Raw genomic sequence first — 55,187 nt, forward strand, 5'->3', positions numbered from 1 at the left:
GATCCGCCGCCCGCGCCCGCGGTGTGGACGTCGACCATCGGGATGTGGACCGGCATCTCCGCGACTTCGGGGTCGAGGTCGCGTTCGACCGTTCCGGCGCTGATCTGTCCGATGTCGATGCTCGTCCCACCCATATCGGTACTCAGGGCCGCGTCGAGGTCGTACAGGTCGCTGAACGCCTTCGTTCCGAGAACGCCGGCGACCGGCCCGGAGTTGTAGGTGTGGAGCGCGACGGTCTTCGAGACGCCCGCGACGCCGCCGGCTGACTGGCCAATGAGAAGCGGATTGCCGTACCCGCTGTCGCGGACGTCGTCCTCGGCTTTGTACAGTGATCGCGCCATCGGCCGGTGGATGTAAGCGTTGGTCAGGGCCGTGTACGAGCGGGCGAGATAGCCCGGACGGCTACTCACTTCGTTCGCTGTGAGGACCTGATTCGGCCCCAGGTAGTGCGGTGGATACTCGGACTCGATTATGTGGCGCGCCTGTTCCTCGTTGGCCGCGTTGTGAAAGGAGTTCGAGAGGCTGATGACGAGGAGTTTCGCACCGCGGTTCATCAGCGTCTTCGCCGCCTCGAGGACGTCTTCCCGCTCGACGGGGTCGACGACGTTCCCGTCGGCGTCGATCCGTTCGTCGATGCCGGCGACGAGACTCTCGTCAGTGAGCGCTGTGATGCCACTGTTACCGTCGACGGCCGTCTCGAAGAGGTCGTCTTTGCGGCCCGATGTCACGATCATCCCGATTTGTGGCCCAGATCGCTCGATGATGGTATTCGTGCCGATAGTTGTCGAAAAGCGAATGACGTCGGTGTCGACGAGGAACTCCTCGGTCGATTGATCGAGGCTATCGGCCGCCTTGTCGATGCAGTTCCTGAAACAGACGGTCAGGTCGTGGTCTGTCGTCGGTACCTTGACTGTCGTGGACCCGCCCGGATACGAGACGTATCCGTCGGTGAAGGTCCCGCCAGTGTCGATACTGACGTAGTAGTTGGTTTGGCTTGACATACCACGTGATCATCATCGTTAATGCTCACAATAAATGTTCTGTGCAGAAGCGTATTTGCCATTGTCAAAAATATCTCCCTGAAAAGGTGGAAATAAAATACGATCGCCGACGCCGAGGTACCAGAGGACAATTGGTGTGCATTAGAACGGTGTATGGGGGAGTAGGCATCGAAGGACCGCAGTTTGCGGCGTGTCGATATCGAACGCTCCAAAGCCGCGAATCGCGTCTGACCTTCTTTTTGATATCATCAAAACGAATAAAATCGTGGCTATCACTCACAGTCACTGCCTTGTCGGACCCGACTGGAGTGCAATTTCCGCGTTGTGGGCGGATCTCGTCACCAGTTCCGGAAGTTCGTCACGGAAGTACGACCCACGCCAATTACTCGCCGGTCCCGACACGCTCAGTGCGCCGATGAGTCCGTTCTTGCTGTCGACGACAGGCGCGCCGACAGCGCGGATTCCTCGCATCTGCTCTTGATCGTTCAGTGCGTAGCCCTGGTCACGCACCGTCTCTAGTTCGTCCAACAACTCGTCACGCTCGGAGATCGTCTGTTCTGTGATCGCTGGCAGCCCGTGTGCCTCGATTACTTCCTGGACTCGCTCGGGCGGTAGTCTCGCCAGCATAGCCTTCCCGCCCGCTGTACAGTGAATGTGCTCCTGTGGTTGGTCGCGTTTCGCCGCGTGGAAGTCCTTTCCGATGGCTTTCTCGCCGAACACCTCATAGAGGACTAGCAGTTGCCCTTCGTACTCGATGAGAAGATGTGCGACGCCATTGCTCGCGTGTGCGAGTCGGTCGACCTCGTCTCTTGCCACCTGATAGAGTGGATTCTGGCTCCGAACACGCTCACCCAGCGGGAGGAGTTCGAGGCTCAAACCGTACGCACCGTCCCGCTGTTCGACGAATCCGGCTTCCTGCAGCGTTGCCAGATAGGTGTGCACCGTCCCAGGAGAGAGACCCAACTCCGCGGCGAGTCCGGATACCGTGCTCGGCCCTTCTCTCCGGAGGTAGATCAACAGCCGACACGCTCGCTGTACCGACTTGATCCGCCGCGGCGCGGTATCTGTTCCCATACGAGAACGACACTCACGGTCTTACTTAATTTTTTGTGATTATCAAAATGCTTTGCAAGCGCCGTCAGTACGGATCCGCGATCGCCAGCCCACCCCCGCCCGCCACAGTACCTTTAATCAGGGCCATAGGTAAATAACAAATGTACCGGTGTTATCGGGTCACATACCTCGCCTGCAGGAGATGGGGTTGCTCGGGTTGAGATACGCCCTTCGGATAGTCGGCTTCAAGTATGTTAAAATAAGTACTTTCGAATAAGTGTAGTATACTTAATCTTCTAGAATTGGTTCTAAAACCAATTCTAGAAGTAACTCTGCTCTAAATCCAGACTAACTAACAGACATTTTTATATGAATATTATCTGTTAATTATGGCGCCGGATGAGAACGGAGAAACACAGAAAGACTCAAGGGATCAGTTATTGGTTATCAGAGGTGAGATAGATGACCTCGGAGCAGCTTACAGCGGGAGTCACACTCAACGAACAGGACGGGAAAGCGGAATTACAGCAGAAACTGGACTTCTGGCGGCAGATGTTCGATACCGTCGTCAACGCGTTTCCGGAACCGGTCGTTGTCGTCGATAATAATGGAGTTATCACTCACTGGAACGATCGGATGGAGTCGCTCATCGGTTACACGGCCGAGGAGGCGATCGGCCAACAGGCCTACGACGTGTTCCAGACCGAGGGCGAGAGCGAAATACTCGCAGAGAAGGTCGCCAGAACGGGGGAGACCATTCGCGAAGACGACATCCGGACCGGCACGAACGCCGATGGAGACACGTGGCACATCCGAGCAGCCGCCTTTCCACTGACAGATTCGGACGGGACCGTGATCGGCGCGTTCGAGGTCACGCCGCAGGTCACCGAACTCGTCGAGCAGCGACTGTTGCTCGAAGACCTCCAAGCGCAGATGTCCGACGAAGTCGGGGCCGCAGTTGCGGAGTTACAGGACTCCGCCGAAAATGTCGCTGCAAGTTCCGAGGAGATCAGCGAGTACACGCAGGCGCAGGTGGACGACCTCGAAGAGGTCTCAAGCGAGATTGCGACGTTCAGCGCGACCATCGAGGAGATCGCTTCGAGCGCCGAGGAGGTGAACACCCAGAGCGACGAAGCACGGAAACTGGCCGAGGAGTCTCAAGAGGCCGGACAGGCTGTGTTGGACGTCACACAGCAAGTCGCGGAGGCCGGCGAAAACGTCGGCAGGAGTACCCAAAGTCTCGTCGCAAAGCTCGACGAGATCGACCAGCTCGTCGAGGTCATCACCGACATCGCAAACCAGACCAATCTCCTCGCGCTCAACGCGAACATCGAGGCCGCGCGCGCCGACAAGGACGGTAACGGATTCGCCGTGGTCGCAAACGAGATCAAGGAACTCGCCGAACAGTCGAAGTCCGAGGTCGACGAAATCGAGCGAATCGTCTCGGAAATCCGCCAGTCGACAGACGAAGTGACGACGCACGTCGGGACGGCGAACACGCACGTTCAGGACGCCGTCGAGCACACCGAAGCCCTCGTCGAGAACCAGGTCGCGATCGTCGAGACGATCCAAGAGACGGCTTCGGGGATGGACGAGATCGCCGACGCAACCGACGAACAAGCGGCGAGTGCCGAGGAACTCGCCGCCACGGTCGACACGGCGGTCGGTCGTGCGGAGACGATTTCGACAGAGATCGAAGACGTCGCTGCGGCCAACGAAGAGCAGACGGCGATGGTACAGGAGATCCGCGAGAGCGTCGATCGGGTCGAACGCCAGCTCGATTCGAACTGATAGGGGTTATCGTAAGTCCCCATAGATTTCTCGCCGGACGGTACGGCGGGAATCTCCGAACAGTTACGATAACCCCTATGAGTCGCGAGTCCGTTCTTTTGCGGCGTCGCCGGACGCGCGGGTCATCGACGCTGGTCTGTATCCCGCTAATTATTTCCGCTATCTCTGACACGGTAGAGATACCTGTAAGCGATGTCGAACGAAGACTCCTCGAACACGGCGGCCGGACCGGACCCGCTCGATCTGGCGTTCGACCGGTGGACGGCACTGGATCGTGACTGGAAAGCAGTGGTCCTTGGAACTCTCGTGCTCTCGGCCGTCCTTATCTCGTAACCAGGAATATAACTGATCTGACTGTACACAACTAATCATCTCAATGATAGCTCGAAACACGGCGCGAGTGGTCCCCGGAGTGGCAGTTCTCGTTGCTGGGGCGGCCGTCGCACACGTTCTCTCGACGGTCGTCGGCGTCAACAGACTGATTTTGGCCGTCGGGCTGGGCGTCGTCGTCGCCAACTCTGTCGGGACCCCCGAGTGGGCCGAAGACGGCCTCGCGACGCACAAACTCTGGCTGGAGACCGGCATCGTGCTGATGGGTGCGCGGATCGCGGTCGACCAGTTGCTCTCGGTCGGTCTCTCCCTACTGGTGCTCGTCGTGGGCTTCCTCGGCTTCAGTCTCCTGTTCGTCGAACTGGTAGCGCGGAACGTCTTCGAGATCCCGGACCGGTTGGGGTCGCTGCTGGCCGCCGGATACTCCATCTGTGGCGTCTCTGCGATCGTCGCCGTCTCCAGCGGCGTCCGCGCGAAGAGCGAGCAGATCGCCTACGCGGTGGCGACGATTCTCCTGTTCGACGCGGTCACGCTGGCGGCGTATCCGGCGATCGGTCGCCTGCTGGATCTCCCGGACATCGTCTTCGGTATCTGGGCCGGGATCAGTATGGTGAGTACGGGGCCGGTCGTCGCTGCCGGATTCGCGTATTCGCCGACGGCCGGCCAGTGGGCGACGGTCACGAAACTCGGACGGAACGTCTTCATCGGCGTCGTCGCGATCCTCTATGCGGTCTACTACGCCCGGCAGAACGGCGGCGACGGCGAGACGTCAGTAGCGAGTTGGCGGTACTTCTGGGGCCAGTTCCCGAAGTTCGTCCTGGGATTCGTGCTCGTGGCCGGCGTCGCCAGCGCCGGTCTCCTCTCGGACGCGGAGGTTGCCCTGCTGGAACGCGGCTACCAACTGCTGTTCCTCGTCGCGTTCGTCGGTCTCGGAACGAGCATCGAAATTCAGGGGATGCGGCGAACCGGTATCAAACCGCTCTTGGTCGTTCTGAGCGCGCTCGTGACCGTCAGCGTGCTGTCGCTCGGCGCCGCAATGCTCGTCTTCGCCTGAGACGACTCGGTGCCACCTTACGCGCTCGTTGCGATCCGCCCCCTACGAGAGTTTCCAGATGAGCGAGCGGAGCTTGTAGCCCAGCGACCCCTTCTGATAGCCGTTCCACCCGCCCATCCCGCCGAGGAGCGTCATCGCGTCGTACCCCTCCTCACGGAGGATGCTCGTCGCCCGTTTCGCGACCATCCCCTGCTTGCACACGACGATAACGTCCTTGTCGGCGGGGATCTCGTCGAGTCGACCGCGTAGCGTGGAGTCGTCACCACTCCGCAGGTCCTCGTAGACCGGGACGTTCCGACTCCCGTCGATCGAACCTGCCCGATAGGCAGACGTCGGGCGGATGTCTACCACCAAAAGGTCCTCTGTCGACCCGGAGTCGAGTCGTTCGTCGAGTTCGGCCGGTCGGATCGTACTCATTGGATGTATATTGCGCTCAGAGTACAAAACTGATCTGCTTCGGTAGATCGACAGTCCGCGTCGGCGGCGAGTCGCCCGCTCGCGAGGATTAACAGTAAGCACGGGCTAACAAAACGACTTCCCCGCCTCTCGTCAGCCAGCGATGCGACCATCCCAGCCGACGAACCGACGGCAGCGCACAGCGCGTGGGCAGTCTTCCTAGCCCGTAATCACGCAGGTCCATCTATGTACGACGACATCCTCATCCCGACCGACGGAAGCACTGGCGCAGAAAACGCAATCGCCCGAGCTCTGGACTTGGCACGGACGAGCGAGGCCACAGTCCATATCTTGCACGCCGTCGACACCGGTGCGGAGCCGGCAGGGCTGGAAGCAGCCGCTCGCGAGAAACTCCGGGGACGGGTCGAGAAACGCGGGCGGGACGCGGCCGTTCGAATCCAGGAGCGAGCCGACGACCTCGGACTCGAAACGGTCCGGGTCGTCGAAACCGGGCGTCCGCACCGGGTAATCCGCCACTACGTCGACGAGAACGGGATCGACCTGGTCGTGATGGGAACGCACGGCCGCGCGGGTGCCGAACGGTCCCGGCTCGGGAGTACGACCGAGCGCGTGGTGACGGCCGCCAGCGTCCCGGTGATGGCCGTCCGGCTCTCTGGGGAACCGGCTCCGGAGTCGGGCTACACGATGTACGACCACGTCGTGATCCCCACCGACGGCAGCGACGCCGCCGAGCGGGCGGCGGAACACGGTCTCGGCATCGCCGAGCGGTACGGTGCCGACGTCCACGTCGTCTACGTCGTCGACACGACGACCTATGATTTCGACGACGTTCCGCAGAGCATCGTCGGGATGCTCAAGCAGGGTGGCGAGAACGCGGTCGAATCGATCGCCGCAGCGGCGCGTGATCGAAACCTGCCCGTGACGTCGAACGTGCTTCGCGGGGTCCCCCACGAAGAACTCCTCGACTACGCCGACGGGGTCGACGCCGACCTGGTCACGATGGGAACGCGCGGCCACGGGGAGGCCGACAGGTACCTCGGCAGTACGACCGCCCGCGTGCTCAGACGCTCGGAGATGCCGATCCTGACCAGCAATTGAACGATGAGCGTCGAAGGCCTCTGTCAGATCTGCGAGTCGGCTCCGGCCGAACACCAGTGTCGCCGGTGCGGCGCGCTCGTCTGTGATACGCATTACGACGCGGAGACAGGACTGTGCACGGACTGTGCGGCGGCAGTCGACGGTGGCGAGTCCGACTCGATCAGGTGATGTGGACGACACCGTCTCAGGCACTGGGACATTGATTAGCACGGCGCGCGTCTGTAACGGTATGGCGACTGTCTACTTCCGTGACGACGCCGAACCGGTCGAGAGCGAGCGCGTGTTCGTCGCCGAGAACGGTTGGGTCGCGGTGACCGACGAGGGTCGGGAGCCAGTGATGTATCCGGCGGACCGAGTCGCGCGGATCGAAGGAACCGACGACATCTACTACGACACAGCCGTCCTCACCGAGGAGGTCGGGTCCAGAACCGTCGACGACGAGGGACACGTGCTGCAGGAACCGACTGTCGTCCGGCGAATGGTGACCGAAATCGAGATTTACTGAGCCCAACCGGACACTCCTCGACGACGTCAGCGATCCGGCGGTTCGAGGTACGCCATCGCCTCCTCGTCCGACACCTGGCTGAAGTTCTCGTAGAAGCCGCCGACGCCGATGAACCGACTCGGCGTTTCGAGACAGACGACCTCGTCGGCCATCGACTCTAACTCTCGGACCGTTTCGGGCGGTCCGACTGGAACCGCCAGCACGATCCGCGCTGCGTCTCCGTCTCGGAGCATCTGGAGGCAGGCTTTGGCGGTCGAGCCGGTGGCGACGCCGTCGTCGACGACCGCGACGGTCTTCCCCGCGAGATCGGGTGCCGGCCGGTCGCCCCGGTAGCGCTCGGCCTTCTGCTCGGCTTCCTCGGCGATTCGCTCACGTTCGCGCTGGAAGTACTCTTCGTCGTACCGGTGGCGCGCGTCCTCGTTCCGCCAGACGGAGCCGTCGCTGGCGACGGCGCCGACCGCGAACTCCGGATTTCCCGGTGCTCCGATCTTCTTCGCGACGACGATGTCTAGGGGTGCACCGACCGCGTCGGCGACGGCCCGTCCGAGCGGGAGGCCACCGCGGGGGATGGCGAGCACGAGGTCGACGTCGATGTCGCGCTCTTCGAGCGCCTCACCGAGCAGTTCTCCGGCCTCGGTGCGGTCTGCGAATCGACGGGTGGATGTCATAGCTATGTTCGAACTACGAACTCCACCAACCTGTAATGTGTGGGTAAGTTCACAGGACCGGGGTCGGGGTCGGGATGGGGACTAGTGCCGGAAGCCCGGCTACCCGCCGTTACGACAGGCGGTTCTCGGCTTCGCTGACCTTCTGGATCGTTTCGAGCGCGACGTCGGGAGTGACGGAGATCGAATCGACGTCGGCTTCCAATAGGAGGTCGACGAAGCCGGGAACGGTCGAGGGAGCGTCGCCGCAGATACCGACGGGTCGGTCGTGCTCGTGCGCCTCCTTGACCAGCGACTCGATCGACCGCGCGACCGCCTCATCGCGCTCGTCGAACAGCGAGGCGAGTTTCTCGGAGTTGCGGTCGACGCCCAAGAGGAGTTGCGTGAGGTCGTTCGAGCCGATCGAGAAGCCGTCGAACAGCTCCGAAAAACGATCGGCGAGCACGACGTTCGACGGCACCTCGGCCATCACGAAGACGTCAAGGTCGGTCTGAGAGAGGCCGTGCCCGTCCATCATATCGAGGACGCGCTGTCCCTCCTCCGGCGTCCGGCAGAAGGGCACCATTACCGTCACGTTGTCGAGGCCGACTTCCTCGCGGACGCGTCGCAGCGCCTCGCATTCGAGGCGGAACGCCTTCCGGAAATCCTCGTCGTAGTACCGCGAGGCACCACGCCAACCCAGCATCGGGTTCGCCTCGTCGAACTCGTACTTCCAGCCGCCTTCGAGCCGCTGATACTCGTCCGTCTTGAAGTCACTCAGTCGGACGACGACCCGATCGGGGTAGAATGCCGCCGCGATCTTCGCGATCCCGGTCTGGAGCGCGGTGATGTACTGCTCGCCCTCGCCGCGTTCGAGCATCGCGAGCGGGTGCGTGCCGACGTGCGAGGTGATGATGAACTCCTCTCGGACGAGTCCGACCCCGTCGACCGGCAGGCTGGCGAGCGAGAAGGCGCGACTGGGATCGCCCAGGATGAGCATCACGTCGGTCTCCGTCTCCGGCACGTCGGTGAGCGTTTCCTCGCGGGTCTCGAATTCGAGTTCGCCGTCGTACACGTACCCCGTTTCGCTGGTACAGTCCACCGTGACCGCGTCGCCGTCCCGGAGGACTTTCGTGGCGCGCTGGGTCCCGACGACCGCGGGCACGCCCAACTCCCGCGAGACGATCGCCGCGTGGGAGGTCTTTCCGCCACGTTCGGTCACGATCGCGCTCGCCTTCTTCATAATCGGAACCCAGTCGGGAGCGGTCATCTCGGTGACGAGGACGTCGCCCGCCTGGAAGCGGTCCATCTGGCTGACGTCGTCGAGCAGTCTGACCCGGCCGGTGGCGATCGCACTGCCGATCGCGACGCCGTCGAGGAGCGTCTCGCCCTCCTCGAGGAGTCGATACGACCGGATGACGTTCGCTTCAGCCGCGCCGTGAACGGTCTCGGGACGCGCCTGCACGACGAACAGTTGCCCGAGGTCGCCGTCCAAGAGCCACTCGACGTCCATCGGACGATCGAAGTGGTCCTCGATTCGCTCGGCGTACGCCGCCAGCGTCCGTATCTCGTCGTCCGAGAGCGCGTACTGGTTTCGTTCTGGCTCGGGAACGTCTTCGACCACTGTGTCGCCGTTCTGCCGGACCATTCGCTGTGCTTTCCCCCCGAGCCGTTTTTCGAGGATCCCGTTCGTCGGCTTGAATACGACGTACCGATCGGGATCGACCTCTCCCTGGACGATCAGTTCTCCGAAACCGTACGCGGCTTCGACGACGACGACGTTCTCGAAGCCCGAGTCGGGGTCCAGCGTGAACAGCACGCCCGAGGAGCCGAGGTCCGCCTGACCCATCTTCTGTACCACACAGGCGAGCCGTACGTCGAAGTGGTCGAAACCCTTGTTCTCCCGATAGACGATCGCCCGATCGGTAAAGAGCGAGGCGTAACAGCCCTTGACAGCGTCGAGTAACTCCTCCCGGCCAGTCACGTCCAGAAAGGTGTCCTGTTGGCCAGCGAACGATGCGGTCGGCAGATCCTCTGCCGTTGCCGAGGACCGAACGGCGACCGCAGGATCGCGTGTGTCGAGTTCTCGCGCGACGGCCTCGTACTGTTCGACGATTTGAGTTTCGAGGTCTGGCGGCATCGTCGCCTCCCGGATCAGCCGTCTGACCCGCTCGCCGCGCGACTGGAGGTCACTCACGTCGTCCACATCCAGGCCATCGAGCGCCGATTCGATGTCCGAGCGGATGCCCGTCTCGTCGACGTAGTACTCGTAGGCCGCCGCAGTCGTCGTAAATCCCGGCAGAACGGGGACGTCGAGCCCTGCGAGTTCGCCGAGGTTCGCGGCCTTCCCGCCGACTGAGCCCACGTCGTCGCCGCCGACGTCCTCAAGTGACCGAACGAATGGTTGGCTAGTCATCACTTGAGGCTACGTGGTCATCCGTGTTAACGTTCGGCAGGAATCAACAGGAGCGTCGCCGAGGCCACAGCGGACGAGACACGGACTGTCGTTACTGATTTGTCACAACGGACGAAACACAGAACCAATATGTCCCCGCAAGACGACCTCGACGCCGACCTCAGCGCACTCCGTGACCTGCCGGTCTTTCTCGCGTACAACGCGAACGTCGACGCGGTCGTCGATGTCGGCCCGGCCCTCGAAGCCGAACTCCCGCGGCCTGACGAACCGGGCACGGCGGCCCCGCCCGCCCGCCTCGCTTCGGCGTCGGACCTCGCGACGGCGATCACACACACGATGGCGACGGGGGAAGGCGACGAAGTCGCGATGACGTCCGAACTCGCGGCCGAACTGGAGACGCGACTGGAACCGGATGCGATGCAGATGGGCGGACAGGCGGGGATTATGACGAATCTCCTCTCGACGCTCGACGCCGCCCCGACATTGTACACGTATCTCCTGTCTGAGACCCAGCAGTCGATGTTCGAGCGGCCCGAGCGCGTCAGATATCCACGCGTCGAAGACGGAACGGTCTCGTTCGTCCCGGTCGCCGAGGCGACGAACACCGAACGGACCAAGATCAACTGGATCTTCGAGTTCCGGGAGGGCGCAGAGTTGTTCGGCGTCCGCGCGACCGGCGACACCCGATTCATCGCGGCGTCGCGACCGCCGGAGTTCGACTTGCACGCCGGCGACCTGGATCCGGTCGTCGACCAGGTGGGTGCTGAGATCGACGGAGCCCTACTGGCGGGCTATCACAACCTGACGCCTGAGAACATCGACGACGGCTACGTGGAGACGCTGCGACACGCCCGCGAGACCCTGGCTCGACTACGGTCCGGCGGCGACTTTCCGGTCCACGTCGAGTACGCCGTGACCCACGACGACGACCTCCGCGCGGCGATCACCGAGATAATCCTCCCGGAGGCGAACGTCATCGGTCTCGATCCGAACGAACTGGGGTTGTTGCGGGGTGACGTCGACCGCGACGGTGCGACGACGGACTCGCCGCCCTCGGGTGGGGATCTGCCGGGTCGGGACTCGCCTGCGGCGGAGATCCTCGAACACTACCGAGTCCTGCACTCCCTCGTCGACCACCTCGGCGTCGACTGCATCCGACTGCACGCGATGGACTACCATCTCGCGGTGATGGACGAGTACCTCTCTCCGGAGGCCGTCCGCCGGGGGCTCGAATTCGCCGCGATCAACGCGGCGACGAAGGCGGCCACCGGCCGTATCAGCGCCCCGGAAGATCTCGAAGCGGGGCTCGACTACGACCCCTCAGAGTCGGGAAAGCACGCGATCGAGACGCTCGCCGACGCTGTCGGTGCCAGCGCCGAAGACGGCGTGTTAACGACGCCGAGGGTTGTGGCCGCCCCCAACCGAGTCGTCGCAGATCCCGCGAGCACGGTCGGCATCGGCGACATCGTCTCCGCGGCCAGTTTCGCGCTCGAAGTGGCCGTCACAGGTGAGAAGAGGTGATTCGAGGTCGCTAGCTCGCCTGGGCGGTGGAGTTGTTCGCCGTCCGATCTTGGACATTGACCGAGACGCCACCGCCCTCGGGGACAGTGACGTTCCGCGTGCCCACGATCTCGCCGTCGGCGTTCGTCACCACGACTGTGACTGTGGTCCCACCGCCCCGGTCGTCAGTCTCGTCCTGGACGTTCTCGAACTCCGACTGCGTCAGGAAGGCGTAGATCGGTTCCGTGTCTTCGACGAGCGTTACGTCGCCGCTCTCGGCGTTCACGAACGCCGTGTACACGACGCCGGACCGGCTTCGCGGCACGACCTTGACGTGCCAGTAGAGAGTCTCTCCCTTCACGACTGGCACGGGCGCAATCGCGTCGGCGTTCGAGAGGCGATTGACCTGCGGCCGACGCTCGACGAAGTCGACTGCCTTCTGTGGTCCGATCTGGGACTCGTCGTAGCCCTGCACGCCGATCGCTCCGGTCTGGCCGTCGATCGTCCAGACCTCGTACACGCCGTTGCCGCTCCCGGTGGGTTCGGTGGCGACGAAGTACGTCAATTCGGGGTCGTCTCCGTCGGTCGGGACGACGATCGGCCACCGGTTGCCCGCTTCGGGGAGATCGGCGATCGCCAACACGTCCTCCTTCCAGAACCACTTGTTGAGGGCGCCGTTGACGTACTGCATCGACTCGACTTTGAACATCGTGAGTTCGTAGGGGTAGAAGTTCTGCCCGCGGAGGAGCGGGGACGACCGAGCCTCCCCGGGTGACAGGCTCTCGATCGACCCATCGGAGCGCATTAGCTCGACGGACCCGTGTCGGGGGATCGCATAGAGCTGCGGGATGGGTGCGAGCCGGAACTTCCAGTCGTAGACGGTCGTCGAGTGCGCGATGTAGGAGGTCCCGTTCGCCCGGGCGTTGAACGTCGTCTCCCAGTTGTGGCGCTTCAGCGGGGAGTGCAGCACCTGTTGGTACTGATAGGAGTCGAAAAAGAGCTGGCCGCGGCCGTGGGTGAACGTCCGCTCTTCGACCCGGACCCGCTTCTGTGTCGTCGTCATATCGACGTACAGCGCGCCTCTCTGTGTGCCGAACCACGCCACCATAAAGTTGTCAGGCGCGAGTCCGTGCGACCACGCGTACGAACCGTTGTGGTAGGCGATGTCCGAGCCCGTGAGCCGGTACTGCGGATACTGCATCGACGATTGCGCGTAGTTGTCGGAGACGCTCCGGGGCAGCACACGCACGTTCTCCGTGGACGTATTTGGCAACGTGTCCAACCGCGTCGCGTCCTGCTGCACCTGCGTCGCCATATCGGTGTGCGCGTAGACGCCGCCCACGACCGGGCCGACGAAGACGCCGAGGACGACGAAGACGACGACGCCGAGCAGCAGCAGTTCCTGCCGCTCACGCACCACCCCGACGGCAGCGATCACTGCCGATACCAGGCCCCACTGGAGAATGCTGGGCGTGCCGACGAGGGCACCATAGAGTACGGACTGTACTGCTGGGAGGGTGAGTACCGCGCCGACGAGGGCGACGACCGCAGCGAGCCCCAACTGGGCCCGCGTCAGGTCGGAATCGAAGGTATCGGGGACACTCATACCCACGCCTCGGAGTGCCAGTTTTGAGTGCTTACTGGTATCGCGATCCATCAACCCGAGGCGAACGTCTGTCTGAGGGGCACCGCGCTCGCCCCTATGGAGAACACGGTATTATGCTTCCTGACGTAATCAACGTATGGGTACTTCCCGTGCCGCAGGAACTGCCCGCAGCGGTAAGCCGATTCCAGCCTTCTGTGTGAGTATGGCAGACGGAAACGGTAACTCACGTCGACGGTTCTTGCAACTGACCGGCACGACAGCAGTGGTTGGTCTCGCTGGGTGTTCCGGTAACGGCGGCGGCGACGGAGGCGGCGAGGAAACGACCGAAGCACCGACGACGACGGCGCCGCCGTCTGACGACGACACCGTGCCCGAGCAGTACGCCACGGCAACGTCGCTGGGCGGGCAAGAGCGCGACCCCGACAGCCTGTCGGCTAAATCGGACGTACAGTACCAAGAGGAACCGAAAGAGGGCCAGCAGTGTTCCGGCTGTACGTTCTACATCGAGGACAAGAACGACGACGGATTAGGGGCCTGTGCCATCGTCGAGGGGACGATCGACCCCGAGGCGTGGTGTATAAGCTACGCACCGTACCAGGAGTAGTAGCTACGCCGGCGACACGACGAACCCCACGTCGGTCTTTCCGCGCCGACACGTCGAGAGCCGCTTGAATTCGGCCCCGCACCTTCCAGCAGGACCGCTCAGTGGGACAACGGACGATCGCGGGCCGACCGAGAACACCCGCAATGCTATTTCCGGCCCGGACTGTACCTCAGTTCGATGACTGCCGATCCACGCGTCGAATTGTACGAGTCACTGGCGGCGACGGCCGAACTTCCGGTCGACCGGACGCCCAGTCGTGTGCTGGGTGAAGCTGAAGCTATCGCGTCGGACCTCCGTGACATAGACGATCCGACCGTCGCCGCCGACCGGGCACAGACGATCGTCGATCTCTTAGCTGAAATCGACGAAACGGGCAATTCAGAAGCGGACGCACACGTCGACCGGGCTCGTGAACTGGCCATCCAACTTTCCGACCAGTGACCTCGTCGGTTCGAGAAAACACGCCGGGGCAACCCACCAGCCCGTACGGGACGTTCAGATCCGGCGTCTGCGTCGAGTGAGAGGTTCGACCCGTCTATAGGGTGCGTCTCGACAGGGCCGGGAGTCGAGAGGCACCGCGAGCAGGTCGTCCAATTCGCTCTGTGCGGCGCCGATCACTCCCGAGCGTCCCTCACGTGCGTCCGACTCTGTTCGCGCATAAACTGCGGGAGGTACCAGTAGCCGCCGGCGAACTTCCCGGTCGTCCCCGAGAACTTCCAACCGCCGAAGGGCTGGGCCTGCACGAGCGCGCCGGTCGTCGCGCTCTGGGCGCGGTTGACGTAACACATCCCGGAGTCGATCCGATCGAACCACGTCTCGATCTCGCTCTCGTCCTCGGAGAAGAGGCCGGCACAGAGGCCGTAGTCGCTGTCGTTGGCCTTGTCGATTGCCTCCGCTAAGTCCGTGACCGGATGAACCGTCACGAACGGGAGGAAGTGTTCTTCACGCGCCAGCGCGTGGTCGTGCGGGACGTCGCTGACGACGGTCGGTTCGACGTATCGTCCGTCAGGGAGGTCGGAGGCGTCGACGACGTCGCCGCCCGTGTGGATCGTGCCCTCGGCGGCCGCCTGCTCGCAGATGTCAGCGTACCGTTCCAGTGCCCGGTCGTCGATGACCGGGGAGACGACTGTCTCCTCGGCCTCGGCGGGTCCGATCCCGAGCGACTCCGTTTTCTCGACTAGTCGGGAGAGGAACTGATCGAACACGTCTTCGTGGACGTAGACGCGGGAAGTCGCTGAACACTTCTGCCCGCTGAACGAGAACGCACCCATCGCCACGCCGGAGACGGCCTTCTGTATATCTGCCGCGGTGGTCACGATCACGGAGTTCTTCCCGCCGAGTTCGGCGATGACGGGGCCGCGCTTGCCGAGGTCTTGGAACGTCCGCTCGATCGAGAGCCCGACCTCTCGCGAGCCGGTGAAGACGATGCCTGCGACGTCCTCATGTTCGACGAGGGGTTGGCCGACGGTGCTGCCGCCCCCGGTGACGAGATTGATGACGCCGTCGGGCAGGCCGGCGTCGGTCAGGATCTCGACGAATTTGTGCGCGATCAACGGTGTCGCACTCGCGGGTTTGACCACGGCGGTGTTGCCGGTGATGACCGCCCCCGTCGTCATCCCGGCGAGGATCGCGATCGGGAAGTTGAACGGCGCGATGACGCCGAACACGCCGTACGGTCGCAAGAGGTTGCGACAGTGCTGTCCCGGCGTCGGTTCGCCGGTATCGAACTCGTAGCCGTCGTGTCGTTCGAGTTCGCGGCTGTAGAATCGGAGGAAGTCGATCGCCTCGTCGACGTCCGCGACGGCTTCGGTGCGGTTCTTGCCGTTTTCGAGCGAGACCGTCGCAGCGAGTTCGAACTTCCGTTCGCGGAACTCCTCGACGGCGTCGCGGAAGATCTCGACGCGCTCCTCGACAGCGGTCTGCCGCCACTCGTCGAACGCGGCGGCCGCCGCTCGGACCGCGCGATCGACGTCGTCGGGGGTCCCCACAGCGAACTCCCCGATCGTGACGTCGAAGTCGCCCGGACTCGTGACTGTGAACTGCTCGTCGGCGTCGACGGGACCGCCGTCGATCCACAGCGGATGTGATTTCCCGAGCGTGGCTCGGACGTCCGTGACTGCGTCCTCGTACGACTGGTGGAACTCCTCGACGGTGTCGTTCTGGCGGTGTGTCTCGAACGTGAGCTCGTTCTCGAAGGGGACGGGGTCCATACGTCACACTTCGGTCCCAGAGGTGATATTATTATCCAGTCATATCAGATATAGGAGCTTTTCCGAGGCCGAGGGTTCCGGTGCCGACTCGAAACGGTGGTTGCAGGCGTTCGAGAGCATCTATCTGGGGAGAGCGATTATATAGTACTAAAGAAATAAAACGAATTTTATTATTCGATACACGGCATTCAACAATCTTATGAGAGCAAATCGCGGATCGTACCCTATATGGCAAATTCGACCCGCTGGCCGACAGTCGCCGACTTTCCTGATCCGGTGGCGGCGGACCACGTCACATACAACCCCTCGTTTGCGGACCTTCGGGAGTTCTCCGCGCCCCTCGAAACGACGACCGAGTTCGGAGCACCCTCCTACGTGAGTGAGTACCGCTCCCGGAGCGCAGACCGGACGGTAAACAACGTCGACGGGTCGTTCGATGCCGAGGACCTCGACGTCTTCGAGCAGGGCATCGACTGGGTCAACGATGCCTCCAACGACGTCCTCTGTGTCGACCGGGTCGTCGGCCGACACGAGGAGGTCGCCGCCGTGTGTCGCCTCTTCGTCCCCAAGGAGTACGGTCGAATCGCGCTGGCGTGGGCGAAACTCCTCGAACCGGCCCCGGAGGGCGCGGCGCCGGACTTCGTCACTGTCCAACTACCTGACGCGGCCGACGAGCCACGCATCCGCGTACTTCCCGACGAGGGGTTGACGACGGTGCTCGGAAGCGACTACACGGGCGAGGCGAAGAAGTCGTTCCTGCGGCTCTTTATGCGCCGCGCGAAGCAGGCGGGCGGTCTCGGACTGCACGCCGGCAGCAAGCGCGTCAGCCTCGACGACGAGGACGGCGAGCGGGAGGTCGGGCAGTTGTTCCTCGGACTGTCCGGGACGGGCAAGTCCACGCTGACAAGTCACGGACTCTGGCTCGACGATCCCGAAGGTGCCGAGATGCTGCAGGACGACGTCTGTGCGCTGCTGCCCTCGGGCACCGTCGCGGGGAGTGAAGGAAGCGGGCTCTACATCAAGACCCTCGGCCTCGGCGCCGACGAACAGCCCGAACTCCACAGCGCGGCGACCGACGAGAGCGCCGTCCTCGAAAACGTCGCCGTCGACGACGACGGAACGGTCCACTTCGACGAACCGCGGCACGGCCGCAACGCCCGCGCGGTGATCCGTCGCGACTACCTCGAAAGCTCCGCGGACGACATCGATCTTCAGGAGGTCGATCAGGTGTTCTTCATCACCCGCAACCCGCTGATGCCGCCGATCGCGAAACTCTCGGACGCGCAGGCGGCTGTCGCATTTATGCTCGGCGAATCCGTCGAGACGAGCGCCGGCGACCCCTCGCGCATCGGCGAGTCGATCCGCGTCGTCGGAACGAACCCGTTCATCATCGGATCGGAGGGCGAAGAGGGCAACCGCTTCCGCGACCTGATCGCCGACCTCGATCTCGACTGTTTCGTCATCAACACCGGCGTCGTCGGGACCGACGACCCCGTCGACGTCGGCGTCGAAGAGACCGTCGCTATTCTCGAAGGCGTCGCCCGCGACACGATCGAGTGGGCAGCCGACGACTCTCTCGGGCTGACCGTCCCCACGGAGGTCCCCGGCATCGACATCGACCGGTACGTCGTGGCCGATCACGTCGAGGACTTCGCGGACGCACACAGCGCGCTGCGCACGGAACGGCAGGAGTACCTCGCGCAGTTCGAGGCCCTCGACGACGATATCGTCGACGCGACGTACTGAACGGCGCACGGTTTCCGCCCGCCGGAATCGAATCGTCGCGCTACGGTCAGATGGGCTGCCGGTCCGATGTGCACTCTCAGCGTTTCTATCTACCTGCGCTCGCAGTCGCTAATCGCGTCACAGCACTCGTTCGAGCGCCCGTCGATGAAATTCGACGGCGGCCGCCCGCCCGACCGGCGGATACTGCGGGTTCGTGACGACGCCGCGTGAGTCCACGGCAGCGCTCGCGATCGCACAGACGCGGTGTGCCGGTCTGATCTCCGGGCTGTCGCGGACGGACGTATACCCTTCACGGAACGCCGCGCGGAGCCGATCGGCCCGCGCTTCGGACACGTACCAGTCAGCGACGAGGTACTCCGCCTTCGCCACCGACAGCGCAGGGTCGGCGGCGAGGGGAGACTCCCAGTCGAGTACGGCCGTGACAGTGCCGTCGGCGACCAGTGCGTTCCCGGGTCGAAAGTCCCACGGGAACAACCGCGGTGTCGGTCCCGTCGTCGCCGGGAGGCTCGCGACCACATCGAGGAGCCCCGATCGGAGGTCGTCGAACTCAGAGGGCAGGCGAGCGACGTTCGCCCGTCCGTATGTGACCAGCCACTCGCGCCACTCCGCCGGCGTGGCGGCGACACAGCCAGAAATCCCATCCTCCAGATCGAACTCGTCGTCAATCGGCGCGGACCGCGGGGGTCGGGGTTCGGTAACGAGATCGCCATCGTCGACCGTGAGCGGCCCGTAGCGATCGAACCGAAAGGCCTCGTGGAGCTCCGCGAGGAATCGACCGAACGCGCCGGCGATAGCCTGCTGCGTGGCCGCGTCGAGATCGACGAACGCCTCGTGGAGGTCGTCGCCGGCGAGGAGTGGCGTGACGAGCCACCCGTCGTCGCCGGTGTCGCCGCTGTCGATGGGGCGGGCGACCGGGACCGACGTCCGCTCGTCGATCGCCGAGAGCAGACGCGCCTCGACCCGAGCGCTGCTCGGATCCGGCGTCTGCTGGACGACGATCGGGTCGGCGTCCGCGAACCGGACGACTGCGGTCTGTTTGCGGTTTCCTCGCTCGATCGGGTTCACGGAAGCGACGCTCTGACCGGGGGCGACTGCGGAGATGACACTTCGGAGTGAGGCGTCGGGCCGCTCCGTCATTCTGCTGTGAGCACGTCGTGTAGCTCGGTCAGCGAATCGAGTTCGTACTCCGGGCGGTAGCGTCCGGCGTCCTCGCCGTCGGGACGGAGCCAGGCGGCTTGGAGACCGGCGTTGTGGGCACCGGCGACGTCGTACTCCAGCGAGTCGCCGACGTAAACCGATCGTCCGGCACGGACGCCGAGTTCCTCGAGGACGATCTCGAATGGATCGACGTGCGGCTTTCGCCGCGGAAGGTCCCCAGCATAGACGATCGTGTCGACGGCGTCTTCGAGGTCGAGCGCCCGGATCTTCGCTCGCTGCCGACGTCGTGGACCGTTCGTGAGGATCGCGACCGGACCGTGGGATCGGGCGGTCTCGAGCACTCGCTCGGCACCCGGGAGGAAGGCTACTGCCGACGTGTCGATACCGTCGAGGAGCGCGCTCGCCAGGGCGATCGGATCGACGTCTCTCCGGTCGTACTGTGCGGCGACGCGGGCGAAGCCGGCACCCAGGTAGCCGATGCGGTCGTTCGGATCCGGGGAGCCATCGAGTGCACTCCACAGGTCTGCGGGCTCGCCAAACGGCTCGGTCCCGACCTGTTCGAACGCCTGCCGGTAGGCCGCCCCCACGTCACCGTCCTGCCGACAGAGCGTGTTGTCGAGGTCGAAGACGACTGCGTCGAACGCCATCAGAGACGTGACTACGGGACGAGAACACAAAACCTCACGCCTCGGTCAGGAATTCGGACCGCGAGTCTCAGACGCCCCCCGGTGATAACGGAGCGTGAAACTTACGACGGAACGCTCGCGACCTGCTTCCAGCTCCGCATACCACCCTGTAGGTTCTCGACGTCGAGCCCGGCCTGATCTAGGATTCGCGTCGCGAAACTGCTCCGGTTGCCCGAGCGGCAGACGGCGACGATCCGGTCGTCGGAGACGCTGTCGGGGAGTTGGTCCGGTCCCAGCGTCTGGAGTTCGTTCAGCGGGACGTTGATCGTCTCGACGTTCTCGGCTTCGATGTGGTCGTTTTCGAACTCGTGGGGTTGGCGCACGTCGAGAATCGTCAGTTCCGCGCCGTCCGCGATGGCTTCCTTCAGTTCTTGGGGTGTCGTGGCCGGGATCTGTGACATCGTGTAGGACAGGATACGGGATCCAGAGTACATTAGAATTCGATTACGATACAATATCGCGAGGATTTTCGAGTGTCCCAGTGGATTAGAACCAATTTTGCTGCATCAGCGCCGTAGCGTGTTCAGCCACACTCGAAGAGACCAGTCGGGCGGTCGCAGCGGCAAGAACAACTATGTATGAACGGGCCAATATCCAGGTATGGAGACGAACGTCGGTCAGACAGACAGTCTCGTTCGAATCGTCCTCGGCGCATTTGCGGGAGTCATCTCGCTCGGCCTCCTTGGAAACCTCGTTCCGGGGCCGATGATTCTCTCGCCCGTCCTCGGCGTGGTCGCGCTGGTTCTCATCGGGACCGCCGTGACCGGGTTCTGTGGGCTCTACTCGCTCATCGGCGTCGACACCTGTAGCGCGCGCTGAGTCGCGCTCCTGCTGTATCGTCGGTGACACCGCGACTGATAGGGACTATGGTACGTCCGCATAGATTTCTCGCCGGACGGTACAGCGAGAATCTCTGAACAGTTACGAAACTCCCTATGACGTCCTCTCGCTCCCGTTTTCGTTTATCATTCCACATTACTGTTCCAAAATCTGCTGCCACGCGACGACCGCGTGGGGGGCACAGATTCACTCGCAATCTACCATAATCAGTGAACACAATCGAAGAACACAGTTAATGAACACAACTAATGAATAAATATATTGAGTCATAGTTTTGAATACCGGGACGGAGGGCTTACCTAGGTCTTGAGAGAGGAATCGTCGTGGGTAGATCGAATTCACTAGCAAACCGTGGTCAGTATACGGCAGACCGAGCAGTTCGCGCCCTTTTGGGCGGATGATCGCCCGCGTGTGCACAAAAGACAACATCGCTAGGAACCGATCGGAAACCAAAGTTCGTATATCGGCGGCCCCGTCTATAGAGTCACAAGATGATCGACGTCAGCGTAATCGGCTGCGGCAATATGGGGAGCGCCCTGATCACGGGGCTCTCTCAGGCCGACGGCTACACCATCACGGCCTACGACGTAGCGCCCGAGGCTCTCGAAGCGATCGAACAGTACGCCGACCGAACGACGACCGACATCGCAGACGTTCACGACTCCGAAGTCGTCGTCCTCGCGGTGAAGCCCGACATCGTCCCGCTCGTGCTCGACGACCTGGAACTCGACGCCGACACGACACTCGTGACGATCGCCGCCGGCGTCTCGACGGACGTCGTCCAGCCGCAGACCGACGCCACCGTCGTGCGTGTGATGCCGAATCTGGCCGCGGAGACGCGCGACATGGCGGCCGCCGTCTCTTGGAACGAGCGCGACGAGAACGTCGCACAGATGCTCTCGGACCTCGGCGAGTACGTCGAGATCGACGAGGACCTGATGGACGTCGCGACGGCGCTGAACGGCAGCGGTCCCGCCTTCGTGTTCTATCTCCTCGGGGCGATGCAAAAGCGGGCCGTCGAGGAGGGACTCGACGAGGAGGATGCGGAAGTCCTCGCCGCACAGACGTTCAAGGGCGCCGCCGAGACAGTGCTCCGCTCCGACAAAGAGGTCGACGAACTGATCGACGCCGTCTGCTCGCCGAACGGGACGACGATCGAGGGGATGGAAGTCCTCTGGGACAGCGACGTCGAAGAGGTCGTCGGCGACGCGCTGAGCGCCGCGAGCCGGCGCTCCGCCGAGTTGGCCGAGGAGGCCGCGAAGGACGCCGAACAATGAGCGGCGCCGTCGAAGCGGCGGAAGTGGCTAAAGCACGCTCGCTCGCCGCGAACGCCGGACGCGTGGTCGTCAAGGCCGGCACCAACTCGCTCACCGACGACGAGTCGAACCTCGACGATGGGAAACTCGACAAACTCGTCGACGACGTCGCCGGACTCGTCGAGCGCGACAAAGAGGTCATTCTCGTCTCCTCGGGGGCGATCGGGGCCGGGAAAGGCCGCATCGGCTTCGCGAGCGACGACACCGTCGAGGAGTCCCAGGCGCTCTCGACTATCGGGCAGAGTCACCTGATGCGGCGCTACACCGAGAGCTTCGAGCGCTACGGGCTGACTGTCGCGCAGATTCTCGTGACCGAGCACGACCTCGAGAACCCAGAGCGGTTCACCAACTTCAAGAACACGATCGAGACGCTCTTAGAGTGGGGCGTCGTCCCGATCGTCAACGAGAACGACGCGGTCGCGACCGAGGAGATCCGGATCGGCGACAACGACATGATCTCCGCGTCGATCGCGATCGGCGTCGACGCCGACCTGCTCGTCACGCTCACCGACGTCGGCGGCGTCTACACCGGCAACCCCAAGGAGGACGCGGGCGCCGAACTGATCGAAGCAGTCGGTCGCAACTACGACGAAGTCGAGCAGATCGTCGATTCGAGTGCGAGCGGCTCCTTCGGCGGCATCCGCACGAAGGTTCAGGGCGCGCGGTCCGTGAGCGAACACGGCATTCCCGCGGTCATCGCCCGCTCGACGGAGGAAGACGTCCTCGAAAAGGTCGCCACCGAACAGCCCGTCGGAACCATCTTCACCCCTATCAACGATCACTGATGAGCCAGAAAGAAACTGAGGCGAAAGTCACCGAAGCACAGTCCGCAGCGTTAGAGCTGGCGAACCTCTCGGAATCGGCCCGCGACGACGCTCTGCACGCGATCGCAGACGCCATCGAGGCAAACAGCGAGGCAATTCTCGAAGCCAACGCGATCGACGTCGAAGAGGGCAAAGAGATGCTCGAAGCCGGGGAGTACACCCAGGCGTTCGTCGACCGCCTGAAACTCTCGGAGTCGAAGCTCGAAAGCATCGCCGAGATGGTCCGCAGCGTCGCCGGACAGGAAGATCCCCTCGGAAAGACGCTTGCGGCCCGACGGCTCGACGAAGACCTGGAACTCTACAAACTGTCGGTCCCGATCGGCGTCATCGGCACGGTCTTCGAGTCCCGTCCCGACGCGCTGGTGCAGATCGCGGCGCTGAGCCTCAAATCGGGCAACGCCGTCATCCTCAAAGGCGGCAGCGAAGCGGCACACTCGAACCGCATTCTCTACGAAACGATCGTCGAGGCCGCCGCCGAAGTCCCCGACGGCTGGGCGCAGCACATCGAAGCCCGCGAAGACGTCGACACGATGCTCGGGATGGACGACGCCATCGACCTCCTGATGCCCCGCGGGAGTTCCGCCTTCGTGAGCTACGTCCAGGACAACACGAGCATCCCCGTTCTGGGTCACACGGAAGGCGTCTGCCACGTGTACGCCGACTCCGAAGCGGACCTCTCGATGGCGGCCGACATCGCCTTCGACGCGAAAGTCCAGTACCCAGCGGTCTGCAACGCCGTCGAGACACTGTTAGTCGACGAGTCCGTCGCCGGGGACCTGCTGCCCGACCTCGTCGAGCGCTACCGTGAGGCGGGCGTCGAACTCCGCGGTGACGAACGCACGCGCGACATCGTCGAGATGGACGCTGCCAGTGAGGAAGACTGGTCGACAGAGTACGGCGATCTGATCCTGTCGGTGAAGGTCGTCGACTCACTGGAGCACGCCATCGACCACATCAACACCTACGGCTCGAAGCACACCGAGTCGATCGTGACCGAAGAGTCCGACCGCGCCGCCGAATTTATGCAGCGCATCGACGCAGCGAGCGTCTTCCACAACGCGTCGACGCGCTTCAGCGACGGCTACCGATTCGGGCTCGGGGCTGAGGTCGGAATCAGTACCGGCAAGATCCACGCCCGCGGCCCCGTCGGTCTGGAGGGGCTGACGACTTACAAGTACCATCTTGAAGGCGACGGCCAGCTCGTGGCGACGTACGCCGGCGAGAATGCGACGCCCTTCCTCCACGAGGACTTCGATGGCGAGTGGATCCCCGGCCACCTGAGTAGCCGCGAGGAGTAACGGCACTCGCACCGCCGCCAGAACGGCCGGCGTCTGCCCGCTGTGACCTTTCCCCGCCGGAGCATCTCAGAATCCGTCGCTGCGGCGAGTTCGACCGGAGTACAGACGACGCGAAGCCGTTATTGCGTTACCTTCGACGCGAAGCGTTCGCGTACCTTCTCGACCTTCGGTTGCGCGTGCATCCGACAGTACGCGTCGTTGGGATTCTTCTCGAAGTAGTCCTGGTGGTACTCCTCTGCGGGCCAGAAGCGTTCGAGCGACTCGATCTCCGTCACGACGTCGTCGTCGTACTCCTCGTCGAGGGCCTCGACGTAGGCCTCGGCCTGCCGACGCTGTTCGTCGTCGTGATAGAGGACGATCGAGCGGTACTGCGATCCGACGTCGGGGCCCTGACGGTTCAGTTGCGTCGGGTCGTGCGTCGCGAAGAACACCTCCAGGAGGTCGTCGTAGCCGATGACGTCGGGATCGTACTCGATTTGGACGACCTCCGCGTGGCCGGTGCTCCCCGAGCAGACTTCCCGGTACGTCGGATTCTCGGTGTTGCCGCCGGCGTACCCGGACGTGACCGACTCGACGCCGTCGAGTTCCTGCATCGCCGCCTCGGTACACCAGAAGCAGCCGCCACCGAACGTCGCTGTCGCGGACATTGGCTATCGATTAGGTCCCCGGCAGTATGTAATTGACGCGGGGAGCCGTGTGGAGAACGACGGGGATGCGGTGGGCGGCGGGGCGATCCGGTGGACGACGGGGCGATGCAGAGAGCGACGGGCACCGCTCGGATGGCCGGACGCGTTCAGTCCACGCGTTTCCGCCTGACCCACTCTTCGAGCGTGAAACCGTCCTCGTCCGACGTCGACGCGAGTTCCCACTCCTCCTCGTCCCACACCGGGTAGTGGACGTCGCCCTCGTACTCGCCGGGCACGCGGCTCAGGAACATCCGGGAGACGTGCGGCTGGAAGAGGGCGTAGATCTCGGCCCCGCCGAGCACGTAGACGGTCTCCAGACCCAGCGACCCGGCGATTTCGACCGCCTCGTCGACGTCGCTGGCGTGCGTCGCCGTTGCGACGTCGTACTCGCGTTCCGTTCGACTCAGCACGATCTGGTGGGTCCCGGGGAGGTGATCGCGCATCGACTCGAACGTCTCGCGGCCGAGAACGACCGCGGAATCGGCGACGCGAGCGCGATACTGCCGTTTGTCCGCGGGAATGCTTTCCCACGGGAGTTCGCCGTCGAGGCCGATGACGTTGTTCTCGGCGACGGCGGCGACTGCGACGAGTTCCATCACCGGAGTGTACGAACGGCGGCTACAAAAAGAGGCGAGGGAGCCGCCGCTCCGAAATGAGTTTGTTCCGGGAGGCAGTATATCACGAGGACGATGACACTTCAGCGACCGGGCAAACGCCCCGGAACGGACGCATTACCGGCGTCCGACGCCGACTCTCGACGGGTGATCACCCGATGACAGTCGAGGAGATCAGCACCGACGAACTCAAGCGGAAACTCGATGCGGGCGAGAACGTACAGATCATCGACATCCGCTCGCCGTCGTCGTTCGATCAGGGTCACATCCCGGGCGCGGAGAACGTCCCGATGGCCGAACTCCACACCCGGATCGACGAGATCGAGTGGGGCGAGGACGTCGTCGTCGCGTGCCCGATCGGGCAGTCGTCGGTTCAGGCGGCCCGCCTCATCAGCAGCTACGAGGGCGTCGGCGCGGAGACGTCCGTCAGAAGTATGGCAGGCGGTTACAACGCCTGGGAGTACGAACTCGAAACGGACGCCGACAGCGACGCGTAAGCCGGGGCGAGAGTTTTTGCGGCGAGCGCCCCTAGAACGCACGTGCTCACGATTCGCCGCGACGCCTACGACGAGATCGTCCACCACGGGTACGCCGGCGGCGACGAGGAGGTCTGTGGCGTCCTCGCCGGAGAACACGGAGCCGACGCGAGCCGCGTCACAGACGTTTCCCGCGTCGAGAACGTCGCGGACGCGCCACAGATTCGCTACGCGATGGACCCCGAAGCGCAACTACAACGGATCGACGAGATCGAATCCCGAGGACTCGACGTGGTCGGGTTCTATCACACGCACCCGACCGGGCCGGCGCGTCCGAGCGCCGTCGATGCCGACCGTGCAACGTGGCCGGGGTACTCCTACGTGATCTGTGCGTTCGACGGCCACCCGTATCTCGGCTCGTGGCGGTGGAACGGTGAGGAATTCGAACAGGAGACCGTCGCGATCGCCGAGGAGTAACGACGGCGTCGTGATATAGTCGGAAAACTGATTGTTTGTGGATGCTACGGTCGTGTGGTAACAATGTCCCGGCAGACGGAGCCGACACCACTGCTTTCTATACAACTGGCGAACACGTCCGAGCACTGATGGCTACCGAACGGAGTGACGGCCGATCAGACCGAGATCGGTCGGGGCAAGCGTCGGGACGGGACTGGACGACGTATGGTCTCGTCGCGGGCGCGAGTCTGACTTCGGTGGGACTGGCGGCCTACGAGATCGTCCCAGCGAGCGTCACTCCGCTGATCCGTGAGTCCCTAAACATCGGGCCGGCGATCGCCGGACTCCTGGTGAGCGTAATGTTCGGGACCGCCGTGGTTGCGAGTCTGCCGGCCGGCGCCCTCTTGGATCGAACGGACTCTCGACGTGTGATGGTGGTCGCCGTGTTCGTGTTGTTCGCGGCCGGCATCTGGGGATGGATCGGCGGGCGAGAAGGGAGCTACCGGTCGGTGATCGCCTCGCGCGCAGTCGGTGGCATCGCGTACGTGGTCGTCTGGAACGCGGGCATCGACATCGTGAGCCGCGCAGTGACCGGCGACCATCGCGCGACGGCGGTCGGTATCTTCACCGCGAGCGGTCCGGTCGGCTTCGCGATCGGGCAGGGGACGGGGCCGATCATCGCCGCGCGGTTCGGCTGGCCCGCGATCTTCATCGCGTTCACGGGCGTCGCGCTCGTCGGCTTGCTCATATTTTGGCCGACGAGTCGCGGACTCGGCGGTCGCGACGGTGAGGCCCCCACGCTTGGGGAGTTCGGGACCGTTCTCCGCGACGAGACCGTCTGGCTCGTCGCGACGCTCGGCTTTCTCAGCTACGCGCTGTATCTCTTCATCAACAGTTGGGGGTCGTCGTATCTCACCCAGGAGATCGGGCTCTCACTGGCGGTGAGTGGCGTCCTCCTGGCCGTGTTCCCCGGCATCGGTGTCGTCTCGCGAATCAGCAGCGGTCTCCTCTCGGACCGCGTCTTCGACGGGCGGCGACAGCCGGTCCTGCTGGGTTCGTTCGGCCTCGCGGCGCCGCTCGTGTTGCTTTTCGCGTACCTGGGCTCGGTCCCACTGCTCGTCGGCGTCCTGCTGCTTTCGGGCTTTGCGATCCAGCTCACGCTCGGGCTCTCGTTTACCTACGTGCGCGAGGCGGTCGATCCGCGCGTTGCCGCGACGGCCGTCGCATTTCAGACGACCGTCGGTCTCGCTGGGGCGTTTCTGGCTCCGATCGTCGGTGGCGCCGTCGTCGACGCCGCGGGCTTCGACGCGGCGTTCCTTCTCGCGGGCGCACTCGCTGGGGTCGGGACCGTGCTCGCGTGGCGCGCACCCGAGCCGCAGGCGACGTGATTCGCTGGCGACGAACTCACTGCGCCGCCTGAGCTGGATCCCGTCGATAGAATATTGTGGCCTCGTATCTCACATCGAAAATATATGCTTAAAAATGAAGTTTACATCGTAACGGGGAGCACGGGCGGGCTCGGGCGGGCGACCGCACGAGAGTTAGCCTCTCACGGTGCGACCGTCGTCCTCAACGACCTAGGGGGAGAGGACGAGTCCGATGCCGTCACGCTGCGGGAGGAACTGGACGACGGAGCGGGATCTGCGACGGTCCACCTCGGGGACGTCACTGAGATGGAGTACGCCGAGGAGTTGATCGACGACACCGTCACCGAGCACGGTCGGCTCGACGGCCTCGTCAACTTCGCCGGCGTCCTCCGTGATTCGTATCTCACCGAGATGACCGAATCCGAGTGGGACCGAGTGATCGACGTCCACCTCCGCGGTCACTTCAATCTCCTCCGAAGTGCCGCGCGCCGGTGGAAAGAGACGGCCGAGACCCGATCAGCGGGTCGCTCGTTTCTGACAGTGGCGAGCCCGTCAGCGTTCGGCAACAGCGGACAGGCGAACTACTCGGCGGCGAAAGCAGGGGTGCTCGGGCTGACCCGCACGGGTGCGATCGAACTACAGCGGTACGACGTTCGCGTGAACGCGTTGGTTCCGATCGCGCATACGCAGATGACCGAAGCGTTTCTCGACGCGCAGGAGTACCCCCCGGAGAGCGTCGCGCCGGTCGCGGCGTTTCTACTGAGTGAGGCGGCCGCGGGCGTCACCGGCTGTACCGTCGAAGCGGCGGGCGATGGCGTCGCATTGCGCTCGAACCCGGAGATCGAGCGGATCGCGTTCGAGGACGGCGGCTGGTCCCTCGAAGGCCTCGCAGACAGATTCGAGGCGACGTTGGGGAGACAGACCAGCCTCGACCGGACCGAGACCTGACGCGGGTAAGTCGAGTCAGCGTCAGGAACCGGCGTACGGGAGCGGTGGACAGCCATCAGCGGGAGACGTGGAGCCGCCATCGAGCCACCCGGATTCGATAACCAAGTTGTCTCCATTCATCGATTTCGTATATTATGGTAATTTTTGGGGAACAATTATATACTAATGTAAATTATTGATCTGTGATGCCATACCAGGGCGGTCGTTGGGTGCGCGGACCGCAAGACGAGCGGAAGGTTCCCGACAGCGACGCACTGGTGTGACCTGCTAACTGGACCGAAACCAATGCACAGGCCACTACTCACGACTGACTTCTTGGACAGGGCGACGGAACTCTACGGCGACGACGTTGGGGTCATCGCAGACGACGGGACCGAGTTCACTTACGGCGAACTCGGAGCGCGAGTCAATCGGCTCTCGAACGCGCTCCGCGAGTGGGGCGTCGAAAAGGGGGATCGGGTCGCGTTGCTCTCGCCCAACTCGCATTACTTCATCGAGACGCTCTACGCGACGATGCAACTGGGCGCGCTGTTCGTCCCGCTGAACTTCCGCCTCCAACCCGGAGAGTACGATTACCTACTGGGCGACTGCGAACCGGACGTGCTGATCGCCGATTACGAGTACGCCGAAAAGCTCCAGCACCTGAAAGAGGGCGGCGAGACAAGCGTCTCGCAGTGGGTCGCATACGACGCCGACCGCGTCGAGGGCGACTGGGACGACTACGAGACCGTCCTCAGTGACGCGTCTCCCGCACAGCCCGAACGGCCGGACATCAGCGAGGACGACGACGCGACGATCCTCTACACGAGCGGGACGACCGGCGATCCGAAGGGCGTCGTCCACACCCACCGCATCCAGCACTACCACGCGATGATCCACGCCCATCACGTGGAGTTCGAGGACAACGACACGCTGCTTTGGACCTCGCCGATGTTCCACATCAACGGCTGGGGCCACATCTACGGGCTGACCGGCATCGGTGGAAAGCACGTGATACTCCGGGACTTCGACCCCGCGACCGTGTTCGAGCGGATCAACGACTACGACGTCTCGTATCTCGGCGGCGCGCCGACGGTCCTCAATATGCTGCTCGAATACCACGAGGACGCGGACGTGCCGACGACCGGCGAGATGCCCGTCCGCGTCGAAACCGCTGCCAGCCCCCCGCCGAAACGGACGATCAAGCGGACCGAAGACGAACTCGGCTGGCGGATCATCCACGCCTACGGGGCGACCGAGACGGGGCCGCTCATCACCACCAGCAACTCGAAGCGGAAGATCGAACAGGGGAACAAGTACGACATCATCAACAAACCCGGGTTCGCGACGCTCAACACGGAGATCCGTGTCGTCGACGAGGACGGCGAAGAAGTCCCCCTCGACGACCAGACCAAAGGCGAGGTCGTCGCCCGCGGGAATCAGGTCCTCGATCGCTACTGGAACAAGCCCGAACAGACGGAGCAGGCCTTCCACGACCGGGTCGACGGCTGGTTCCACACGGGCGACATCGCCACGATGGACGAAAACCGGATGCTCACGATCGTCGATCGCAAGAAGGACATCATCATCTCGGGCGGCGAGAACATCTCCAGCATCGAGGTGCAAGACACCATCTTCGATCACCCCGACGTGAAGGTCGCCGCCGTCATCGGCGTCCCACACGAGAAGTGGGGCGAGACGCCGAAGGCGCTCGTCGTCACGCGCGAGGGGGCAGACCTCACGGAGGAGGGACTGATCGAGTTCTGCCGCGAGAAGTTGGCCCACTACAAGTGCCCGACGAGCGTCGAGTTCCGCGAGGAGCTCCCGCAGACCTCGACGGGGAAGATCCAGAAGTACGAACTGCGAGAGGAACACTGGGACGACGCCGAGCGCGACGTCAACTGATAGCCATCGCGAACTGTTTTCAGAGAGGCTCGAACCGGTAGAAGACGCGGTCCTGCTCGGTCGGTCCGTCGATGTCCATCACCTTCAGTTGGACGGCGTCACCCGTCTCCAGTTCGTCGTAGGTGGCGTCGTCGACCCGCGCAGAGAGCCTGACAGGTCCCAGATCGACCACGCCGACGACGAACGGCGGGTCGTCGCTCATCCCGATAGCCGCGGTCCCTCGGACCTCGGTGAACGAGGTGAGCGTCCCCTCGTGCGGCAGGTCAGTGTACGCGAGGTCGTCGCTCAGACACTCCGGACAGACGACGCGCGGGGGAAAGTGAATCGCGTCGCAGTCGGTGCACTGTGTCGTCGTGAGCGAGCCCGCACGGAGGTTGTCGTAGAACTCGTGGATCCGGGTGTGTGCTGGGTCCTGGAGATCGTAGAAGTCGAGCAGCCGCGGGAGCTCGACTTCGTCCGGAAGCGAGATGGTTCCGCGTGGCGGGTCGCTGCGCTCACCGCCATCCGTACGGAGGAGGTCGTCGGTCGGGTCGTCTGCGTCTTTCGAGCCGGTGTGGTGGGGTCGAGTCATTGTGGGTCCCTCGCGAGCGTCATCACGCTGTGCACTGAGGCGCTGCCGCTCAGATTGTGAATGAGGCCGGTCTCTGGATCGTCGGGCACCTGCCGGGCACTGGACACGTCGCCGGTGAACTGTCGGTACACCTCCAGTGCCTGGCAGACGCCGGTCGCACCGAGCGGATGCCCGCACCCGAGCAGGCCGCCGCGCGGATTGACCGCGACGTCGCCGTCGAGTTCGCTGCGCCCGTCCTCGATGAACTGCCCGCCTTCGCCCTCCTCGGCGAACCCGAGCTGTTCGTACTCGATGATCTCGCTGATCGAGAAGCAGTCGTGGACCTCCGCGACGTCGATCTCCGCAAGCGGGTCCTCGATCCCGGCCTGCTCGTAGGCCTGCTGGGAGGCCTCGCGGGCCTGCGGCCACGTCGTCAGCGACGGGATGTTGTTGACGGAGTTGCTCGCCATACAGGACTGGCCGCTGCCGGTGATGTACGCGGCCGTCTCCACGCCCAGTTCGGCGGCTTTCTGCTCGCTGACGACGAGTACGCCCGCAGCGCCGTCGGTGATACCGCTACAGTCGAGCAGTCGGAGCGGCGGGGCGATGGGGTACGAATCGAGGACGTCGTCGACGTCCACGTGCTCTCGGTAGTGTGCGAATTCGGTCTCGGCGGCGAGACTCTTGTTCTTCGCGCTCACCATCGCGAGCTGTTCTTGGGTCGTCCCGTGTTCTTCCATATGCCGCTGGGCGTACTGGGCGAAGTACGACGGTCCGTTGAGGCCGTTGACGCCGTCGAACTCCCGGTCGAGCACGTTCGTCATATTCGACTGGATCTCCGGCATATGCTCGCGGTCGATGTTCATCTTCTCGACGCCGAGCACGAGCGCGACGTCGAGTTGACCGGCGGCGATCGCCAGCCAGGCGTAGCGCAGCGCGGCCTGCCCGCTCGCGCACGCGAGTTCGGTGCGAGCTAACATTCCGTTCACGTCGATGCCGAGTAGTTCGGCGACCATCGGCGCGACGTGGCTCTGGAACGCGAACCGTTCGGGTTGCACCGCTCCGACGAACAGCCCCTCGACGTCTTCGGGCTCAATCCCGTCGACGTCGTCGAACGTCGCTTTGCCGGCTTCCTGTGCGAGATCCTTCCACGTGGCGTCGCGCTCGCCCCATTCGGTGAGCCCGCCGCCGACGATGGCTGCGTTGTGTGGCATTTCTCAGTCCTCGAAGTTCGGTTCGCGGTCGTTTCTGAACGCCTGGACGCCTTCGAGCATATCGTCGGTCGTCGTCAGCAGGCCGAAGCCCTGGCTCTCCATCTTCAGCCCGGCGTCGAGACTGGCGTCGTCGCCCTCGTTGATGACCTGCTTTGCGACTTTCAGCGCCGTCTTGGGCCCCGAGGCGACGTCGCCGACGAACTCCTCGACGGTCTCGTCGAACTCGGCTGGCGGAGCGGCACGGTTGATGATTCCCCACTCCTCGGCGCGCTCGGCGCCGAAGTGATTTCCGCGGAAGATGATCTCCTTCGCGCGTGGCTTGCCGACGAGGCGGGTGAGGCGCTGGGTGCCGCCGCCGCCCGGAATCAAGCCGAGATCGACTTCCGGACTGCCGAACGTGGAACTCTCGGTCGCGAGTCGGAGGTCGCAGGCGAGCATCAACTCGAATCCGCCGCCGAGACAGAATCCGTCGATCGCGGCGATCGTGGGTCGATCGAAGTTGTAGATCCGTTCGATGGATTCCTCGACGTCCATAATCTCGGTCGGCGCGTTGGCGGTGAAGCCCGTGATGTCCGCACCGGCAGAGAACGCGCGGTCGCCGGCGCCCTCGAAGACCACGCAAGACACCTCGTCCGTGTCGGCGTCCTCGAGCGCGTGGCCGACTTCTGCGAACATTTCCTCGCTGAAGGCGTTGAGCCGCTCGGTGCGGTCGAACTCGATCGAGAGCACGCCCCGCTCGTCGAGATCGACGTTCAGGAACTGATAGGGGTACTCGCCCGTGTAGTCGTAGAACCCCGCGCCCGCGTCGACGCCGGTCTCGCCGGCCTCGACCAGTTCGACCAGGTAGTCAGCGGGTTCGTATCGCGCGGCACCGGTCTCCTCGTAGAGCGCCTCCAGTTTGTCGAGGACCGTCTCGAGCCCGACCGAGTCGCCGACGCGACAGGTCCCCAGCGGGAACCGGCCGCCGAGACGAACGCCGAGGTCGATGTCTTCGGGCGTCGCCACGTCGTTGCCGACCAACTTCGCCGCCTCGTTGATCATCCGGGCTTCGATGCGGAGCGTGTCGAAGCCCTCGCCGTCGCCGGGTTCGTAGTCGACGCCGTCGCCGTCCTCGTAGTCGTAGAAGCCCTTGCCTGTCTTGCGGCCGAGCGTCTCGTCGTCCACCATCGCGGCGATCGACGGCGGCACGTCGTACGCGGAAGCTTCGAGGAAGTCGTAGGCGATGTCGATGCCGCCGTAGTCGTTGAGTTCGAAGGGCCCCATCGGGTACCCGCGGTTGAACACCATCCCAGCGTCGGCCTCCTGGATCGTGCACTCCTCGCGGTCGAGCATCCACGCGGCCTCGCCCATAAACGGCACGAGGACGTTGTTCACGACGAAGCCGTGGACGTCCTTCTTGACGTCGATGCCCGTCTTGCCGATCGAGTCGACGTAGGCGTGTGCGCGCTCGATGGTCTCGTCGCTGGTCGCGTCGCCGTGGACGACTTCGACGAGGTCCATCCGCACGGGCGGATTGAAGTAATGCGTCCCGACGACCTGTTCGGGCCGGTCAGTGGCCTTAGCCATCTCGGTGATCGAGAGCCCCGACGTGTTGCTCGCGAGGATCGCTCCTTCGGGGGCGTGCTCGTCGACTTCGGCGAAGGTGTCCTTCTTGAGTTCCATCCGTTCGGGCACCGCCTCGACGACGAGATCGGCATTCTCGACCGCCGCTTCGAGGTCGGTGAAGCCCTCGACTCGGTCGAAGACGTCCGCAGCCGATTCGTCGATCTGCCCTTTCTCAGCGAGTTTGCCGAGGCTCCACTCGATGTTGTCGAGACCGTCGTCGACGTACTCCTGCTCGATATCTCGAATAGAGACAGTGTAGCCCGCAATCGCAGCAACCTCGGCGATGCCGTGACCCATACTTCCGGCGCCGAGTACCGCGACGTGTTGGATGTTCGCTTCCTGCATTGCTTACCCAAGCGTTAACGTTGCTATTCAATCTTCTGGTGTTTTAGACACAGTGTTTAGAATTAGCTATTGAAGAGACATTGTGGTGAAATTGTAGGCGTATACGACACCAACTGTAAAGTCGATTGCCGGGGCTGTGTCTGGAGGGTTATACGAGCACCAGACGTGTAGTACGTCCTCCCACTGCGTACAGAGCGGCCCGCTATCGTGAAGTGTGGTAACATACGTGTTCTAACAAGGTTTCTGAATGGGCGCTGCTTCGTTTACTATTTCACCACAATCGACCCCTATACTTAACGAAAGTATTATCAAGTTCGGCTCTAAGGTGTGGAGCGAGCTATGAGATCACCTACCAGACGCAAGGTGCTAAAGACGGGTGGCGCAGCCTCAGTAATCGCAATGTCCGGACTCGCCGGTTGTTCAGGTGGCGGCGGAGGCGACGGCGACAACAGTGGTGGGGACGGCGGTGGCGACTCGGGGACGACGGGTGGCTCGACGAGTCAGGACACAGGTCCGAATTCGTTCCACGTCGGCGTGTTCAACCCCCAGAGCGGTCCGTTCGCGCCGTGGGGACCCGCACTCCGAACGGGCGCCGAACTCGCAGCGGAGGACCTCGAAAGCGAACTCGGCGTCGACATCGAGATCAGCACCTACGACACCGAAGTCAATCCCAGCGCGTCGCTGGAGCGAATGAAACGAGCCGTGACGGCGGATGGCATCGACTTCGCGCAGGGCGCGCTCTCGTCGGCCGTCTGTACGAAGATCGGGACGTGGGCCTCCGACAACGGCGTCTCCTACATCGCAGACGGCGCGTCTGACACGCTGACGGGATCGAGCTGTCAGCCGCATATGTTCAGCACGTACTCTTCGAACACGATGCTGGTCAAGTCCATCGGGGCACGGATGGCCGACATCGCCGACAAGTGGTACCTGCTGTACTCCGATTACATCTGGGGGCAGAACGCCCAGGAGCTCTACATCGAAGAGATCGAGGCCAACGGCGGCACGGTGGTGGAGTCGGAAGCGACGCCGTTCCCCAACGACGACTACACGTCGTACCTCAACAACGTCGCTAACTCCGACGCGACCGGGCTCGGTCTCGTCCTCCCCGCGCTCGACAAGCGACTGGCGATGAAACAGCTCCGGAACAAAGGAATGCACGAGAACTTCAAGCTGATGGGTCACCAGGCCGAAGACATCGCGTTCTGGGGACTCAGCCAGGAGTCCGCGGCGATGATGGACATCGCCTCGACCGGCTGGACGAACGCGATCGACAGCGCAGAGGAGTTCAAGATGCGGGTCGCAGACCGCGATCAGAACCCGTACGTGCGCCACGCCAACGCGTACATCGCGATGGATCAGCAGGTCCGCGCGGCCGTCCGTGCCGGGTCGACAGACGGAGAAGCGATCCGCGGCGAACTCGAAGGCCACACCGTCGAGAGCGAGAAGGCGCTGAGCATTATGCCGGGCGACCTCGAATGGCGAGCCTGCGACCACCAACTCGTGCACCCGACCTGGGCGATCTCGGGGCGCTCGATGGACGATATGCAGACCGACCCCTACAACGCGTGGTTCCAGGTCGAGGGGTCGAGCGCCGGAAAAGACGTAATGCGTAGCTGCGACGCGACGGGCTGCTCGCTGTGAACTCACGTATGAACGCCATTCCCATTCCGGGAACGCAGCGCAGCATCACGCCCGCTGGAGGTGTCGTCTGGGGCGTCCTGGTGCTGTTGACGGTGATGAGTGCCATCGTTCGCCCCGGCCTGTTCATCGATCAGGTCATCGGCGGCCTCGTGTACGGACTCGTCTTGGTGCTGATCGCGCTGGGGCTGTCCATCGTCCTGGGGCTGCTCGGCATCGTGAACTTCGCCCACGGCGCCCTGTTCATGCTGGGCGCGTACTTCACCTTCCAGTTGATGGAAGTCTGGGGAGTCTCGTTCTGGGTCACGCTGATCGTCGCACCGATCGGAGTTGGACTCGTCGGCGTCGCCATCGAACGCGGCGTCCTCCGACATCTCTACGACAAGAACCCCCTGAACGGACTGCTCGCGACGTTCGGCATCGCGTTGATGCTCGGTGAGGCGACACGCGCCATCTGGGGCGGGACGCCGCGAAGCGTCGTGGCTCCGCAAGTCCTCTCGATGGGCTTCGATCTGGGTGTCACGACCGTCTCGCGAATCCGCCTGTTCACCGTCGCCGTGGCGGTTATCGTCATCGCGGCCGTCTACCTGCTCATCGAGCGCACCGACTTCGGTCTCTCCGTTCGCGCGGGCGTTCTCGACCGCGAGATGGCCGAGTTCCTCGGCGTGAATATGAACGTGCGGTTCATCTCGATGTTCGTGCTCGGCGCGGCCATCGCGGGTCTCGGCGGCGTCCTCCGGGGTGCCGCGGTGGGAATGGACGTCGGGATGGCGAATCAGTTCATCATCCTCGCGTTCGTCGTCGTCGTCGTCGGCGGGATCGGAAGCCTGTTCGGGAGTGTCGTCGCCGGCCTCCTGATCGGTGGCGCGAGCTATCTGACGCCGCTGTACCTCTCGACGCTGGCCGAGGTGACGACGCTGGAGTTCATCAATATTCCCGGCATCGGCGGACTGGTCCCGTATCTGGTGATGATCGTCGTGCTGCTCGCACGGCCACGCGGGCTGTTCGGACAGGAGGGCTTCCTCGAATGAGCGACGAATCCGCCACGAACCGAACCGGAGGGAGCCTCGTTTCGGGACTCCCGCTCGGGGCGCTGAATCGGTACAAGGTTCCAATCGGGTCGATCCTGTTGGTCATCTTGCTCCGTCCACTAGTGTCGATGGAATTCCTCCTCGGATACGGGTCTGTGGCGAACACCATCCTCATCTGGATGCTGTTTGCGGCCTCGTTCAACCTCCTCTTGGGGTACACGGGGCTGCTGTCGTTCGGCCACGCGATGTTCCTCGGGATCGGGGCGTACGTCACGGCGATCGGGCTGTCACGGTTCAGTTCGTCGTTCGTCCTGTCGGCGGTCGTCGCGCTCGCGCTCGCCGGGGTCGTCGCCTATCTCATCGGCCGGATCACCGTCCAGAAAGGTGAGATCTACTTCGCGATGCTCACGCTCGCGTTCGGGACGACCGCGCACTTCATCGCCAACTACAACCCGGCCGGACTGACCGGCGGGACGACCGGCATCGCGGGCGGTGCGGTCCCGGCGTGGATCGAGACCGAACGCGGTCTCAAGTACGTGAACCTCGGCGGCTTCCAGTTCGACTGGTACTGGCTCGTCGCGGCGGCGGTCCTCGTCGGCCTCGTGGTTCTCTGGCAGATCGTCCGCTCGCCGTTCGGGCGGACGCTCATCGCAATCCGCGAAAACAAAGAGCTGGCCCGCGCGATGGGGATCAACACCTACCGATACAAGGTGTGGGCGTTCACCCTGAGCGGGGTCGTCGCCGCCTACGCCGGCACGATCCTCGAAATCAACGAACAGGGCGCGACGCTCTCGCTCCTGACCGTCGAGACCAGCGGCGACGTAATCCTGATGACGGTGCTCGGCGGTGCGAACTACTTCTTCGGCCCCGTCGCCGGCGCGTTCGTGTGGCTGTTCGCCGAAGATTACCTGACCGACTTCGAGATGCTCGTCCTGCCGCTGAAAGAGGTCCCGATCGTCAGTCTCGAACTCGCGGGCGTGTTGGCGTACTGGCAGTTCTTCCTCGGACTGCTGTTCGTCATCGCAGTGCTGATCGCGCCACGCGAGGGGATCTGGGGACTCCTCAGAGACAGTATCGAAACGCTCTACGACCGACTGCGGACCGGTGAAGAAGATGTCTGAAACAGATACGTCGACGACCGATCGAACGGACACAGGCGACGCCCAGACGGCAGCCCTTGGCTCGACGGGCCTCACGAAGCGGTTCGGTGGCATCGTCGCCGTCGACGACGTCGATCTGGCCGTCCCCGAGGGCGAACTACGAGCGATCATCGGTCCGAACGGGGCCGGCAAGACGACGCTTTTCAACGTGCTCACGCACGCGCTCGAACCGACCGACGGAACGGTGTATCTCCACGGCGAGGAGATCACGGATCTCCCACAGGAACAGCGGCCCCACCGCGGCCTCGCCCGCTCGTTTCAGTCGAATCAGTTGTTCAACGAGTTGAGCGTCCTCGAAAACGTCCGGGTGGTCGTCCAGACGATCGAATCCGGACCCTTCTCGTTCGATCTCCTCGGCGAGGGGCGGTCCCAGCACCGCGAGCAAGCCCTGCACATTCTGGACTCTGTCGGGCTGACTGACAAACGCGAAGTCACTGCGAAGAACCTCTCGCACGGCGACCAGCGTCGCCTGGGTATCGCGATGGCGCTGGCGACGGATCCTTCGGTACTCCTGCTCGACGAGCCGACGAGTGGCCTCGGAACGAACGAGACGGGGCTCGTCACCGACCTCATCGAATCGGTGCATCAGGACCTCGGGTTGACGCTGCTCTTGATCGAGCACGATATGGATATCGTCCTCTCGATCAGCGACCGCGTCACCGTCCTCGATCAGGGGCGCGTTCTCGCGACGGGCACGCCCGACGAGGTCAGAGGCGACGAGGAGGTCCAAGAAGCGTACCTCGGCGGAATGCGGGAGGAACTATGAGCCTCCTCGACGTCTCCGAACTGGAAGCCGGATACGAGACCGGACAGGTGCTGTTCGGCGTCGACCTCTCGGTCGACGAGAACGAGGTCGTCTCGCTGCTCGGCCGCAACGGCGCGGGCAAGACGACGACGATGCACGCACTCGTCGGTGCGGACGTGCCCCGGGTGTTCGGTGGGTCGATGACGTTCAACGGCGAAGACCTCCGTGCGCACCGAAATTACCAGATTTCGGACCTCGGGCTGTCTCTCGTTCCCGAAGGACGCCGGTGCTTCCGAGACCTCACGGTCAAAGAGAATCTCCGGCTCGCGGCGAATCACGCCAGCGATCCGCTGCCAGTCGAAGAGGTGCTGGATCAGTTCCCCGAACTCGACGATATGCGGGATCGCCCCTCGAAGAATATGAGCGGCGGCGAACAGCAGATGCTGGCGATTGCGCGAAGCCTCGTCACGAACCCGAAGCTGATGCTCCTCGACGAGCCCTGCGAGGGGCTGGCTCCGTACATCGTCCGACGGATCGAGTCGATCATCCAAGAGATCAACGAGAAACAGGACGTGAGCGTCCTCCTGGTAGAGCAGAACGTCGCCGTGGCGGTCGCTGTCGCCGAACGGCACTACATTCTCGACGAGGGCGAAATCGTCGAGGAAGTCTCGACGGCGCAACTCCGCGAGGACGACGAACTCAGACAGGAGTACCTGGGAGTCTGATCCGGGTCGTCAGTCGCCGACCGTCTGCTGTCGCGAACCGTCCCCTGTCGAAGTAAACGGTCGCATACGTGTCCTGTCGCTCAGGGCTGTATCACTCACCGCCGTTCGATTCGAGGTGATCGAAGAGGCCGGGCGTCGTCCCGAACTTCAGCACGTTCGTCATCGTGGAGCTACGGACGTTGCTGACGGCTTGTCCGTGCTCTTTGTAGAACTCGTGGAGCCACTTCGACTCCGCCTCCTGGCTGGGGAACATCATCACCGACTTCCACTGGTACTCCCCGTCCGAGAGGAAGTAGAAGATGGAGTACTGACTCGATCGGATGTGTTCCATCGTGTCACGCCAGTGTTCTTTGAAGTTCTCGGGGTTGAATTTGAACTCCATCAGCGCGAACGTGAAGTACGACTCGTTCGGGATTATCGCTTCGCGGAAGACGCCCGCTTCACGCATATTCCGGATCGCTTTGCTCACCGTGACGTGGCTGACGTCGATTCCGTGTTCTTCTTCCAGGACGTCGGTGAGTTCACGGGCGGAGAGTTGTGGGTCCCGTGCGAGTTCTCTGAGGATGACGACGTCTCGCTCTTTGAAGTCCCACGCTGGTCTGCTGTCGCTCATTCTGCGTTCTGCCTCAAAGCCGGTTGTCGGGGAGAACGTTTCGATAGGACGGCCCGCCAGCGACGGTCTCGCCGAAACTCAAACATTTGGTAACACACTCACGGCTAATAGAAAATGTGTGGTAAAATAATTACCGTGTGACGTAGTTGGTGTTAATCGGCGCTGAGGCACGTATCGTCCGTCGAGAAACGACGAATACCCGTCGAGACACACCGATCGGCGCGGGTCCCAGTCCAGTGGCGCACAGGTTACCGGTTGCGGAACAGCAGCCACGCCGCGACGAGCAGACAGACGACGAACCCGCCGAACGCGAGGTCGTAGCTGCCGTAGGTGGCGACGATCCCGACGTATGCCGGGCCGACCGCGTTCGCGCCGAGAAAGAGCGCCCGCGCTGCACCGAGGTCGGCACCCATCCCGCCGTCGGGCGCGTCGTCGACGATGATCGCGTCGGCGAGCGGGAAGCCCGCCTTGTACCCGAGCGCGAGAAACGCCACTGTGAACCAAATCGCGACGGTCGCGGACGCGACGACGAGAGCCATCAGGCCCGTCGCGGCGACGAGCAGCCCGGCGACAGCGATCCCACGCCGCGAGAACCGATCGCCAAGCGACCCAGCCAGCGGCTTCACGGCGAGGCCGACCGCGAAGACGATCGCGAACGTCAGGCCCGCCAGGCCCTGGGAGAACCCCTTCGTCTGGGCGAGGTACGTCGGAATGAAGTTGATGATCCCACCGACCATAAAGTAAAACAGCGAAAAGGCGACGAGCGTCTCCCGCTGCTGGGAACTCTCGACGAGCCGACCGACGGTGCCGGAGACGTCGAGTGAGGTCTCGCCGACGTGGTAGCCGTCTCTCGTGGTTGCGGCGTAGGCGGCCGTGAGCAGTCCGAGGCCGATCGCGACAGGGAAGAAGGGCGTCCGCCAACTCGCGTACGTCAGCGCGAGGATCGCGACGCCGGAGGAAATCAGTCCCCCGGCGTCGGTGCCGGCGGCGTAGATGCCGAGCGCGCGGCCGCGCTGCTTGGTGAAGAGGTCCGAAAGCAGCGCTCGCGACGGAATCGCAAAGAGCCCTTTCCCGATGCCGACGACCGTCGCGGCGACGAAAAACAGCACGACACCGTTCGTCAGCCCGAACAGCGCGAATCCGGCGGCGAGGACGAGCAATCCGGGGACGATGAGCGTCGTCCGGTTCCAGCGGTCGGAGTACTCGCCGCTCGGATACTGGATGAGCGCGTACGCGCCACCGAAAATAGAGAGCGCGATACCGGCAGTCGCCTCGGTGATCCCGAGGTCCGCGATGATCGTCGGCAAGAGCGGAGAGATGAGAAACCGACCGGTCTGGAGCATCGCCCACCCAAGCGAGACGGCCACCAGCATCCGCCGCGCGTAGCCGGTCATCTCGGTCGTCGAGTCGGTCACGGTGCCGACTCGGACGCGGAGCGTGACGTGGGTTCCGGTTCGTTCCTCCGAGCCGAACCAGAAGATCGGGGCCGGTCACTACAGGTTCGAGGCGCTCTCGCCGCCGTCGATCGGCAGCGCGACACCCGAGAGATAGCTCGACTGTGGGGAAGAGAGGAACGCGACGGTCCGCCCCAGATCCATCGGGTCGCCCAGGTGTCCGGCAGGAATCTCTTGGGCCCAGTCGTCGATTCCCTCCTCGTAGGAGTCGTACGCGCCGGTTTCGAGGCTCTCGTCGACGAGCGCCTCGACCCGCGGCGTCTCGTGGGTTCCGGGGAGGACCGCGTTCGCGCGAACCTCCGGGGCGAGTTCCTTCGAGAGCGTCTTCTCGAGGCCGACGACGCCCATCCGGACCGAGTTCGAGAGCACGAGGTCGTCGACGGCTTCCTTGACGCTGATCGACGCGATAGTGACGATCGTTCCGCCGCCGTCGGCGCGGAGATGCGGTGCGGCCGCCCGGACCGTCCGGACGACACTCATCACGAGGAGGTCGAACGCCTCGTACCACTCCTCGTCGGTCGTTTCGAGGAACGATTTGGCCGGCGGACCACCGGCAGAGGTCACGAGGTGATCGAGGCCGCCGAACTCCTCGATCGGGCGTCTGACGAGCGCGTCGACGGCGTCGGGATCAGTCAGATCTGCGGCGTGCCCGACGACAGTCGCGTCAGTCGCCGCGTCAGCCCGGACGTCAGCGACGGCTTCTTCGAGCCGGTCTTCGTCGCGTCCGTTGAGCACGACGTTCGCGCCCTCTGCAGCGAGCGCCCGTGCAGACGCCTTCCCGAGGCCGCTACTCGATGCCGTCACGAGTGCCGCATCGCCCGCAATTTCGAGATCCATAGCTGTTCGACAGAGCCCGAAAGCAAAAGCGTTCAGCAGACCAGGAGGCGGTAACGCTCTCCCGCCGACGGCCTCACTCTGCCGGTGTCCAGTACGGTGCGGCGTCGAGTCGAGCGGTCGCGGTCTGGACTTCCGAACGGGTCGTTCCGTAGAATCGCTCGCGACCCACCGGCGTGCGCAGACACAAGATCACGGTGTTGCTCGTCACCTCGAAGACCGAGAGCGTCCAGGGACTCCCCGCGTGTTCCCACCGATTCCGGAGCGTAGCCTCCTCGTCGTCGACGACGCGCGTTCCCAGCTCCCAGCTCAGGCGCGTGAGGTAGGTGAGGTCGAACGGCACGACGTCAGGAAGTTCGGTCGTCGGCTCCCCGGCGTTTTGAGTGCTATGAGCCGCCATACCAATCCGAACTCAATCTTTGATTAAAAACGCAACTATTTCGCTGTCCGGAGCGGACGAGCCAGTCGCATCGCGATCCGGTCTCGCGAGCGCGACGGTCAGTGGGTGTCACTCGTCGCCTGAGACACGCAGGTGCGGAACGACGAGCGATTTCGCGAGGCGTATCGACCCTTCGCGCCACTGGACCCACCCGACGGTGAGGACGAGGCCGACGACGGAGGCAGCGAGGCCGAGCAGTCCCGCTTCCGGGCCGAACGCGCCGCCGGTGAGGAGACGAGGGCCGGACTGCGTGGTCGCGATCAGCGACACGCCGTTCGAGGTGCCGCTGACGGGGAAGCCGTAGACGACGCCCTGAAAGAAGTTCCAGGTGGTATGCAGGCCGATCGGAATCGCCAGTTCGCCGGTCAGTACGTAACCCGCCGCGAGCATCACGGCAGCGAGTACGATCCCGACCGTACTGGCGAGCGTCGCGTTCGGGTTGGTCGCGTGCGCGACGCCGAAGAGGACCGAAGTGACGAGGACGGCCAGCGCGATCGCACCGCGGGTTCCAATCCGGTCGAACCACGTGAACCCCTCCGAGAGGTTGGTTACGAGGTAGCCGCGGAACAGGAGTTCCTCGTAGATGCCCACGGCGACGAACGTGAGAAGTCCCCAGAAGAACCACGGCCAGAAGTCGAACCCCGAGCGAGCGACGTAAAATATTTCTCGGACCGAGATCCACCCAGCCAGCAGTTCGACGGCAAAGATCACTGTCATCAGCGCGCCCCCGAGCGCGAGCCCGAAGCCGAGGTCCGCCCACCACGAGCGGTCGACGCGAAAGCCGAAGTCGCGGAACCAACGACGGTCGGCGAACCGGCCGGCCAGATAGACGCCACCGACGATCACGACGATCTGGGTCGAGACGAAGAGCAGATTCCGGATTGCGACAGCCGTCTGCTCGGCCGACTGCGACTGCGTGAGTGCGAGGAACGCCCGCGACGGCCGCGTCGCGAGCGCCGTGACGACGAGCGAAGTGAGAAGTCCCAACACCGCAAGGAGGACCACGAGCGCGATAAGTCGCCACGGCAGTCGCAGTCGGTGCGCACTGTCGTTCCACAGGAAGGCTTTGACGCGAGGGAACATCGCGTGTAACTGTCGGAGAGACGAACGTTAACTCTATCTCTGCGTGCCGGCGAGCCGCCGGAGCAACCCGACCGGATCCTCGATCTGCGAGAGGAGAACGCCGCTGACGACGAGAAGTCCGCCGAGGGCCGTCTCAACCGTCAGCGACTCGCCGAGCAGGAGCACGCCCAGCGTGACGGTCGTCACCGGCTCGGCCGTCCCGAGGACGCTCGCGCGGTTCGCTTGCAGGAACCCGAGGCCCTCGTAGAGTAACACCAGCGGGACGCCCGTGCCGAGGACGCCGATCCCGACGACGACCCCCCACTGGGCCGGACTGGTCGGGAGCGTCGCCCCCTCGGCGTACCACCGAAGGCCCAGCAGAGCGGTCGCAACCGTCAGTACGTGGGCCGTGAGCACGCTCGCTTTCGCGCTCGTCGACAGCACGCGACCGCCGACGATGTAGACGGCGTATCCAATCGCCGCCGCGAGGAGCAGCACGACGCCCAGCGGCGTCGCACCCCGCGTGTCGGCGCCGAGGATGAGACCGAGGCCCGCCAACGCGAGGACGAGCGAGACGACGAGCCGAAGTGTGACCCGCTCGTCGAGGAAGGCTGCAGAGAGCACCAGCACGTACACGGGATACGTGAAGAACACCACCGCCGAGAGCCCCGCCGTAAGGTGAGTAAGGCCCGTGAAGTACGCGATCGTCAGGACGGCGTACATCGTTCCGAGTCCGGCCGCCGACCAGGCCGGCCGCCCGGAGAGAAGCCTCACGTCGCCGCGGAGGGCGAGAAACGCCCAGACGAGCACGCCGCCCCCGAGGAAGCGAAAGAAGAGCAACGGCGGCCGCCCGAGTCCCGCCGCTTCCGCGAACTTCCCGAAGATTGCCAGCGTCCCGAATCCGACCGCCGACCCCATCACGAGAAGTGCGCCGACGGTTTCCTCACGCATCGTATGCAGATTTGCCGGTCCGTTTTTTAACGATTGTGGACCGGTCACGTGGTCGAGAAGTCACAGCGACGGAGTGTCAGCCGGACGCGCCCGGCCGACAGGGCCACGCGCGGAAGACCGACGAACGGGCGAGCACCTACGAGGAGTTCATCTGACGATCAGCACCGGCATCGGGGCGCGCTGGAGGACCGTCTCGGCGACCGAGCCGAGGAGGACGCGGGTGAGCAGTGCGCGCCCGTGGCTGCCGAGTACGATCGTATCGACGTCGTGTTCGTCTGCGTACGCGACGATTTCGCGGCCCGGCTTGCCGAGCCTCGTCGCTGTCGACACCGTTCGGCCGTGGTCGGCGGCAATAGCCTCGGCCGCGGCGAGTAATTCCGTCGAGCGGGCGTGCGCGCGCTCACGGAGTTCTTCGGCACCGACCAACGCCTCCGCGCTGTATCCCTCGTCGAGATAGTCGATTACGTGGATGACGGTCACCTCCGCTCCCGGGTACGTCGTGAGCGCGTATTCGAGGGCTCGCTCCGCGAGCGGGGTCCCGTCGAACGCGACGAGGAGTCGCTCGACTTCGGGCACGGTGGTACATCGGGCTACTGGGAGAAATAAGACCGGGGCAGATCGCTGGCGGGTCGTCCCGAAACCCGGACCAATCAACGCGGTAGAAGCGCCAGCGCGACGGGGACGGCAATCAGGAGGACGACGAATCCGACGAAGTACCGCAGGTCCTCGACGAGCCGTCTGTGTGCGGCCTCGACGGTCCGAAAGTACGGATCGAACCACAACGTGGCTCCGAGCGTGAGGAGCGTGCTCACGAGGAGGAGTGCCAGGACGAGTGCGACGCCGACAGGTGATTGCAGCACCACGGCGACGAGGACCGTATCGAACAGCGTTCCGAGGTTCGCGCCGAGGACGTAGGGGACGACCTCACGGCGTTTGAGGTATCCCCGGTTGTAGAGCGGCACGATCACTCCCAGCGAGAACGCGACGCTCGTCGTGATTCCGGTGAGTAAGACGCCAAGCGCGAGAGCGACCCAGGTACGTTGAAACCGGCGAAAGAAGCGCGCTCGGAGCCACGCGGTGTCGACCCGCTTGAGCACCCGATCGAAAAGATTGAGGCTGGCGAAGAGGACAGTGATCGCCAGCACGAATCCGAGTTCGGCTCCGACTGCGTCGACGACGGTGGCCGTCACCGATTCGAGGGGTGAGAACTGCGACGAAACGTTCGTCCGCGTCCCGACGGATTCGAGGGGGTGCTGGAGCCACGGTAAGGCGAGATAGCCCACGACGGTCGCAGGGAGATACACCGAGTGCGTCAACAGAAACGCGAGGAGTCCGAGGCTGGTCGCCTCACCGAGCGAGTACCGACGCTTCTGGAGATAATCGAGAGCCCCGATGAGAACGACGATGGCGGCCGCACCGAGGCGAGAGCCGGCGACCATCAAAAACAGTTGTGCGTCGGTGACGATCCCGTTTCCGAATAGCGACACCGACAGCGCAGCGACGATCGAGCCGTTCGTCAGCACGTACGTGGCGAACCAGCTCACGCCCAGCGCTTGGGCATCGCCGGAGACGTGATGAGCGAAGAACTGTCGGAGCGGCACGGCCGCCGCTTCAGTGGCGGTACCGAGCAACTGAACCGCGAACAGAAACAGCGCTACGGACGCGAGGGCACCGATCCAGAGCGGGGCCGAGGCGCGAACCCGCGCGAAGGCGTGATCCACGGTGCACGTAGACTCACGCCGACGGCACAAAAATTACGCCGGCGGCGCGTTAGCTCTCTTCTCCCCCGTTGTCCGGCCCACTCTGCTGGTTCGATGTGAGCGTCTCCCAGAGAACGGTGCCCTCGCTGACGATGTACGACGGTTGGAGCGCCGGATCAGTCAGTGTGACCCGTGCCAGTCCGACCGGTCCCGCCCGTGGTTCGGGGAGGTCCTCCGGATTCGAGGTCTCGAATTCCGTCTCGGTAACGTCGCCCACGACGACCCGCATCGCCATTCCGTATCCCTCGTGCGGCGAGCAGAGGAGGTCGTAGACGCCCGGTGTCTCGAAGGCGTGGAGCCACGTATCCGGAACGGGCCCCTCGCCGTCGCTGTCGTCTCCGTCTTCATTATCGTCGTCGCTACCGTTGCTCCCGTCGTCGGTCTCGTCGTCGGAAGCGCCGTCCTCAGCGTCGTCATCCTCGTCATCGCTGCCGTCAGCATCGCTATCTTCCTCCTCACCACCCATCTCGGCGGGCGGTTCGATCTGATCGCCCGGGATCGACTCCGGCCGCCAACCGAGGAGTGGAGAGGAGAACGCGGTGACGCCGATCGGGACGCGCCGCCGCATCCCGAACGCCGGGTGGTAGGCGACGACGTTGTGATCGGGTGTTCGGAACACGAACTTCACCACGTCCCCCGGTTCGATGTGGAGTCCCGTGGGCTGAAAGAAGAAGTCCACTGGCCGGTTTGGATTCGTCGGCGGGGCGCGAATCAGCGTCTCGACAGTATGGACCGTGCCTGTGCCGTCCATCGCTTCGTCGTCGCTACTCCCTTCGTCGTCCATCTCGTCATCTTCTTGGGCGACGGTCGAGCCGCCGAGCACCGAGATGGCCGCACCGGCACCGAACGCCTTCATCAGGGGTCGTCGGTGTAAACTGAGTGTGTCGTTTCGGGACATACAGTACAAACGTATGACACGATCTCGAATTGTTATTCGCGTTCTATCTGAGTGATAGCTCGTTCTCCCGTCGTGACCGTATCGAACGCCCGTCGTATCCGTCCGTTGGATAGGAATACCCAGATTGTGTGTCACACTACTGCAATACGTCTCCGATGTCAGGGACGTGCCAGCGGCGACAGTAAGGGCGCCAGATAGCGAGCGCGGCAGTCGTCAAGGGAAACTTACCGCAACCGGAAACAACGTGGCCGAGAGTGAGCGCGCCGAGCGGCTCGAAGAGCCGGAGCGGGTGTCGCAGGCGAGACTTCCGACGCGAGCAGGTCGCGAGAGACCTCACTGATCCAGTGCTGGCGGCTCCTCCGTTTCCGACGCGCCCAGGAGACGCGGCAGCGCCGTATTCGCGAACGTCAGCCCGACGACGAGCAGGATCGGCGCGAAAAACAGGCCGTAGAAGCCCAGTACGACCGGACCCAGCGTGTACGCGAGCATCAAGAGACCGACGTGGGTTTCCTCGCCGCTGAGAAGCGGCCGAAGCACCACGTCGGGGATCGTATCGACGACGACGACGGCGACAGCGAAGAACCCCCCCACGTACACCAGACTCGACAGCGTCCCACCGAGGGCGATCGGGAGCGCGGTGACGAGTGTCAGCGGGACGTAGACGATTTTCATTCCGACGACCGGAATCAGACTCGCGATGCCAGTGAGCGCACCGGCGAGCGCGGGATAGGGAACCTCCGCGGCGGGCGGTACGAACGCGTTATACGTGCTGAACGAACCGATAGCGATCAGCGAGACAGCGAGGACGTTCAGGAGATTTCCGAACAGCACCGCTTCGAGTTCTCTGTCGACGGCTTCGAGGTACTCTCGGATGATGGCCTCGTCGTCGAAGTTAAGCAGCCACTGACTGATGCGGTTGCCGTCGACTAAGAGGTAGTACGTGACGATGACGACGACGAACAGATTCAACATAAACTCCGAGACGAGCGTCGTGAAGAACGTGGCGTGCTGGGTCGCAAAGTCGATGAACGGGGCCAGATCGCCGGATTGGTACGCTCCGTAGAGCCCCTCGATGGTGAACTTGGGGATCTCGTTGATGCCACCGAACCACTCGAGGTTCTCGTTTGCGACGTCGACGAGCGCGTACTGGTCGATGAAGCGGCGGGCCTCGATCGCCAAGAGCACTGTAGCGTAGCTGATCAGTAAGATGAGTGGGACGGCGAGCGAGACCATCACGACCACCGCTCTGGCGTTCGCTGGAAGGTGGAACCGTCGGAGCATCCGGTGATAGCGGCGCGTCGAGTAGTACAGGAAGACAGAGATAGTCAACGGAGCGATAAATTGGTACGCGAGTGCGCCGATGACGACCGAGACGATGATCCCAAACAACGCCACGGCGAAGCGGTTCCCATCCATACAAACTGACCTTTCGCCACAGTAACACAAAAATATGGCCTTGTACGGGCGTCCTGTGGGCGGTGAGGTCACTTACACGGGGGGAACGATAGACGCCCCACGGAGTGCCGGTGCGATAGAGTCAGTTCAGCCACAGACGGCTGGCAAATACCATTAGGGCGAGCACGGCTAGACCCGGACCAGATCCGGGTGTGTTGGTCGGAGTCGTCTCCTCCGTGACAGTCACGGTAGCTGTCGAGGCATCGGGGACCGGAGCGACAGCGAACTCGGAGAGACCTGGCGACGCCGCACGGAAGGCGACCTGTGTGGCGTTCCGCCCGGTCACTCTGGTTTGCAGTCGGTTCCAAGACCGGTTCGGTGCGTTGTACCGATACAGAGCGACGCGCTCGGCCGAGACGTTCCGCTCGCGCAACCGCATGCGGTTCACAGCAAACGTCATCGACGCGTTCGTGACGTTCTCGTTCGGGAATTGGTGTGTGATATTGAAGTATCCGAACGGGGCAGGGCCAGAGAATGCACCGACGCCGGCACTCGCCCCGGCGGCCGTTCGAAGGGCGAACTGGTAGTCACCGCTTCGGTTAGTTCGAACCGCCATCTCTCGCATCCGAACGCCGACGTCGGGGGACTCGGCCCGGTAACGGAACTGCACGCGAATCGTCTGATTCGCGCCGACGTTCTCCACTCGCATCGAGTGGCTTCCGTTCTGATGTTGACCGGCTGTGACGTTCGGGCCGGGCCCGGTTCCGGAGCCGTGCATCCCTTCACCGTTACCCTGTGCGGCGACAGTCGTAGTCAGAATCGGTGCAGCACCTGCGGAGGTGACGACGAACACGATGAAGACCGCAAGGAGAAGTTCTTTTTATTCTCATACATTATTATCCGAACATTACTAATCATACGTATTCAGACTGAGGCAAGTAAGTGGCAATAATCTGTGTCGCATTAGAGCCCGGTATAGCCCCTGTTGCGTCGTTCTCGACCCCATCCAGCGAGCGACACCCAGGTCCAGAACACGAGGCGTCGTTGAATATATATTGATCGAACGTCATATACGAGAACGCTATGAGTGACTCAGACGGGATCGACGAGGCGGTCCAGCGCGTTCGCGACGCATTCGACACGGCCGCGGAGGAAGCAGAGCAGATGACTGACGAAGCGCGTGGCGACGTCGACGAGGCAATAGACGCCCTCGAAAAGCGAATCGAAGAACTTCGAAGCTAGCGACCGAAAGCACGACGGCGAGTCGGCGGTGCTATCGTCTCGCTCACCGCCGCGTACACCGCCTTGCACTCAGTCGTGCGATCAGAGAGCGAAGGCCTACGAACGCGACTCATATTTTTCCGGGCGACACGTGGCGAATACGTTCGACGGTGGGCCTATAATTTTACACATATATCTATTAATATACTAGTTATAAGATGAATCCGAACTCAAATTATTCTGTCGTCGAGATCATTTTCATACGCATTATTGCATAATTGTTGCCAGAATGTATTGCAATAAAAAGGTATGGGTATAGAACTACAACTACTACAGTGATATCCGTAATTTGTCTTATATAGTTTTTCTGCATACACTTATTCAGTAGCTCTTCGCTACCGAAAGTTGCTGAGTCGACAACCCCACCCCGCAGTATCTCCATTTGGGGTAGCTCTCGGTCGAGCCCTGCAGGAATCGCAGGATTTCTGTCGAGGGGAGGCAGCCAAGCAGTCGCGCTACGTGGGACTGGTCCGATTGCGTTGCTGCGGCGTCCGGCTGCTGCCCTCCCCCGACGCGAGCACGTCTTCGACGCGGTCGACAGCCGACGCGAGGTACTCGAGCGTCTCGTCGCGGTCGTCGGTGACGAGCGCGTCCGAGGGACTGGCGACCGACAACGACCCGAAGACTCGTTCGTCAGCCACGACCGGCATTCCGATGGCGTAGATCCCGGAGATGTCTTCGCCTTGATTGACGGCGTAGCCGCGGGAACGGACGTATTCGAGTTCTTTCCGGAGGTCAGTGGGACTGAGAGAGTCGTCGGCGGTCGAGTCGGCGTCGACGATTTCGTCGAGTCGGTCACCCGGGAGATGCGCGAGGATGGCTTTGCCGGCGGCCGTATGTGTGATCGACGACCAGTCGCCGACGAGCAAGTCCGGGTTGTGCGTCGGGTTCGATCCAGCACCGTTGACGAACATCAGTTTTCCGTTCTCCTCGATCGCACACCAGGCGGTTTTCTGGGTTCGCTCCGCGAGATTCTCGACAGCCTCTTTCGAGGCTGCATAGAAGGGCTGTCGAGTCTTGACCGCGGTCCCGATGTGGAACCACTGGTGCGACAGCCGGTACGTGCCGCTATCGTTGACGGCGTAGCCGTGGGCTTCGAGCGTCTGGAGGTGCCGGTGCGCCGTGCTCTTGGTGAGATCGAGCCGTTTTGCGACCTCCGTCACGCCGACCGGCCCCGCCTCAGCCATCGCTTCGACGATCCGAAAGAGCGTTTCGTCGGCCCCGACGAGATTTCCGGTCATAGATCACGTTGACGGTGCGGCAAAATAAAGATGCGGTATGAGATCGAACGTCGGGGGCGTTCCCCTCGTCGGGAGCTAGTTCTTCTGGCCGCCGACGTAAACGACGCCGTCTTCCACGACGACCTCGTAGGTCGGCAGGGAGATGTCGTCGTTGGCGAGGTGGTCACCGGACTCGATGTCGTAGGACCACCCGTGCCACGGGCAGGAGATCACGCACTCGTCTTCGGAGTACGACTTCTCGACGCGCTGACCCGGCTCTTTGAACTCGCCAAGGAGCTTCCGGTGGGTCTTTCCGCTGCAGACGGGGCCGCCGTCGTGCAGACAGTAGTTCTGCAGCGCGTAGAACTCGTCTTCGACCTGCAGCACGCCGACCTCGACGCCGCCGACGTCGACGAACTCGCGGTCGCCGTTCTCGAACTCGTCGGCGGGTTTGACTTCGACCAGATCGCTCATAGGCCGAACACCTCCTGGGCGTTCTTCGAGAGGACCATCTCGACTTCCTCCTCGGAGAGGAACGGCAGGTCCATCACGGTCGTCGGGCGGTCGTAGTCCCAGTGCGGGTAGTCGGAGGCGAACATCAGCTGGTCCGCGCCGACCATATCGATACACTTCTCGAGGTACTCGGGGTCTGCCGAGATCTCGAGCGGCTGGGTGCCGTAGTAGAAGTCGGTAATGTACTCACCGGGCTTCTTCTCGAGGAGCGGCGCTTCCTCGGGGCGCTTGAGGTACTCCTCGTCGAGGCGCGTCATCAGGCCCGGGAGGTACGTCACGCCGGACTCCATAAAGGAGATGTCGAGATCGGGGAACTTCTCGGGGACGCCCTGCACGACGAGGCTCACGATCTGGGACATATTGGATTCGAGGAAGCCCAGCGTGTGCGTTTCGAGCATCTCCTGGTAGCCGCCGCGGACGTACTCGTCGAGGCCCGCGCCGCCGGTGTGGAACACGGCCGCAAGGTCCATATCCTCACAGCGCTCGTAGATCGGATCGTACTTGCGGTTGCCGAGCGGAGGCGTCGCGCCAGCAGTGACGAAACACGCGCCCACGTACTCGTCGCGGTCCTCGATCCGGTCAAGGATCTCCATCGAGGCGTCGACGTCGTAGTACGGGATCGGGGCCAGACCGTGGATCCCGTCGTCGGGGTCGAGAACCTCCTCGCTCATGTACTCGACGTACGCCTTCGCGAAGGCGGACTGGCGGGTGTCGTCCGCGATCGTCCCGGCGCCAGCGAGGATGAGGTGCGAGATCAGGAGCGTCTCGTCGACACCGATCGACTCCATCCCCTCGCGGATCCGCTCCGGTGTCTCGGGGGAGTCGGGGTACGAGGAGTGTTCGCGCGTGATCTTGCCGTGCGCCTGACGGTCACCCGTCGAGAAGGGGAAGAACGAGCTGAGGTTCTGCTTGGCCCCTTTCTCGTCGAAGTTGCTACCCTCGAACTTCGTCTTCCAGGGTTCTTCCATATACTCTGCGACGTCGTTGAACGACTCCATATAGTGGCAGTCGCAGTCGATTACGTGATACGCGTCGAGGTCTTCTTGCCGTCTCGACTCGGTATCTGCCTGGGACATACCCTTACCTTCGATCAATATGTAATAAAACTACTGGTAACGCGCTGTTCTCGTTTCGGATTGACACGTCGAATCGTCAACTCAGGAACGCAGTCGTGCGGTTATCGAGGGCCAAAACCCAGACCAAAGACAGGCTATCCGATCTGCAACAGTTGTCCCGTAATTCGGAACAGCTTTGCCCGGTGGATTTTACCGTGAGACGCCCCCGTTCCGATAACAGTCGTACTTTTGTTAGCCTGGTTCGGACGCCGGATCGTCCATTTGATCCGGGAAGTAATATAAGAAACCTTCATATTCGCTAATAGTATAGATTATTTTATGAAATTTTCTCTCGATATTCGGCCAAATATATTTAAATTATTCGTTCAGTGCATAAATTATCTAATTTTTATATGTATATAGTATATTTTATATATTATTTATGATATATTTGGGAAAGTATAGATTGGCGACAGAAATCGCAGTGACTGCACTCACAGACGACCATCTGGCATCGGCTTGTCCCGTGATACGGGATTTTGTATCAGTGTTCGGTCCGAACACTGTGGCTCGAAGGTGCGGGGCGAAGCGTGCCTTGACGTCGCATACGGGAGAGACAGACACGCGACGACCTGCCGATTCGAACTTTTTTTGACTGACCGGACAGTCAGTTCGAACAACGAAATGGAGCGCCCCGAATGACGACGGAGACGGCGACTCAAATACTGCACGCGACACACAGCGCACTCTGCAAGCACGGCTACGCAGAGCTCACGATGCAGGACATCGCCGACGAGACCGACCTGTGTAAGGCGTCTATTCACTATCACTACGACGGGAAGCACGATCTTCTCGTAGCGTATCTCGACCACCTCTACGAGCAGTTCGAAGACCGTATCGCGGAGCCGGCCGGTGAAACACCCGCAGAGCGACTCCGAGGTCTCGTCGGCGCACTCGTCACAAACCGATCCGACGCGCCGGCGTTTCAGACTGCCCTGTTAGAGATCAAGGCACAGTCGCCGTACGACGACGCGTTTCGAAGCCGACTGCAACGCTTCGACGACGCGTTTACCGCTGCCGTCCGCGAGGTCGTCGCCGAAGGTGTCGCAGACGGGACGTTCCACGAGGAGATCGATCCGGACGCCGTCGCGTCGTTCCTCACGACGTACGTCAACGGCGCGCAGACGCGCCACGCCGCAGTCGGGCACCCGCTCGACGATTCGGCCGCGGCCGTCGACGCCTACATCGACGGGGCGCTACGGGCAGACCAAACTGCCAGCACTGGCGACGGTCCACCGTCCGAGACCGCGAACGTAGGGGGCACCGAATGAGCCTCGGTGAGCGACTGGGTTCGCTCTTCAAGGGTCCCGACGAGCTAAACCTGACGAGCGGCGGCATCGGTCGCCCGCTGTTCTTCCTGTCGCTTCCGATCATCATCACGAACCTCCTGCAGACGGCCTACAACCTCGCGGACACCTTCTGGGTCGGTCAGTACAGCACGGAAGCGCTGGCGGCGATCAGTTTCGCGTTTCCGATGGTGTTCTTGCTCATCTCACTCGGGATGGGTCTGTCCGTGGCCGGGAGCGTCCTCGTCGCCCAACACATCGGAGCCGACGAGGAGTCCGAAGCGGAGTACGCCGCATCCCAGACGGTCATCTTCTCGATACTCGGGTCGATACTGCTGGGGGCGCTGGGCTACGTCGCGGTCGGCCCGTTCATCCGCTTCCTCGGAGCCTCGCCGGCGGTCCACCCGCTCGCGACGGGCTATATGCAGGTGATCGCCGCCGGACTGCCGTTTATGTTCGGCTTCTTCGTCTTTATCGCGCTGATGCGCGGCTACGGCGACACCGTCACGCCGATGCTCGTGATGTTCGGATCCGTCGTGTTGAACATCGCGCTCGATCCGATCCTCATCTTCGGGTTCGACGGAAATCCGCTGTTCGGAATGCTGGGCCTCCGCGGGCTGGAAGCCTCGCTGTTCGCGACGACCGGATACACGGGCTCTGGGATCACTGGCGCGGCGATCGCGACGGTGTTTTCACGCGCGCTGGCGTTCGTCGTCGGGATCGCGGTGATGATCGAAGGGGTCCGCGGGGTCCGAATCCGACCGAGTCAGATGCGGCCGGACGTCGAGTACCTGCGACGGCTACTCGACATCGGCGTGCCGG

The 55,187-nt window shown here is 63.2% G+C and carries 56 protein-coding genes (2 of these 56 running past the window's edge); 27 read left to right on the forward strand and 29 right to left on the reverse strand.

Going from position 1 to position 55,187, the window contains the following annotated elements; all coding sequences use genetic code 11:
• Positions 1 to 1,001, reverse strand: the start of a protein-coding gene (locus D3D02_RS08875; protein WP_121569623.1) for a hydantoinase/oxoprolinase family protein. The gene continues 1,024 nt to the left of window position 1, outside the view; 1,001 of the gene's 2,025 nt are visible here — the first part of the coding sequence; the start codon lies at positions 999 to 1,001; its stop codon lies off the left edge, out of view.
• A gap of 282 nt (positions 1,002 to 1,283) precedes the next feature.
• Positions 1,284 to 2,075: an IclR family transcriptional regulator gene (locus tag D3D02_RS08880; RefSeq protein WP_121569624.1), complete on the reverse strand. Its 792-nt coding sequence runs from the start codon at positions 2,073 to 2,075 to the stop codon at positions 1,284 to 1,286.
• 441 nt (positions 2,076 to 2,516) lie between these two features.
• On the opposite strand from D3D02_RS08880, the gene D3D02_RS08885 reads away from it, so the two are divergent.
• From D3D02_RS08885 to D3D02_RS08890, 3 genes are all read left to right on the forward strand, one after another.
• Entirely contained in the window at positions 2,517 to 3,845 is a 1,329-nt protein-coding gene (locus D3D02_RS08885; RefSeq protein ID WP_121569625.1) for a methyl-accepting chemotaxis protein, read from the forward strand.
• Positions 3,846 to 4,037: 192 nt separating this feature from the next.
• Positions 4,038 to 4,178, forward strand: coding sequence for a hypothetical protein (locus D3D02_RS20900; RefSeq protein WP_199723046.1), 141 nt, complete (start codon positions 4,038 to 4,040; stop codon positions 4,176 to 4,178).
• Between the two features lie 43 nt (positions 4,179 to 4,221).
• A complete protein-coding gene (locus D3D02_RS08890; RefSeq protein ID WP_121569626.1) occupies positions 4,222 to 5,229 on the forward strand; it encodes a YeiH family protein in 1,008 nt (335 codons plus the stop codon).
• A gap of 42 nt (positions 5,230 to 5,271) precedes the next feature.
• On the opposite strand, the gene D3D02_RS08895 is transcribed toward D3D02_RS08890, so the two are convergent.
• On the reverse strand, positions 5,272 to 5,646 hold the full coding sequence (locus tag D3D02_RS08895; RefSeq protein WP_121569627.1) for a rhodanese-like domain-containing protein: 375 nt from the start codon (positions 5,644 to 5,646) through the stop codon (positions 5,272 to 5,274).
• Between the two features lie 225 nt (positions 5,647 to 5,871).
• On the opposite strand from D3D02_RS08895, the gene D3D02_RS08900 reads away from it, so the two are divergent.
• The 3 genes from D3D02_RS08900 to D3D02_RS08905 all read left to right on the forward strand — a co-directional run bounded on the left by D3D02_RS08900 (position 5,872) and on the right by D3D02_RS08905 (position 7,249).
• A complete protein-coding gene (locus D3D02_RS08900; protein ID WP_121569628.1) occupies positions 5,872 to 6,744 on the forward strand; it encodes a universal stress protein in 873 nt (290 codons plus the stop codon).
• Positions 6,745 to 6,747: 3 nt separating this feature from the next.
• Positions 6,748 to 6,912, forward strand: a complete 165-nt coding sequence (locus D3D02_RS20905; RefSeq protein WP_199723047.1) for a hypothetical protein — start codon at positions 6,748 to 6,750, stop codon at positions 6,910 to 6,912.
• Positions 6,913 to 6,973: 61 nt separating this feature from the next.
• Entirely contained in the window at positions 6,974 to 7,249 is a 276-nt protein-coding gene (locus D3D02_RS08905) for a hypothetical protein (protein WP_121569629.1), read from the forward strand.
• 26 nt (positions 7,250 to 7,275) lie between these two features.
• On the opposite strand, the gene D3D02_RS08910 is transcribed toward D3D02_RS08905, so the two are convergent.
• Positions 7,276 to 7,917, reverse strand: coding sequence for a phosphoribosyltransferase (locus D3D02_RS08910; protein WP_121569630.1), 642 nt, complete (start codon positions 7,915 to 7,917; stop codon positions 7,276 to 7,278).
• 109 nt (positions 7,918 to 8,026) lie between these two features.
• Positions 8,027 to 10,309 (reverse strand): pyruvate, water dikinase, encoded by a 2,283-nt coding sequence (gene ppsA / locus D3D02_RS08915; protein ID WP_121569631.1) that lies wholly within the window; start codon positions 10,307 to 10,309, stop codon positions 8,027 to 8,029.
• A 129-nt stretch (positions 10,310 to 10,438) separates the two neighbouring features.
• Between ppsA and D3D02_RS08920 the strand changes: the two genes are divergently transcribed.
• Positions 10,439 to 11,830 (forward strand): ADP-dependent glucokinase/phosphofructokinase, encoded by a 1,392-nt coding sequence (locus D3D02_RS08920; RefSeq protein WP_121569632.1) that lies wholly within the window; start codon positions 10,439 to 10,441, stop codon positions 11,828 to 11,830.
• 10 nt (positions 11,831 to 11,840) lie between these two features.
• Here D3D02_RS08920 and D3D02_RS08925 read toward each other — a convergent pair whose 3' ends face one another.
• Positions 11,841 to 13,415 (reverse strand): hypothetical protein, encoded by a 1,575-nt coding sequence (locus tag D3D02_RS08925; RefSeq protein ID WP_121569633.1) that lies wholly within the window; start codon positions 13,413 to 13,415, stop codon positions 11,841 to 11,843.
• A 202-nt stretch (positions 13,416 to 13,617) separates the two neighbouring features.
• On the opposite strand from D3D02_RS08925, the gene D3D02_RS08930 reads away from it, so the two are divergent.
• Both D3D02_RS08930 and D3D02_RS08935 read left to right on the forward strand, forming a co-directional pair.
• The gene (locus D3D02_RS08930; protein ID WP_121569634.1) at positions 13,618 to 14,019 is read left to right on the forward strand and encodes a high-potential iron-sulfur protein; all 402 of its coding nucleotides are present in this window, start codon (positions 13,618 to 13,620) and stop codon (positions 14,017 to 14,019) included.
• A gap of 177 nt (positions 14,020 to 14,196) precedes the next feature.
• Positions 14,197 to 14,460 carry a hypothetical protein gene (locus tag D3D02_RS08935; protein WP_121569635.1) on the forward strand — a complete coding sequence of 88 codons (264 nt, stop codon included), beginning with the start codon at positions 14,197 to 14,199 and terminating at the stop codon, positions 14,458 to 14,460.
• A 173-nt stretch (positions 14,461 to 14,633) separates the two neighbouring features.
• On the opposite strand, the gene D3D02_RS08940 is transcribed toward D3D02_RS08935, so the two are convergent.
• Positions 14,634 to 16,229, reverse strand: a complete 1,596-nt coding sequence (locus tag D3D02_RS08940; RefSeq protein WP_121569636.1) for an aldehyde dehydrogenase family protein — start codon at positions 16,227 to 16,229, stop codon at positions 14,634 to 14,636.
• Positions 16,230 to 16,457: 228 nt separating this feature from the next.
• Between D3D02_RS08940 and D3D02_RS08945 the strand changes: the two genes are divergently transcribed.
• Positions 16,458 to 17,975 (forward strand): phosphoenolpyruvate carboxykinase (ATP), encoded by a 1,518-nt coding sequence (locus D3D02_RS08945; RefSeq protein WP_121569637.1) that lies wholly within the window; start codon positions 16,458 to 16,460, stop codon positions 17,973 to 17,975.
• Positions 17,976 to 18,092: 117 nt separating this feature from the next.
• Here D3D02_RS08945 and D3D02_RS08950 read toward each other — a convergent pair whose 3' ends face one another.
• From D3D02_RS08950 to D3D02_RS08960, 3 genes are all read right to left on the reverse strand, one after another.
• Positions 18,093 to 19,112, reverse strand: a complete 1,020-nt coding sequence (locus D3D02_RS08950) for a phosphotransferase family protein (RefSeq protein ID WP_121569638.1) — start codon at positions 19,110 to 19,112, stop codon at positions 18,093 to 18,095.
• Positions 19,109 to 19,783, reverse strand: coding sequence for an HAD family hydrolase (locus tag D3D02_RS08955; RefSeq protein WP_121569785.1), 675 nt, complete (start codon positions 19,781 to 19,783; stop codon positions 19,109 to 19,111). The genes D3D02_RS08950 and D3D02_RS08955 overlap by 4 nt, the downstream gene beginning before the upstream one ends.
• A 98-nt stretch (positions 19,784 to 19,881) precedes the next feature.
• Positions 19,882 to 20,220: a rhodanese-like domain-containing protein gene (locus D3D02_RS08960; protein ID WP_158599338.1), complete on the reverse strand. Its 339-nt coding sequence runs from the start codon at positions 20,218 to 20,220 to the stop codon at positions 19,882 to 19,884.
• A gap of 199 nt (positions 20,221 to 20,419) precedes the next feature.
• On the opposite strand from D3D02_RS08960, the gene D3D02_RS08965 reads away from it, so the two are divergent.
• The 4 genes from D3D02_RS08965 (at position 20,420) to D3D02_RS08980 (ending at position 24,097) form a co-directional block, all read left to right on the forward strand.
• Positions 20,420 to 20,638 (forward strand): DUF2892 domain-containing protein, encoded by a 219-nt coding sequence (locus D3D02_RS08965; RefSeq protein WP_121569640.1) that lies wholly within the window; start codon positions 20,420 to 20,422, stop codon positions 20,636 to 20,638.
• A 512-nt stretch (positions 20,639 to 21,150) separates the two neighbouring features.
• Complete coding sequence (proC, locus tag D3D02_RS08970; RefSeq protein WP_121569641.1) at positions 21,151 to 21,936, forward strand: pyrroline-5-carboxylate reductase; 786 nt, start codon at positions 21,151 to 21,153, stop codon at positions 21,934 to 21,936.
• Positions 21,933 to 22,760, forward strand: coding sequence for a glutamate 5-kinase (proB, locus tag D3D02_RS08975; protein WP_121569642.1), 828 nt, complete (start codon positions 21,933 to 21,935; stop codon positions 22,758 to 22,760). The genes proC and proB overlap by 4 nt, the downstream gene beginning before the upstream one ends.
• Complete coding sequence (locus D3D02_RS08980; RefSeq protein WP_121569643.1) at positions 22,760 to 24,097, forward strand: glutamate-5-semialdehyde dehydrogenase; 1,338 nt, start codon at positions 22,760 to 22,762, stop codon at positions 24,095 to 24,097. Before proB ends, D3D02_RS08980 begins: the two co-directional genes overlap by 1 nt.
• A gap of 119 nt (positions 24,098 to 24,216) precedes the next feature.
• Here D3D02_RS08980 and msrA read toward each other — a convergent pair whose 3' ends face one another.
• On the reverse strand, positions 24,217 to 24,744 hold the full coding sequence (gene msrA, locus D3D02_RS08985) for a peptide-methionine (S)-S-oxide reductase MsrA (protein WP_121569644.1): 528 nt from the start codon (positions 24,742 to 24,744) through the stop codon (positions 24,217 to 24,219).
• Between the two features lie 146 nt (positions 24,745 to 24,890).
• Complete coding sequence (locus D3D02_RS08990; RefSeq protein ID WP_121569645.1) at positions 24,891 to 25,379, reverse strand: dihydrofolate reductase; 489 nt, start codon at positions 25,377 to 25,379, stop codon at positions 24,891 to 24,893.
• A gap of 176 nt (positions 25,380 to 25,555) precedes the next feature.
• Here D3D02_RS08990 and D3D02_RS08995 point away from each other — a divergent pair, with 176 nt between their 5' ends.
• The 5 genes from D3D02_RS08995 (at position 25,556) to D3D02_RS09015 (ending at position 30,528) form a co-directional block, all read left to right on the forward strand.
• Positions 25,556 to 25,894: a rhodanese-like domain-containing protein gene (locus D3D02_RS08995; protein WP_121569646.1), complete on the forward strand. Its 339-nt coding sequence runs from the start codon at positions 25,556 to 25,558 to the stop codon at positions 25,892 to 25,894.
• Between the two features lie 42 nt (positions 25,895 to 25,936).
• On the forward strand, positions 25,937 to 26,350 hold the full coding sequence (locus tag D3D02_RS09000; RefSeq protein ID WP_121569647.1) for a desampylase: 414 nt from the start codon (positions 25,937 to 25,939) through the stop codon (positions 26,348 to 26,350).
• Between the two features lie 128 nt (positions 26,351 to 26,478).
• The gene (locus D3D02_RS09005; protein WP_121569648.1) at positions 26,479 to 27,717 is read left to right on the forward strand and encodes an MFS transporter; all 1,239 of its coding nucleotides are present in this window, start codon (positions 26,479 to 26,481) and stop codon (positions 27,715 to 27,717) included.
• A gap of 84 nt (positions 27,718 to 27,801) precedes the next feature.
• Entirely contained in the window at positions 27,802 to 28,644 is an 843-nt protein-coding gene (locus D3D02_RS09010; protein WP_121569649.1) for an SDR family oxidoreductase, read from the forward strand.
• Between the two features lie 285 nt (positions 28,645 to 28,929).
• Positions 28,930 to 30,528 (forward strand): class I adenylate-forming enzyme family protein, encoded by a 1,599-nt coding sequence (locus tag D3D02_RS09015; protein WP_121569650.1) that lies wholly within the window; start codon positions 28,930 to 28,932, stop codon positions 30,526 to 30,528.
• 19 nt (positions 30,529 to 30,547) lie between these two features.
• On the opposite strand, the gene D3D02_RS09020 is transcribed toward D3D02_RS09015, so the two are convergent.
• Genes D3D02_RS09020 through D3D02_RS09030 form a run of 3 tightly spaced genes read right to left on the reverse strand, consistent with a single transcriptional unit; the run spans position 30,548 to position 34,242 of the window.
• Entirely contained in the window at positions 30,548 to 31,099 is a 552-nt protein-coding gene (locus tag D3D02_RS09020) for a Zn-ribbon domain-containing OB-fold protein (protein WP_121569651.1), read from the reverse strand.
• Entirely contained in the window at positions 31,096 to 32,292 is a 1,197-nt protein-coding gene (locus D3D02_RS09025) for a beta-ketoacyl synthase N-terminal-like domain-containing protein (RefSeq protein ID WP_121569652.1), read from the reverse strand. The genes D3D02_RS09020 and D3D02_RS09025 overlap by 4 nt, the downstream gene beginning before the upstream one ends.
• Before the next feature lie 3 nt (positions 32,293 to 32,295).
• Positions 32,296 to 34,242 carry a 3-hydroxyacyl-CoA dehydrogenase/enoyl-CoA hydratase family protein gene (locus D3D02_RS09030; RefSeq protein WP_121569653.1) on the reverse strand — a complete coding sequence of 649 codons (1,947 nt, stop codon included), beginning with the start codon at positions 34,240 to 34,242 and terminating at the stop codon, positions 32,296 to 32,298.
• 399 nt (positions 34,243 to 34,641) lie between these two features.
• On the opposite strand from D3D02_RS09030, the gene D3D02_RS09035 reads away from it, so the two are divergent.
• The 5 genes from D3D02_RS09035 to D3D02_RS09055 are packed head-to-tail and all read left to right on the forward strand — an operon-like array spanning position 34,642 to position 39,544.
• Positions 34,642 to 35,886, forward strand: coding sequence for an ABC transporter substrate-binding protein (locus tag D3D02_RS09035; protein ID WP_158599339.1), 1,245 nt, complete (start codon positions 34,642 to 34,644; stop codon positions 35,884 to 35,886).
• An 8-nt stretch (positions 35,887 to 35,894) separates the two neighbouring features.
• Positions 35,895 to 36,914, forward strand: coding sequence for a branched-chain amino acid ABC transporter permease (locus D3D02_RS09040; RefSeq protein ID WP_121569655.1), 1,020 nt, complete (start codon positions 35,895 to 35,897; stop codon positions 36,912 to 36,914).
• Positions 36,911 to 38,035, forward strand: coding sequence for a branched-chain amino acid ABC transporter permease (locus D3D02_RS09045; protein ID WP_121569656.1), 1,125 nt, complete (start codon positions 36,911 to 36,913; stop codon positions 38,033 to 38,035). Before D3D02_RS09040 ends, D3D02_RS09045 begins: the two co-directional genes overlap by 4 nt.
• On the forward strand, positions 38,028 to 38,840 hold the full coding sequence (locus D3D02_RS09050) for an ABC transporter ATP-binding protein (RefSeq protein WP_121569657.1): 813 nt from the start codon (positions 38,028 to 38,030) through the stop codon (positions 38,838 to 38,840). Before D3D02_RS09045 ends, D3D02_RS09050 begins: the two co-directional genes overlap by 8 nt.
• Complete coding sequence (locus D3D02_RS09055) at positions 38,837 to 39,544, forward strand: ABC transporter ATP-binding protein (RefSeq protein WP_121569658.1); 708 nt, start codon at positions 38,837 to 38,839, stop codon at positions 39,542 to 39,544. The genes D3D02_RS09050 and D3D02_RS09055 overlap by 4 nt, the downstream gene beginning before the upstream one ends.
• Before the next feature lie 91 nt (positions 39,545 to 39,635).
• Here the strand turns inward: D3D02_RS09055 and D3D02_RS09060 are convergent, their stop codons facing one another.
• The 11 genes from D3D02_RS09060 to D3D02_RS09110 form a co-directional block, all read right to left on the reverse strand.
• Positions 39,636 to 40,157: a winged helix-turn-helix domain-containing protein gene (locus D3D02_RS09060; RefSeq protein WP_121569659.1), complete on the reverse strand. Its 522-nt coding sequence runs from the start codon at positions 40,155 to 40,157 to the stop codon at positions 39,636 to 39,638.
• A 248-nt stretch (positions 40,158 to 40,405) separates the two neighbouring features.
• A complete protein-coding gene (locus D3D02_RS09065) occupies positions 40,406 to 41,530 on the reverse strand; it encodes an MFS transporter (protein ID WP_121569786.1) in 1,125 nt (374 codons plus the stop codon).
• A gap of 120 nt (positions 41,531 to 41,650) precedes the next feature.
• A complete protein-coding gene (locus D3D02_RS09070; protein WP_121569660.1) occupies positions 41,651 to 42,448 on the reverse strand; it encodes an SDR family oxidoreductase in 798 nt (265 codons plus the stop codon).
• 73 nt (positions 42,449 to 42,521) lie between these two features.
• Positions 42,522 to 42,845: a hypothetical protein gene (locus D3D02_RS09075; RefSeq protein WP_121569661.1), complete on the reverse strand. Its 324-nt coding sequence runs from the start codon at positions 42,843 to 42,845 to the stop codon at positions 42,522 to 42,524.
• Between the two features lie 108 nt (positions 42,846 to 42,953).
• Positions 42,954 to 43,967, reverse strand: a complete 1,014-nt coding sequence (locus tag D3D02_RS09080; RefSeq protein WP_121569662.1) for a CPBP family intramembrane glutamic endopeptidase — start codon at positions 43,965 to 43,967, stop codon at positions 42,954 to 42,956.
• A 33-nt stretch (positions 43,968 to 44,000) separates the two neighbouring features.
• A complete protein-coding gene (locus D3D02_RS09085; RefSeq protein WP_121569663.1) occupies positions 44,001 to 44,897 on the reverse strand; it encodes a DMT family transporter in 897 nt (298 codons plus the stop codon).
• A gap of 147 nt (positions 44,898 to 45,044) precedes the next feature.
• A complete protein-coding gene (locus D3D02_RS09090) occupies positions 45,045 to 45,473 on the reverse strand; it encodes a universal stress protein (RefSeq protein WP_121569664.1) in 429 nt (142 codons plus the stop codon).
• Between the two features lie 74 nt (positions 45,474 to 45,547).
• Positions 45,548 to 46,618 (reverse strand): sodium:phosphate symporter, encoded by a 1,071-nt coding sequence (locus D3D02_RS09095; RefSeq protein ID WP_121569665.1) that lies wholly within the window; start codon positions 46,616 to 46,618, stop codon positions 45,548 to 45,550.
• A 49-nt stretch (positions 46,619 to 46,667) separates the two neighbouring features.
• A complete protein-coding gene (locus D3D02_RS09100; RefSeq protein ID WP_158599340.1) occupies positions 46,668 to 47,513 on the reverse strand; it encodes a plastocyanin/azurin family copper-binding protein in 846 nt (281 codons plus the stop codon).
• Between the two features lie 375 nt (positions 47,514 to 47,888).
• A complete protein-coding gene (locus D3D02_RS09105) occupies positions 47,889 to 48,971 on the reverse strand; it encodes an AI-2E family transporter (RefSeq protein WP_121569667.1) in 1,083 nt (360 codons plus the stop codon).
• Positions 48,972 to 49,092: 121 nt separating this feature from the next.
• Complete coding sequence (locus D3D02_RS09110; RefSeq protein ID WP_147435596.1) at positions 49,093 to 49,803, reverse strand: PGF-pre-PGF domain-containing protein; 711 nt, start codon at positions 49,801 to 49,803, stop codon at positions 49,093 to 49,095.
• A 230-nt stretch (positions 49,804 to 50,033) separates the two neighbouring features.
• Between D3D02_RS09110 and D3D02_RS20910 the strand changes: the two genes are divergently transcribed.
• Entirely contained in the window at positions 50,034 to 50,192 is a 159-nt protein-coding gene (locus D3D02_RS20910; RefSeq protein WP_199723049.1) for a hypothetical protein, read from the forward strand.
• A gap of 494 nt (positions 50,193 to 50,686) precedes the next feature.
• Here D3D02_RS20910 and D3D02_RS09115 read toward each other — a convergent pair whose 3' ends face one another.
• The 3 genes from D3D02_RS09115 to D3D02_RS09125 all read right to left on the reverse strand — a co-directional run bounded on the left by D3D02_RS09115 (position 50,687) and on the right by D3D02_RS09125 (position 53,040).
• Positions 50,687 to 51,472 carry an IclR family transcriptional regulator gene (locus D3D02_RS09115; RefSeq protein WP_121569669.1) on the reverse strand — a complete coding sequence of 262 codons (786 nt, stop codon included), beginning with the start codon at positions 51,470 to 51,472 and terminating at the stop codon, positions 50,687 to 50,689.
• A gap of 75 nt (positions 51,473 to 51,547) precedes the next feature.
• A complete protein-coding gene (locus D3D02_RS09120; protein ID WP_121569670.1) occupies positions 51,548 to 51,925 on the reverse strand; it encodes a Rieske 2Fe-2S domain-containing protein in 378 nt (125 codons plus the stop codon).
• The gene (locus tag D3D02_RS09125) at positions 51,922 to 53,040 is read right to left on the reverse strand and encodes an amidohydrolase family protein (protein ID WP_121569671.1); all 1,119 of its coding nucleotides are present in this window, start codon (positions 53,038 to 53,040) and stop codon (positions 51,922 to 51,924) included. The genes D3D02_RS09120 and D3D02_RS09125 overlap by 4 nt, the downstream gene beginning before the upstream one ends.
• A gap of 677 nt (positions 53,041 to 53,717) precedes the next feature.
• Between D3D02_RS09125 and D3D02_RS09130 the strand changes: the two genes are divergently transcribed.
• Both D3D02_RS09130 and D3D02_RS09135 read left to right on the forward strand, forming a co-directional pair.
• The gene (locus tag D3D02_RS09130) at positions 53,718 to 54,350 is read left to right on the forward strand and encodes a TetR/AcrR family transcriptional regulator (RefSeq protein WP_121569672.1); all 633 of its coding nucleotides are present in this window, start codon (positions 53,718 to 53,720) and stop codon (positions 54,348 to 54,350) included.
• On the forward strand, positions 54,347 to 55,187 hold the 5' portion of the coding sequence (locus D3D02_RS09135) for an MATE family efflux transporter (RefSeq protein WP_121569673.1). The gene runs 626 nt beyond the window's last position; 841 of the gene's 1,467 nt are visible here — the first part of the coding sequence; its start codon is at positions 54,347 to 54,349; its stop codon lies beyond the right edge, outside the window. The genes D3D02_RS09130 and D3D02_RS09135 overlap by 4 nt, the downstream gene beginning before the upstream one ends.

Source organism: Halobellus sp. Atlit-38R (genome assembly GCF_003665925.1).
GTDB classification, from domain to species: Archaea; Halobacteriota; Halobacteria; order Halobacteriales; family Haloferacaceae; genus Haloquadratum; species Haloquadratum inordinatus.

What these genes read in the sequence shown, in the direction of transcription:
- D3D02_RS09040 (WP_121569655.1), top strand. Translation starts at nt 35,895, where the DNA reads ATGAACGCCATTCCCATTCCGGGAACGCAGCGCAGCATCACGCCCGCT.
- D3D02_RS09020 (WP_121569651.1), bottom strand. Translation starts at nt 31,099, where the DNA reads ATGACTCGACCCCACCACACCGGCTCGAAAGACGCAGACGACCCGACC.
- D3D02_RS09055 (WP_121569658.1), top strand. Translation starts at nt 38,837, where the DNA reads ATGAGCCTCCTCGACGTCTCCGAACTGGAAGCCGGATACGAGACCGGA.
- proB (WP_121569642.1), top strand. Translation starts at nt 21,933, where the DNA reads ATGAGCGGCGCCGTCGAAGCGGCGGAAGTGGCTAAAGCACGCTCGCTC.
- D3D02_RS08965 (WP_121569640.1), top strand. Translation starts at nt 20,420, where the DNA reads ATGGAGACGAACGTCGGTCAGACAGACAGTCTCGTTCGAATCGTCCTC.
- D3D02_RS08895 (WP_121569627.1), bottom strand. Translation starts at nt 5,646, where the DNA reads ATGAGTACGATCCGACCGGCCGAACTCGACGAACGACTCGACTCCGGG.
- proC (WP_121569641.1), top strand. Translation starts at nt 21,151, where the DNA reads ATGATCGACGTCAGCGTAATCGGCTGCGGCAATATGGGGAGCGCCCTG.
- D3D02_RS09035 (WP_158599339.1), top strand. Translation starts at nt 34,642, where the DNA reads ATGTCCGGACTCGCCGGTTGTTCAGGTGGCGGCGGAGGCGACGGCGAC.
- D3D02_RS09080 (WP_121569662.1), bottom strand. Translation starts at nt 43,967, where the DNA reads ATGTTCCCTCGCGTCAAAGCCTTCCTGTGGAACGACAGTGCGCACCGA.
- D3D02_RS08950 (WP_121569638.1), bottom strand. Translation starts at nt 19,112, where the DNA reads ATGACGGAGCGGCCCGACGCCTCACTCCGAAGTGTCATCTCCGCAGTC.
- D3D02_RS09060 (WP_121569659.1), bottom strand. Translation starts at nt 40,157, where the DNA reads ATGAGCGACAGCAGACCAGCGTGGGACTTCAAAGAGCGAGACGTCGTC.
- D3D02_RS09030 (WP_121569653.1), bottom strand. Translation starts at nt 34,242, where the DNA reads ATGCAGGAAGCGAACATCCAACACGTCGCGGTACTCGGCGCCGGAAGT.
- D3D02_RS20910 (WP_199723049.1), top strand. Translation starts at nt 50,034, where the DNA reads ATGAGTGACTCAGACGGGATCGACGAGGCGGTCCAGCGCGTTCGCGAC.
- D3D02_RS08890 (WP_121569626.1), top strand. Translation starts at nt 4,222, where the DNA reads ATGATAGCTCGAAACACGGCGCGAGTGGTCCCCGGAGTGGCAGTTCTC.
- D3D02_RS08990 (WP_121569645.1), bottom strand. Translation starts at nt 25,379, where the DNA reads ATGGAACTCGTCGCAGTCGCCGCCGTCGCCGAGAACAACGTCATCGGC.
- D3D02_RS09005 (WP_121569648.1), top strand. Translation starts at nt 26,479, where the DNA reads ATGGCTACCGAACGGAGTGACGGCCGATCAGACCGAGATCGGTCGGGG.
- D3D02_RS09085 (WP_121569663.1), bottom strand. Translation starts at nt 44,897, where the DNA reads ATGCGTGAGGAAACCGTCGGCGCACTTCTCGTGATGGGGTCGGCGGTC.
- D3D02_RS08885 (WP_121569625.1), top strand. Translation starts at nt 2,517, where the DNA reads ATGACCTCGGAGCAGCTTACAGCGGGAGTCACACTCAACGAACAGGAC.
- D3D02_RS08980 (WP_121569643.1), top strand. Translation starts at nt 22,760, where the DNA reads ATGAGCCAGAAAGAAACTGAGGCGAAAGTCACCGAAGCACAGTCCGCA.
- D3D02_RS08925 (WP_121569633.1), bottom strand. Translation starts at nt 13,415, where the DNA reads ATGAGTGTCCCCGATACCTTCGATTCCGACCTGACGCGGGCCCAGTTG.
- D3D02_RS09105 (WP_121569667.1), bottom strand. Translation starts at nt 48,971, where the DNA reads ATGGATGGGAACCGCTTCGCCGTGGCGTTGTTTGGGATCATCGTCTCG.
- D3D02_RS08960 (WP_158599338.1), bottom strand. Translation starts at nt 20,220, where the DNA reads ATGTCACAGATCCCGGCCACGACACCCCAAGAACTGAAGGAAGCCATC.
- D3D02_RS08945 (WP_121569637.1), top strand. Translation starts at nt 16,458, where the DNA reads ATGGCAAATTCGACCCGCTGGCCGACAGTCGCCGACTTTCCTGATCCG.
- D3D02_RS08905 (WP_121569629.1), top strand. Translation starts at nt 6,974, where the DNA reads ATGGCGACTGTCTACTTCCGTGACGACGCCGAACCGGTCGAGAGCGAG.
- D3D02_RS09115 (WP_121569669.1), bottom strand. Translation starts at nt 51,472, where the DNA reads ATGACCGGAAATCTCGTCGGGGCCGACGAAACGCTCTTTCGGATCGTC.
- D3D02_RS08935 (WP_121569635.1), top strand. Translation starts at nt 14,197, where the DNA reads ATGACTGCCGATCCACGCGTCGAATTGTACGAGTCACTGGCGGCGACG.
- D3D02_RS09100 (WP_158599340.1), bottom strand. Translation starts at nt 47,513, where the DNA reads ATGAAGGCGTTCGGTGCCGGTGCGGCCATCTCGGTGCTCGGCGGCTCG.
- D3D02_RS08910 (WP_121569630.1), bottom strand. Translation starts at nt 7,917, where the DNA reads ATGACATCCACCCGTCGATTCGCAGACCGCACCGAGGCCGGAGAACTG.
- ppsA (WP_121569631.1), bottom strand. Translation starts at nt 10,309, where the DNA reads ATGACTAGCCAACCATTCGTTCGGTCACTTGAGGACGTCGGCGGCGAC.
- D3D02_RS09050 (WP_121569657.1), top strand. Translation starts at nt 38,028, where the DNA reads ATGTCTGAAACAGATACGTCGACGACCGATCGAACGGACACAGGCGAC.
- D3D02_RS20900 (WP_199723046.1), top strand. Translation starts at nt 4,038, where the DNA reads ATGTCGAACGAAGACTCCTCGAACACGGCGGCCGGACCGGACCCGCTC.
- D3D02_RS08995 (WP_121569646.1), top strand. Translation starts at nt 25,556, where the DNA reads ATGACAGTCGAGGAGATCAGCACCGACGAACTCAAGCGGAAACTCGAT.
- D3D02_RS09130 (WP_121569672.1), top strand. Translation starts at nt 53,718, where the DNA reads ATGACGACGGAGACGGCGACTCAAATACTGCACGCGACACACAGCGCA.
- D3D02_RS20905 (WP_199723047.1), top strand. Translation starts at nt 6,748, where the DNA reads ATGAGCGTCGAAGGCCTCTGTCAGATCTGCGAGTCGGCTCCGGCCGAA.
- D3D02_RS09010 (WP_121569649.1), top strand. Translation starts at nt 27,802, where the DNA reads ATGCTTAAAAATGAAGTTTACATCGTAACGGGGAGCACGGGCGGGCTC.
- D3D02_RS09045 (WP_121569656.1), top strand. Translation starts at nt 36,911, where the DNA reads ATGAGCGACGAATCCGCCACGAACCGAACCGGAGGGAGCCTCGTTTCG.
- D3D02_RS08930 (WP_121569634.1), top strand. Translation starts at nt 13,618, where the DNA reads ATGGCAGACGGAAACGGTAACTCACGTCGACGGTTCTTGCAACTGACC.
- D3D02_RS08900 (WP_121569628.1), top strand. Translation starts at nt 5,872, where the DNA reads ATGTACGACGACATCCTCATCCCGACCGACGGAAGCACTGGCGCAGAA.
- D3D02_RS09120 (WP_121569670.1), bottom strand. Translation starts at nt 51,925, where the DNA reads ATGAGCGATCTGGTCGAAGTCAAACCCGCCGACGAGTTCGAGAACGGC.
- D3D02_RS09025 (WP_121569652.1), bottom strand. Translation starts at nt 32,292, where the DNA reads ATGCCACACAACGCAGCCATCGTCGGCGGCGGGCTCACCGAATGGGGC.
- D3D02_RS09070 (WP_121569660.1), bottom strand. Translation starts at nt 42,448, where the DNA reads ATGGATCTCGAAATTGCGGGCGATGCGGCACTCGTGACGGCATCGAGT.
- D3D02_RS09065 (WP_121569786.1), bottom strand. Translation starts at nt 41,530, where the DNA reads ATGCTGGTGGCCGTCTCGCTTGGGTGGGCGATGCTCCAGACCGGTCGG.
- D3D02_RS08920 (WP_121569632.1), top strand. Translation starts at nt 10,439, where the DNA reads ATGTCCCCGCAAGACGACCTCGACGCCGACCTCAGCGCACTCCGTGAC.
- D3D02_RS09125 (WP_121569671.1), bottom strand. Translation starts at nt 53,040, where the DNA reads ATGTCCCAGGCAGATACCGAGTCGAGACGGCAAGAAGACCTCGACGCG.
- msrA (WP_121569644.1), bottom strand. Translation starts at nt 24,744, where the DNA reads ATGTCCGCGACAGCGACGTTCGGTGGCGGCTGCTTCTGGTGTACCGAG.
- D3D02_RS08940 (WP_121569636.1), bottom strand. Translation starts at nt 16,229, where the DNA reads ATGGACCCCGTCCCCTTCGAGAACGAGCTCACGTTCGAGACACACCGC.
- D3D02_RS09075 (WP_121569661.1), bottom strand. Translation starts at nt 42,845, where the DNA reads ATGGCGGCTCATAGCACTCAAAACGCCGGGGAGCCGACGACCGAACTT.
- D3D02_RS09015 (WP_121569650.1), top strand. Translation starts at nt 28,930, where the DNA reads ATGCACAGGCCACTACTCACGACTGACTTCTTGGACAGGGCGACGGAA.
- D3D02_RS08880 (WP_121569624.1), bottom strand. Translation starts at nt 2,075, where the DNA reads ATGGGAACAGATACCGCGCCGCGGCGGATCAAGTCGGTACAGCGAGCG.